Below are 57,263 nucleotides of genomic sequence, written 5' to 3'. Positions count from 1 at the left end.
TATTGTAACTAAAAATTTATTCCGGTTCTCCCCCTTGAATTTTGAGAAGAAGAAATCCCCAAGCTAAACCCACTAAAATGAGAACACTCATTAAAATTGCTCCATTAAACATCATACTTTCAGCAGTCATTTCTTTTCTCCCAAGTTGATAGATAATTCCTTAATTATTTTAGCCTAGCAGTAAGCTTACCTGGTTTGGCATAATTATTTCACAAACTCTAAGCTTTAATTAAGTCATTATTGCGTATTGTAAAACACGAAGGGAACAAAAAGAAATGAAATCATCTAATTTAATTATAACAATGGGCGATCCTGCCGGAATAGGCCCAGAAATACTTCTAAAAGCCCTTAAAGATCCTATAATTACCCAAACTTGTCATCTGACAGTGATTGGAACGCGATCGCTATTTGAACAAACTTACCAACATTTACGACATACTGGGGAAGTGGCTGATCCCGATAGGTTTGAGATGATAGACATTCCCCTAGATAGGATAACACAAGGTCAAATTATCACAGGTAGGGGCAATGCAGCGAGTGGGGCAGCCAGTTTTGCCTATTTAGAGGAAGCTATTAACCGTACGCTTAGGGGCGCGTTTCAGGGCATTGTGACTGCCCCTATTGCTAAATCTTGTTGGAAGGCAGCAGGATACAATTATCCGGGCCAAACAGAGGTATTAGGGCAAATTGCAGGGATCGACAAGTTTGGAATGTTATTTGTCGGGCGATCGCCTTATACGGGTTGGACTTTACGGACTTTATTAGCGACGACTCACATTCCTTTAAATGAAGTTTCTGCTGCTTTAAATCCGCAGTTAATGTCCTTAAAATTAGACTTATTAATTAACTGTTTACAACAATATTTTAACATAAAAAATCCTCAAATTGTGATCGCGGGTTTAAATCCTCATAGTGGGGAACAAGGACAGTTAGGAAGGGAGGAAAAGGACTGGTTAAATGATTGGTTAGAAACGGAACAAAAACAGAGATATGATGTTAAATTAGTTGGGTTAATTCCTCCTGATACCATGTGGATAAAACCTGCTCAATCTTGGTATGGTAATCTTAATAATAGTAGTAACAAAGTAGATAATTCAGCCGATGCTTATTTGGCATTATATCACGATCAAGGATTAATTCCCGTTAAATTAATGGCGTTTGATCAAGCAATTAATACTACGATTGGTTTACCCTTCATTCGCACTTCTCCTGATCATGGAACAGCCTTTGATATTGCGGGAAAAGGCATCGCTAGGGCTACCAGTATGAAAGCAGCAATTGAGTTAGCTTCTGAATTAATTTATCATAAATTAAAGTAGATGAGTCATGCCAATTATATATATTATTTTTATTTTAATACGCAATTATGATGTCATTTTTTTTGCTTCTTTTTGTACAATTTCTAAAGATAAATCTAAAGATTCAGCAATAATTTCTAAGGGAAATCCTAATTTTAACATCCTGGAAATAGATGCTAATTTAGCTTGTTCAATTCCCCGTTCAATTCCCCGTTCAATTCCCCGTTCAATTCCCTGTTCAATTCCTTCCTCTAAAGCTTCTTTATAAAATTCGGTTTCTTTCAAATCACTTAAACTAAACATTGTTTCTATCTCCTTTCTTTTCATTTTTGGTAGTTTATAGATTAAGATGGTTTCGATTAGTTTTAATAATTCCTCCCTTTTGCTTTCATTTTCCCATTCTTGTCTGACTCGTTCAATTAATTGTTTTCCCTGTTCAATTGCTTGCTTTTCTGATTCTACTACTAATTTTATTGTAGCTAATCCGATGGAGGTTTGTCTCTTATTTCCTAATTCGTTCAGATAAAAACGGGAAACTCGATCACCCTTGAGTAATTCTTGATAACGGGAGATGTCTCCTGTCTCAACTCCTCTATTCGGATAAATAATGACTCCATACCAATTATTCCTTAAGTTGGTTTTACTCAAATAGAGAAATATTTCGCTAAAAAAACGACCATAGAAGTTGACATCAGGTTGAAATTGTACTTCTAAAAAGTAAATAGGTTGGGTTACATCTTGAGGAAGAAATACTCCATCAATACGAAAAGCAAGTTGTTTGACTTCTACTGAAGAAAATTGATAAAGATTAGCCGTTTCTGGGGGATAATTAATCAGTTCAAAGAAAACCTGAGGTAAGGTTTGAAATAGTTGGTAAAAAATACTGTCAGTTTTCGTAGTTTTTCTCCTTTTTTCTGCTCTATTTATTCAATTTATCTACTTCTTGCTGTACAATTTCTAAAGATAAATCTAAAGATTCAGCAATAATTTCTAAGGGAAATCTTAATTTTAACATTCTGGAAATAGATGCTAATTTAGCTTGTTCAATTCCCCGTTCAATTCCCCGTTCAATTCCCCGTTCAATTCCCCGTTCAATTCCCTGTTCAATTCCTTCCTCTAAAGCTTCTTTATAAAATTCGGTTTCTTTCAAATCACTTAAACTAAACATTGTTTCTATCTCCTTTCTTTTCATTTTTGGTAGTTTATAGATTAAGATGGTTTCGATTAGTTTTAATAATTCCTCCCTTTTGCTTTCATTTTCCCATTCTTGTCTGACTCGTTCAATTAATTGTTTTCCCTGTTCAATTGCTTGCTTTTCTGATTCTACTACTAATTTTATTGTAGCTAATCCGATGGAGGTTTGTCTCTTATTTCCTAATTCGTTCAGATAAAAACGGGAAACTCGATCACTCTTGAGTAATTCTTGATAACGGGAGATGTCTCCTGTCTCAACTCCTCTATTCGGATAAATAATGACTCCATACCAATTATTCCTTAAGTTGGTTTTACTCAAATAGAGAAATATTTCGCTAAAAAAACGACCATAGAAGTTGACATCAGGTTGAAATTGTACTTCTAAAAAATAAATAGGTTGGGTTATATCTTGGGGAAGAAATACTCCATCAATACGAAAAGCAAGTTGTTTGACTTCTACTGAAGAAAATTGATAAAGATTAGCCGTTTCTGGGGGATAATTAATCAGTTCAAAGAAAACCTGAGGTAAGGTTTGAAATAGTTGGTAAAAAATACTGTCAGTTTTCGTAGTTTTTCTCCCTATACGTATAATAAAAAATATCCTCTTTTCTAAATATTACCTATAAATCTCGTTCTAAAACCAAAGATTCATTAATATTTAATTGTTTAATTTGCTCAGTTAAGTCTAACCAAGGTTGTAATTGTCCCCGTTGAAAAGTACGACTCATTACTACATAAATTGAGGTTTGATCACAACCAATTCCGGCTGATCTTATATCATCCCAATTTCCTGAAGTAGCAGAAATTTTATCAATTACTTTCCATTTTCCATCTTCCCATAATAGTTCACGGTAAAACTGAAACGGTGCATTTTTTTTGCCCGTAATTAAAATCTTCTGTAATAATTTCCGAATTAAATTAGGAAAGAAACGCCCAAAACTATACATAACTACCCGTAAAATTATTAAATTTAGAGTAGTCATTTGTTTTTGTTTTGCCCATCCTAATGCTCCTTGAATACTGATTTTATCATCTTCTATTTCTATTTTATAACGTTTACTAACTAAATGGGCAACCGCATTTTTAATCTTATTTTTTTCTTGTATTTGCAAAGAAAATTGAGTATCAGAACAGATTAATTTTCCTTCACGAAAAAGCTTGAAAACTCCTCCTTTATTTAAGGCCAAATATAATTCTGTATCTTCTCTACGATCAATAATAATTCCCCCTTCCTCTAAGCGAAAACGTCCCGTTAAACGGGGTTTAATTTCTGGTCTTTCTGGTACAAAATCTCGCCAAGCTAATAAATAATTCCAAGTATGATGACCAATAATATGATCATCAGCATAACAGGGAGCAAGTCCCTTTTCTAATCCCTTGAGAAATTGATCATTAATAGTTAACGCTTCTGGTAGCCATTTTCCCACTAATTCAAAACCATGAGGGAAGAAATTATAAGTATTACGACTGGTATATTCTCCTCCATAAGAACCGTCAGGATGAACAAATTGAGAAGCTAAAATAACTGCTTTAGCAATAGCATCTTTTAACCTTGTATTCTCAGGATTAAATTCATAAATTCGGGCTAAACATGATATAGTTAAAGTATGATAACCTGGATCACATCCTTCATATTCTTGAAACCAACCTTCAGTATTTTGCCAAGATAAAACTTGTTCTAAACGTCGTTTTTTTTGTTCATTCCATCGGTCAGTTTTAATCAATTTAGATAACAATTCTAAACACAAAACAATCAAAGCTTGATGATTAGTTAAACGACCACTTTCTTGATGATGAGCTAACCAATCAGCCCTTTTAATACAAAAATCAATAATTACCTGATTATCTAAGTTTAATAATTGATAACTTTCGAGAAAAGCGAGTAAAGAAAAAGCGGCAGCACCTCCTGCTCTTTCAAAGGGAAAATAGTCATCACAAGAACTATCAGAATGTGCGCTTTCAGCAGCATAGAGAATTCCTGCTTCTACCCAATTTTTAATAATTGGTTGTTCATAAAAAGGGTTATTAGGAATATTTGTCTGATAAGCTAATGCTAGGGGATAGACAAATTCTTGAGACATTCCACTAGGAAAGTCAATGATTTTATATTGCCAAAAATTCCGATCAAAACAACCATAAGTAGGACTATGAGGATTACGATCAAGAAGAGTTAAAAGTTTAGGAATTTGAGCGATCGCTTCAGTAGCAAATAAGTCTTTATTCATAGATTTAATAGTTAAAAGTATTCATGTTTTATCAAAAATATTCAAAGGACTTATACAAACAAAATAAATAATTCCAGTCCCCAAAAGCGTAATGACTAAACTAAAGAGAATAACCAAGCGATCATGGGGTTCATAGGTATCTGCTTCAATATCTCGACCTACGGCGAAATATTGTAAAGTAGAAAGAAATACCGTCATTGACATCCACCCGCGCCGTAGAACGGCGGGGATTCCCTTAGAACAAGCTTTCGTTGCTTGTATTGAGGGGTGGTTGACGCTTCACAGGATACTGCTACTAAAGATGTAGTCTTACGTCTTCCTCCACGTCCATTTTTAGTGTCCGATTGCCCACCGGCCACTTTTAAAATATTTTTTGAAGCGTTAACATCACGGTCGTGAACTGTGCCACAATTTAAGCACGTCCATTCTCGGATATTTAACTCTTTTTTACCGCCTTTAAAACCACAACAAGAACACACTTGGCTAGTAGGTTCCCATCGGTCAATTACCCTAACGTCTCGTCCATACATTTCTCCTTTAGCTATTAGCATAGTCCTAAAACTACGCCATCCCAGATCTGAAATAGTACGGAAAAGCTTACGATTTTTAATCATTCCACTAACGTTTAAATCTTCTAAAGCTATCAGTTGGTTTTCCTGAATTAGTTTAGTAGATAATTTATGCAGAAAATCAGTTCTAATGTCAGTTATTTTTGCGTGTAATTTAGCTACCTTTTTTCTAGCTACTTCACGTCTTTTACTCCCCTTCTGGGAGCGTGATAGGTTTCTTTGAAGCTTTCTTAAACGCTTAAGGTTAGATTTTAAAGGTTTGGGTGCTTTAATTTTTTCACTATTACTTAATGTAGCAAAATCAATGATACCTAAATCTACTCCTATTGAGTTATTATTAAGTGTTAATGGAATAGGATTAACTTCACAGACAAAACTCAAGAAATATCTATCAGCACTGTCTTTAACTACGGTTACAGACAATGGTTCAGACGGTAATTTTCTAGACCAGATTATTTTTAACTTACCTATTTTAGCTAGGTAGACATTGTGCTGGTTAACCTTAAAGCCATTATTAGTAAATTTAGCAGATTGTTTAGATTTACGACTTTTAAACTTCGGAGGTTTAACCTTTTTGCCTTTTCTTTTTCCTGTACAGGAATTAAAAAAGTTCTTAAAAGCTACATCTAAATCCCTAAGACTTTGTTGCAAAGGAACAGCAGAAACCTCACCTAACCAAATCTTTTCTTCAGTCTTTTTAAGGCTCGTTAACCGACTAGAAAGTTGCTTGCTATCTGGTTTTTTCTTCCCCTCCCGATACTCTTGTTGGCAATGAGCTAAAGCATCATTCCAAACCACCCGACAACACCCAAACAATTGAGACAAAAGCCTCTTTTGTTGGTCTGTCGGATAGATTCGATAGTGATATCTTAGCTTCATGAGATATACTAAATAGGTCTGTGTATATATTAACCAAGGTCAGTAAGAATGTCAAGCAATCTCCGTAAAGAACGTCATAGCGTTTCAGACTTAAAGATTCACTTGATCTGTGTCACCAAGTACAGACGCAAGGTGTTTACGGAGATTGCTTTAATTGAAAAATCTTTTAAAGAAGTGGCATCAAAAATGAATTTTAAGGTATTAGAATTTAATGGTGAATCAGACCATGTTCATGTCTTAATTGAATACCCGCCAAAGCTATCTATAGTCAAGTTTCAGGATTATTATGGATTACGATGTTATTTGTATTTTAATACAACTAGAGTAGATGGGAAAACATTGTCAGTAAAATTCTTATTTCTCAATATCAGAACGACGTAACCTTAATTGAATATCTTCCAACAATTTACGATTAAATGACATTAAATCAGCAATTAAACCAAACATCCATAGTTGAAACCCAATTAAGATCAAAATTGCTGCTAAAATTAAACTAGGAACGCGAGCTTTTTCGGGAGTATTCCCAAACATTCCCCAATATAATAATAGCCAACGTAAACATAATAAAACCCCTAAACTAAAAGGAAAAGTTCCTAAAATCGTAAAAAAACGCAGGGGTTTATAGGCCATAAAAATGCGAACAATGGTTAAAATTGATCGCCGAATATAAGCAGGAATACTTTTAACCAAACGAGAAGGGCGTAAAAATTCATTAGTCCGAATAGGAACAGAAGTAATTAACATTCCCTTTTGTCCTGCTTGAATAATAGTTTCTAGTGTATAAGTATACTCACTAAAAACATTCATTTGTAAAGCTGCATTACGACTAATAGCACGAAACCCACTAGGGGCATCAGGAATATTAGTATTACTAGCAATTCTGACTACCCAACTGCCTAATTTTTGCAGTAATTTTTTAGCGGGTGAAAAATGTTTAATATCTTGAATGGGACGAGAACCGATGACAATTTCTGCCTCTCCCCTAACAATTGGTTCAATCAATTTAGGAATATCTGCAGCACAATATTGATTATCAGCATCAGTATTAACAATGATATCTGCCCCTTGTTTTAGGGCTGTTTCTAGCCCAGCCATAAACGCTTTAGCTAAACCCTGATTATGCTCAAAATTAACAATATGATCGACACCACAAGCTTTAGCAACTTCTACAGTTTGATCGATACTACCATCGTTAATAATAAGCCATTCTATGATATCAATTCCTGGTAATTGACGAGGTAATTCAGATAATGTTAATCCTAATGTTGCCTCTTCGTTATAACAAGGAATTTGAATAATAAGTTTCATAGATTTAACAATTATCCGTTTTCTTCATTGTCCATTATCAATTGTCCATTGTCCATTGTCCACTGTTGACTTTTAACTGCTCCCTGCTCCCTGCTCCCTGCTCCCTGCTCCCTGCTCACTGTCAATTGTTTGTCGCCAACCCCAACGTAAAATCCAAACCCCTGAACCGACGAGGAAAAGAGCTATCATAAAGCCAACCCAGATGGGAATTCCAGCAGCAGGCAAAACCCACCACCAAACAGCCACAATTCTCAGTAAATCAGAACTGACCAAATTACCAACAGTGGGTGGGGCCCCAACATTTTTAAGGACATCTTCGACATTGGTACTCAAAGCATCTCCTACTTGCCGAAAAGCGGCTCCCCAACCATTAAATAAAGGGGCGACAGAGGGATCACCCCACAATTGTAAGGCTTGGAGTAGATAAGGGCTTCCTTTGCCTTCGAGTTCTGCATAGTACCTTTGATAGTAAGAGACTAAAGTCGGAGCATTCCAGAAAAATCCGAATAAAGTTAATCCGATCAATAAATTCCACCGTTTTTGAGGAATTAAAGCAGTCATTGCCAATAAACATGGTAAGACAGGAACCAGAAAACGAGGGCCCCAATTCCAACCCCGAAATGCCCAAAAAGAGTGCAACACCCAATAACCTAAAAAGACTCCCGCGACTAACCAAGCTTCTAAGGGTTTTGAGCGTAAAGCCCGACGAAAGCCCCAAATTGCTAAAATTGTGGGGGGACAGTACCAAAATAAGCCCCCTCCTGCTCCTGGACTTAAGAGCATACCGACCAAACGTTCGGGCATTCCCGTTAATTGTAAGCGATCGCTATCTTGTCCCGAACTAAAAATGCTTTCAAAGCGCAAATAATTATAACCTAAATATAGCAAAACCCCCATTGCTGTTCCTAAACTGGGGGCAATAATGATTCGCCAAGGATATTTTTTAAGGAAGAAATATAGAGAGAAAATGGGACCTAAAATAATGGCGGACGGTTTAGCGAGGATAGCTAGTCCCGCTAAAATACTTGCTCCTGCGTGTTCTGTGTAATTTTTACTAATGCCCCAATACAGCATCAAAGCAATAATAAATGCTAGAACAGGTTCAGCAAAGAATTCTCTAGCATAGACGAGGGCAATAGTTCCAAAAGCCAAGGCTAAACCCGCTAGATAAGCCCCTTTTTTGCTGCTTCCTAAACGTAAGGCTAATAATGTAACTAAAGAAGTAGTTAAAGCGGTTAGAATGAGCGGTAAAACTAAGGCGCAAATTGTTGCGGCATAACGGGAAGGCAAGTTTAATAAGTTCGCCAAAAATAGGCCAATGGCCACAAATGGGGTAGCTAAGAGGGAAATTAAGGGGTAACGCATTGCATAGGTTTCTCCTCCTCGTCCCACTATTCCAATGGTTCCCCCTGAAGGAATGGCAAAACTGCCTTTAGTGACCAAAGAATGGGAAACCCAAAACATTTCTGTCCCATCAATACCCCAAATTCCAGGTTTGAGGAAAGCTAAGTAAATAAGTCCTACCCCTAACCCTAGCGCTAGACTTATTTTAAAAGCTTGTTTATCTGAGGTTTCTGTATTCATTAGTTTTAAGGTTTGTGAATTGTCCAGAATGGGAAAGTTTGGCTAGGATTAATAGTGACACCATTGATCCCCCTTTGGGCAAAAGCATACTCTTTAGTTTGCCATAAAGGTATATACGGGACATCTTCGGCTAGAATTTCTTGAATTTCCCTCAAGATAGTATTACGCTTAGTGAGATCAGCTTCTGTTCGTTGTTGATCGATGAGTTTATTCATGCGATCGCTGTAATAAAAAGACCCTTGACTTTGAGATCCTCCTTCTATACACCCTTTATCTGGTGAACCTTTAGCACAGTCTAAAAAGGGATAAAGATAATTATCTGCGTCTAAAAAATCAGGATACCAATTAGATAGAGTTGAATTATATAATCCTTGCCCTACATTTTTAAAGAAGGCAGCACCCGCAATACTATTAGGTTCAAAGGCAATAGCACCGTTTAAGTCTCGTTTGGCTAAGGCTTTGAGAATAGCTGCCACTAGACTAGAATTAGTAGAACCAGAAGAATGCCAAATTTCTACAGTTGCCGGGTTTTCAGCCGAATAACCAGCTTTTTGCAGGATTTTTTGGGCTTGTGCTTTATCCTGGTTGTAACGGTTTTTAAAAACGGATTGATAAGCCTCAAAGGCAGTGGGAACAAGACTATAAAGGGGTTCACCTTGCCCTCTGAGAATGCGTTCCACAAGCAATTCACGATCTACTAAACTGGCGATCGCTTGTCGAACGGGTTTAGCATTAAGGGGGTCACTGGTGACATTTAAGGCCATAAAAGCGATAGCTGTGCCTGAAGCTTGAATTACTTGCCATTTTCCGGCTTTTTCTGCTTCTTTGAGCCGTTTAATTTGTTCGGGTAACAAAGATTTATAAGCTACGTCTACAGCTTGAGTCTGAAAGCTATTAAAGAGGTTAGCGGGGTTACTTGGATAAATTTGTAGATCAATCCCTGTATTTTTGGGTTTTTCTCCCCAATAGTTTTCAAATACATCCAATTGCACAGAATCACTGCTAAGTTTAGCTAATTTATAAGGACCAGTTCCAATGAAATTATCGGGTTTAAATTTTCCGGCCCCAATTTCATAAGCTTTAGGGGACACAGCGCAAGCCCCAGGAAAGGCTAATAGGGCAGGAAAGGCAGAAAATGGCTTTTTGAGGGTAATAGTAATTTCATAGTCTCCTGTGGCTTTTACCGTATCGATAGTATCGCTTAAGAGAAAGGACGGTTTACCCCCATTTTGCATAAACCGTTGTAAGGAAAATACCATCGCATCAGCATTAAAGGGTGTGCCATCATGAAAGGTAACGCCTTGACGCAAGGGGATGATATAAGTTAAGCCATTCTCACTAATTTGAGGCATTTTCGTCGCTAATTGGGGTTTAAGATTAGTAGTGCCTAATTCATAGGTGTAGAGAGTATCACTGAGATTATAAATGACCACAAGACCTGATAATTCATAACTATCCGCCGGGTCGATAGTACGAGGTTGCTCGGTAGTACCAATGGTAATGCGATCGCTATTAGTTTGGGAGACTTGGATGGGGGGAGAACTCGATTTTGGGTTACAGGCAACAGTTAGGGCAATAAAAAGGCTAAAAATAGTAAATAATCGAATTAATTGGTGTAATTTTTTTAAAGATAAAAATAACCGACTCATCATTATCGTGGTTTTTGAGATCAAGAATCAGGATTACTAACTTTCCCTGTACAAGCTTTTCTAGGTTAATAATAAACCCCTGGACACACTAAGTCTAGGGGGTAAATACAGAAACTAAAAACTAGGAGGGTAATTCATCAGATTTAAAAATAGACTTTAGGGCATGATTTAGGGTATCTGCCATAATAATTTTATTTTCATAAACCACAATAACTCTGACTAATGTAGGAAGACTATTTTGTTCAGCTTCTAGATATAATGGTTCAACATATAAAAGGGATTGTTCAGAGAAAAAAGGAATCACTAATAGATTGCCTTGAATGACTTTAGAACCTTGACGATTCCAGAGAGAAATCTGTTGAGAAATAACTGGATCTTGATTAATTAAAGCTTCAACTTGTTCCGGCCCATAAATAACTCGTTCTTTGGGTAATTGAATTAAGCGCATTTTGCCATAATTATTGCCATCTGAACGAGCAAAAAAACCAGCAATTAAATTATTACGGCTAGTGGGGGTGAAAAAATGTACTAAAATGAATTCTTGAGAGTCACCTGTCACACCCATTAACAGATAATAAGGTTCAATAGGCTGTTGTTTTTCTCCATAGATTTCTTGAGGAATACGCCATTGATCTTCTCGATTATAAAAGACTTGGGGGTCAATCATATGATAAGTTAGTAATCGTTCTGATTGAGTGCTAAATAAGTCTTTGGGATAGCGAATATGTGCCTTAATGCTCATAGGCATATCGCCGAAAGACTTAAATAATTTGGGGAAAACTTTAGTCCAAGTTTGAATTAGAGGATCATTCGGATCAACTACATAAAAATTAACCTCGCCATTGTAAGCATTAATAACAATTTTGACCGAATTACGAATATAGTTAAAATTACGATTTCCGGGATCAGAATAGGGATAACTATCAGTAGTAGTATAAGCATCAATCATCCAGTAAAGAGGACTTTCTGAGGCTGAATTATCAGAATTATTGACCTTGGCTGTAACTAAATAGGGATCTTTATCAAACTGAAGAAATGGGGCAATTTCTCGAATACGATGGTTAATATTACGGCGAAATAATAAACGAGTCTGAGAAGTAAAGTTATCGGTAAATAGCATTTGCCAGTCTTTAAGATAGATAGCAAATATTAGCCGTTTGAAAGGGGAACCAATTTGAATGCCACCCCTACCACTATAAATATTATAAACATTATCTTCCCCACTCGGAAAATCGAACTCTTTGACCTTCGTATTGGTCATGATGTAAGTATTAGTTAATTCCCCAAAATAAAGACGAGGATTCTCAATTGGAATGTTAGCACGAATTCCTTCACTGGAGGTTTGTAACTCTCCAGCAGCATTAGCTGTCCCGATATTTTTTACGAAATAGTAAGGAAGTCCCCCTTCATCTGCGCGGTTCACGGGCGAAAGGGTAAATCCATAACCATGAGTATATACTAAATGTTGATTAACCCAAGTTTTAGCCTGTTGAGGTACTTGAGTATAGTCAAGTTCTCTAGCGGCAATTAATACTTGTTTTTTAGCATTTCTAATTAACGGATTTTCGTCTCCTACTGGGAGAGTATAGCGATCAATATCGGCATCAAGAAATTTATAATAAAGGCGAATTTGTTGAAGTTGACGGTTAGTTTGTAGCAAGGGACGAGCATCCCATAAACGTATATTATTAATGGTTAAATGATTTTTTTCTAGGGCTTTTGCTGTTAATCTTCCCTGTGCATCTAGGGTGTCAAATTCGATTTTGTTTAAATTAAAAGCAGCCCGTGTTAAGGCAATAGTACGCTCAATATAAGGACGTTCACGAGCAAGTTCATTAGGTTCAACGATTAAGGTTTGGACAATTTCACTCCCTACTAAGGCGACAATTAGAATTAGTAAATAAATGGCAAATGGCAAGGGAGAAAAGGGAAAATGAGGTAAAGGTTTGCTATGAAGTGATCTAATAATGGTGGGTTTACCCCAAGCGGTTATGCCTTTAAATAGTAACCAAATAGCGATCCCGCTAGCTACTAATGATAATAAAGTAAGGGCAGGTAATTGTACATGAATATCCGTATAACTAGCCCCATAAGCTATACCACGAGGAGAGTATAATAATTGATAACGAGATAGCCAGTGGCGTTGTGCCATCACCGTCATGCTTAACCCACCTAAGACATATAAATGACATAATTGTTGACGAGAAAAGCCAGGAAATTTTCCTTGAGATAGACTTTTAGCTGATAGTAAATAAGTGAGTGAAACAGAAATCAATCCATAGAGAAATAGTCCCCCTAACCAAAAATCAAGTAATTTCCAGGAGGGTAGTTTAAAGATATAAAAACTAATATCATGATGAAATTCAGGATCTATTTTGCCAAAAGAAGTAGCGTTAAAATTTTGAAGAATTCTTGTCCAATTTCCTGAGATTACTAATCCAAAAACTACGCTAAAAAGTATTGCTATTATTTTTAAACCCAATTGAGAATTAATCAAAATTAACGAGAGTAAAACTCCAATCAATCCGATTTTCCCAAGATTTTGGCTAATCTGATTAATAAGTTCAGGAAGAGAATTTAAGAAAAAGGGTCTAGGAAGGGGTGGTCTAACATCAGGAAGGGTTAAATCAGGTGTCCAAACATCATAGGCAACTTGACCACAATAAAGTAACATTAAGCCAGTCAGTATCCCTAATCCTAATATTAAGGATAATAAGAGAAATAAACCAAAACTATGAGATTCAGGTAAGGTTTTCGATTTTGCTTTTAAACGTTCTCTTCTTTTAGTTCGTTTTGACGGGGTTTCTGGCACATAATCCCACTGATAACGATTAGCTTGACGCAAATTATTCAGCAAAAACCAAATAGAAAAGCTAGTAGTAATTCCGAATAATCCTAATTGCCAAAATAGTCGTTTCAAAAAGGTGTTTAGATAACCCACTTCTTGAAACCATAATCCTTGAACTACTAAATTAGAAAGTAATTCAAAAGATAGTAAAATTCCTAAAAGAATGACAATGATTTTAAAAATAGTGTAGAGTAAATGTTTGGACATATCTTTTATTCTTTCATTTCTTCTAAGGGTTCATCAAAATCATCTGACATCACAATTTTACCTTTTAAAATACCTAAACATCCTCTTTTGGTCGATTTTTGTTCTTGATTTTGTTGCAAATAACGGCTAATTAGGTATTCTGAGTAATGAAGAATTTCTATTTGCAACGCTTCAGGAAGTTTATCTAAGTTTGCTATAATCTCATTTTTTACTACCATAATTGATCTGTCTCTTTCTTTATTTTAATGTTAACTAATCTCAATATTATTAAATCAAGGTAGGATAAAATCTACCCTAATATTCTTATTTTAACTTCTCTTTAGCAACCCCTAAAGCTTTATCTAAGTTAATCGTATCTCATCCGTTCAATTAATTAGCATTTTAGCTTTTTTAAGGTTTTGCACTACGAAGTAACCAACCAATTACCCCACCCATCGTACCACTAAAGATTGAACTGATAACAGCCGTTACAAAGATCAATCCTATCTGTTTCCAGTTTTTTAATTCACCTATTTTTTCTGCTAAATCTGGCATTTTTTGCATAAAAGGTTGTTGACTTTGAAGAATTCCTTCAATCTTAGCATTACTAAGTTTCAAATCAGTAATCTCTTTGTGAATAGTATGAAATTGCTCATTTTGTATTTGTTGAATAGTATTTAACTGTTCGGTTTGCGATTGAATTAAGGTTTTTAATTCTTGAATATCTGATTCAGTAACAGTTGTCATCATTTATTCTCCTTTTACTTTGATGTTAAATCATCCCAGTATCTAACTTACTTGAACTGTATCCTTTTGGTGAATCAGAGAAAGTCTCTTTTCTTTAATCATTTTAACTCCTCTTGCGGGGGCTAAAGTTACCCCTCGTCGTTGTAATTTTTCTGGTCTTGTATCTCCTAATTTCAGTTGATAATTAGTCATAATAGTAGCTAACACTAATTTCATCTCAAATTGTGCTAAAGCTTCTCCTAAACAACGTCTTACTCCACCACCAAAGGGAATAAATTCATAAGGAGAATATTGTCTCTCTAAAAATCTTTCTGGACGAAATTCATGATGGTTAGGATAAAGATCTTCTCGTTGATGAGTCAGATACATACAACCCATTACAATGTCCCCTGGTTTAATAGGATATCCTATAATTTCTACAGGTTCTTGAGCCACTCTCGGAAAGGTTAACATTGCTACGGGGCAAATTCTTAATGTTTCGTTACATACCGCCGTTAGATAAGGAAGACGTGCGATATCCATTGCATCAGGAGACTCCCCAAGACTGGCTAATTCTTCACATAGTTTATTTTTGACTTCTGGGGTACAATGAAGCCAATACAACGCCCAAGACATAGCCGTTGCTGTGGTTTCATGACCTGCTAACAATAACCCCATCAGTTCATCTCGTAATTCTTCGTCAGTTAAGGGGTTGCCTTCTTCATCTCTTGATGACATCAATAAGGCTAAAATATCGGTGCGGTTGGGATCTCGATTAGCATGGCGATCGCCAATTTCTGCATAGATTAATTTGTCTATTTGTTGTCTTCGATGCAAAAATTTACCCCAAGGACTCCATTTTCCCCAGTCTTGTTGCAAAAAGGAGAAAAAGAGAAAGGAAGAAGTCAAAGGAGACTCAAATAATTCAGTTAACTCCCCAAATAGCTGTTTAATTTGTTGATAGCGTTCCCCTTGAGTAATGCCGAATACTGTCTCTATAATGATTTGTAGAGAGATACTTTGCATGACATTTCGAGCAAGAAACTGCTGATCTATCGGCAGTTGAGTCATGACTTCATGGGTAATACCGATGATTCTGTCTCCGTATGCTTTGAGACGTTCCCCATGAAAGGATGGCATCACTAATTGACGGCGTTTTCGGTGCAGATCGCCCTCTATTAACATAGTAGAAGAATTTCCGACAACGTGCCGTAAAATGCTATTAAATCCGCTAGGTGCGTTAAATAGTTTGCGATCGTTGGTTAAAACTTCTTGTATTGCTTGAGGATTGCTTGTCATGATCACGCGATCGCCAAATCCGATCCCACTAGCAATAAACATATCAGGATATTTAGCTTGGTTATTTTCTAAATAACTAACGGGATCAAAAATCCATTGAAAACGTTGCCAAGATGGGGAAGTTGTGGGAGTTGGAATTGTTTTCATTTTAACTCGATCTGTCTTAAACTTTTCTGTATTATAACAATTTTTTTGATTGTTTAGTTTGTATAATTATTGAGGATTAACAAGGAAAACCTATTCCTAATCCTACCTATCGTCCGATAATTTATCAAGTTTAAGATCAATATGTCATAATGGAGGCAAATATTATTTACCCAACTAATAAACAAGCTCAATGCTATTTACGAGTCTGTCAGTGGTTATCTAATAGCTACTTAGACATTCATTTATTTCGCTTTGATCCTCAAGTCGGATCTGTCTATATTTTAGCAGGTGATGAACTAGAAATTATTGTCCCTTCTGATGGAGAATGGTACTTCTTATGAAACCAGATTTTGAAAAAATGAGCAAAGCTGAACTGAAAAGCTATGTTTTAGAACATCGAGATGATCTAGAGGCAATTCGTCTGCTTTTTAGCACACCTCCTGGGGTAGAAATCAAGCGATATCCTGCTATGTTTACAGATGATGGTCAACCAATTGAAGAAAATATTAGAATTGGGGAAGAAGCTATTCAGCAAAGAATTGAACAAGAAAAGGGCAAAAAATAAACATATTTAGATTACCAATAATTATTTTGTAAGTGCGTTAGTGAAATATAATTCGCAATCAATTATAATAATATTTATGAATTACGCAAAAAATGAAGGAGAAATAATGAACGCTAAAAATTATCCTTTTGCTCAAGAATTAATTACCGATACTCAAGGTAATATCTTGAAAGTAGTCATCAATTTTCAGGACTATAAGCACATCATTGAAGCTATTGAAGATGAAGGACTTTATCGTGCCATGATGGAAGTCAAAAATGAAACTCCTTTAAGTTTAGAAGAAGCATTAACCGAATTAGAACAAGAATGAAAATAGAGTATCTTCCTACCTTTATTAAAGATATTAAATGTCTGAAAAGTACCCCAGAGATAGGGGTTTAACACTGTTCATTGGTGTCAACTTAGTTCCAAGTGCCAACAGGCTAAAGCCTGTGGCTATACAAACAAAGCCCGACGAGCGCGGACTTTTATTAAGATTAGCCTGCGTAGGCAGGCTTTGTACAGTTAACCCCACCCTTGGCAGGGTGTGGGTGAGATAATGGGACAGCTTACACCTATTGACTTTCACCTTAAGTTGACACCAATGAACAGTGTTAAACCCCTACAAAGTAGCTAGATGTTATCAACCTTTTAAGGTTTCAATTAACTGTTGTTTAGCAGTTTCTAAAGCTTCTGGTAACTTACTAGGATCTCGTCCTCCAGCTTGAGCTAAATTAGGACGACCACCGCCACCACCTCCACATATTTTAGCAATTTCTCCGACAAATTTACCAGCCTGTAACTTCTTATCTTTGTAAACTTTAGGACTAAAAGCAGCCACTAAACTAACCTTTCCTTCTTCGGGAATAGCACCCAAAATAACCGCACCTTCTCCTAATTTTTGTTGTAACCTTTCTGCAGCAGTTTGTAAAGATTTTGCGTCCATTTCTCCCATATTTGACACCAATATTTTGAACTCACCAATTGATTCTGCTTTGGTTAATAATTGCTCAGATTTAGCAATTGCTAGTTCTTGTTGAACCGCTTCTAATTCTTTTTGAGTTCCTTTAAGTTCAGACTGTAAAGTAGTAATACGATCGCTGATTTCTTCCGGTTTAATTTTAAAGCGATCGCAGAGATCTTTAACCACAGTTTCCCGTACTTTCAGATATTCTAAAACTGCTGGCCCTGCTACCGCTTCAATACGTCTTACTCCTGAAGAAATACCGCTTTCTGACATAATTTTAAACAGTCCAATTTCAGCAGTATTCTTAACATGAGTTCCCCCACACAACTCCATAGAAACCCCAGGAACATCAATCACCCGAACTTCTGCCCCATATTTCTCCCCAAACATAGCCACAGCACCTTTTTCTTTAGCTATATCTAAGGACATAATTGAGATTTCTGTATCGTGTGCTTCAGCGATCCAAGTATTAATTAAATCCTCAATTTGTTGTAACTCATTTTGTGTAACAGCACGGGGACAATTAAAATCAAATCTGAGACGATCAAAAGCAACTAATGATCCTGCTTGAGAAATAGAGTCATCAACTACTTTCTTCAAAGCAGCTTGTAATAAATGAGTCGCTGTATGATTAGCTTGAACCCGACGACGACAAGCGCGATCAATAGTAGCAGTCACCGTATCATTAACCGAAACAGTCCCCCTTTGTATGCGTCCAAAATGTACAAAAATACCCGATTCTTTTTTGACATCATCAACTCGAATAACTAAATTATCGCCTGTCAAATAACCGCGATCGCCTATCTGTCCTCCTGACTCTCCATAGAATGGGGTTTTCTCTAAAACTATTTGAATCTCAGTTCCTGCTTCAGCTTGATCAACAGTTTTACCCGCGAATAACACAGCTTCAACCTTAGCAGTTAATTGCAAGTGATGATATCCTAAAAATTCTGTCGGATGAATATTTTCTGCTAACTTATCGAGACTACCTTGTACCGTTAAATCAATAGTTTCATGAGCAGCTTTTGACCGTTCTTGCTGCTTCTTCATTTCTGCTTCAAACCCATCGACATCAACCGTTAAATTACTTTCTTCAGCAATTTCTTGAGTTAACTCTAAAGGGAACCCATAAGTATCATATAAAGTAAAAGCATCGACACCAGAAATTTGACCTTGTTTATTAGTCTTTTCGATAATTTCAGCGAGTAACTTTTCTCCTCGTTCTAATGTTTTCAAAAATGCGACTTCTTCCCGTTGTAATTCTCCCTTAATAAAGGTTTCCCGTTCCCTAACTTGAGGATAAACGTCCTGCGAAAGTTGGATCGCACTTTCAGCAACTTTGTTAATAAATTCTCCTTCAATTCCTATTAACCGACCATGACGAACGACTCGACGAATGAGACGACGTAAAACATATCCTCTATCAGTATTTGAGGCCGTAATTCCATCAGCAATCATGTGAACAACAGATCGCACATGATCACCAATCACTTTTAAAGATACCTTGATCTTTTCTTCTGCTTTTTGGTAGTTAATTTCGGCTAAATTTGTGGCTGTTTCAACAATAGGAAAAATCAGATCTGTCTCATAATTATTGGGTACTTTTTGCAGAATTTGAGCCATTCTTTCTAACCCCATACCCGTGTCAATATTCTTATTTTGCAACGGGGTTAAATTGCCATCTGCATCACGATTATATTCCATAAAAACCAAGTTATAAAACTCGATGAAACGGGAATCATCTTCTAAGTCAATATTTTTATCTCCTAATTCGGGATGGAAATCATAATATAATTCTGAACAAGGGCCACAGGGACCAGTAGGGCCAGCTTTCCAAAAATTATCTGTTTCTCCCATTCTTTTAATACGTTGAGGAGAAATACCAATAATATTCTCCCAAATTTTAAACGCATCATCATCATTTTCAAAGACACTAACTACAATGTTTTCAGCAGGTAATTTAAACACCTTTGTAGACAGTTCCCAGGCCCATTTTATTGCTTGTTCTTTGAAGTAGTCTCCAAAGCTAAAATTACCTAACATCTCAAAAAAAGTATGATGTCTGGCCGTCCGTCCCACATTTTCAATATCATTAGTACGGATACATTTTTGGGAAGTAGTCGCACGAGGGAAGTCAGGTTGCTTCTGACCGAGAAAAATGGGTTTAAAAGGAAGCATTCCCGCGATAGTCAGTAAAACGGTAGGGTCTTCGGGAACTAACGATGCACTAGGTAAGATTTGGTGTTGTTTCTTAGCGTAAAATTGTAGAAATTTATCCCGTATTTGACTACCAGTGAGAGAGGGTGCAGTTTTGGTCATTGTGGTTTCCTTGATGATGAGTCCATCTATCTATCTTTCTTTATTGTGGCATTTTTGATGCTAAGACAACGATAAAGATTATAATATATCAGTTACCATCTCATTAGTTATTAATTAATTAGTATTTTATAATTAATTTTATCCAATCACTTAAGTTATAAATGAGAAAAAATCATGAAATTAAATTATTATTATGAAACTGATTCATTATATATTAGATCTCTTGCAAAAGTAACTTAATAATTAATAAACAAGCTTCAAGTAAATTAAATTTGCAAGAATATGCTATATTGAGTACAGGGTTTACTGTAGCTGACCTTTAATATATTTCCTTATGTCTGCTAAAGATGTTGTCCATGAAATTGTTCGAGATGCTTTAGAAAAAGATAGCTGGATAATTACCCACGATCCTTTTTTTTTAAGAGTGAGTGAAAAAATAGGGATATTTATTGATTTAGCAGCAAGTAAACTACTTATAGCTGAGAAGGAAACCATTAAAATAGCAGTAGAAGTAAAAAGCTTTATTGGATTATCTGCTGTAACAGATTTTCATTTAGCAGTTGGTCAATTTCTCAATTATCGATTAGCATTAGAGGAATTTGAACCCGATAGAATTTTATATTTAGCAATTCCTGATGATATTTACCAGAACTTTTTTAAAGATAGCTTTATCCAAAAAATTATTAAGAATTACTCTATTAAATTAATTATTGTCAACCCCAAAAAAGGAGAAATTATTTTATGGAAACCCTCACCTATAAACAATTAATTCAGGATATTATTCAGAATTATGCTGACAAACATCCTCAAAATCAACCAATAGAAACCCAGATAGTTTTTGATCCTCAAAACCATCATTATTTATTATTATATGTCGGATGGGAAGGAGAAAAACAAATTTATGGTTGTCCTATTCATGTTGATATTAAAGATAATAAATTTTGGATTCAGCGAGATTTTACAGAAGAAGGAATTGCTAGTCAATTACTAGAAGCAGGAGTATCGAAGGAAAATATTGTCTTAGGATTTCGTTCTCCTTTTAATCGCCAATTTACAGATTTTGCAGCGAGTTAAAGAGTATAATAAAAATCATCCTCTATAATTCAAGCATTATAGAGATAATGATCGTGTTCTAATGACCAATCATCAGGTGTATCGACTGTTCCTATTAATGGTTCAATAACATCCCATCCATCATCATTGGTAGTTTCAGTTTCAGGTGTTATAGTTATAGTATATCGTTTTAACAGTATCTATTAATAAGTACACAAAAACCAGGAAAGGGATTTAAAATGCCTGATTTACAGCAATTACTTTAAAAAGTCTTCCAAATAATCCTGAAAGGGTCAAATAATAATTTGTCTCTAAATTTCAAGCATCAAAGCATGATAACCTGCTTGTATAAAATGGCGATCGCTTGTTAGTGCATCCCTTAGTTCCTGTTGCTGCATCACAACAAAAGAAATACAATCAGTTAACCCCCAAGTTTTATCTGAACGACTTTGATAAAATAGTAACCCACGTTGCAATAATTTAGTATCAACGCTGATGACTCTCATATTTCTAATTTGATAACATTGCTGAATAAATTGAAATGCTTCTGTGCGATTTATTCCACTTAAACCATTACCAACTTCAATTAAAACAGCTTCAGTGATCCAGACTTCTTTTGCTGATATTAAACGAGGAAATAATTGTTTTGCTTTGGTATAATATTGATCCCGTTTATTCAGTATCGTGTTCTAATGACCAATCATCAGGTGCATCTACTGTCCCTATTAATGATTCTATAACATCCCATCCATTATTATTAGTAGTAGTTGTAGTTTCGGATGTTATAGTAATAGTATAGCGTTGGTTAGGTTCCAAGTTTAAGGGGGTTTCTGGTTTTAAAACTTGACCATCAAAAATAGCAGTAATTGTTTGATTCATATTAATCCATTGAAAATTTAACCTTAGTTTCATTTTAAACTATATTCAAGGAAAATAATTAAATTCACATAAATTATTCAGGTAAAAACTCAAAATCTAACAAGCGCGTGTTTTTCACTTCTTCCCATTGCCTCAATTTCTTCAATTAAATTATCATAATCAATCTGATCAAATTGACGATTTTGTAATAAGTTAGCCGTTGTTTCTAACCATAGATTAAAGTGTTGATCATACAATTTAACTAAAATATCTTTTTGCTTAAAAGTTTCAATATTCATAATTAATTACTCTCTTTTGAATCCGAATAAGATTGCTCAACAGTTATCTCAGGAGGAGAGTTACGATTAAGAATATCTAAACGAGGTGGCATTTGCATATTTATTTGATTAACGGCCCATTTTGCTGTCTCTTTAACATCAATATCAACATCATCAATAGCATGACAAAGTAATTGACTAATTTGAGACATTAACTCATAAACCCTAGTTAAATCTCTAATAGCATTCTTACGAACTTGAGGATTTTTATCTTGTAAAGAAATAGCTAAAGCTTGATTCATTGGTTTAAGAGTACGAGCACTAATTTGAGACAAAGCTTCTAAAATTAAAGTACGTTCTTGAGAATCTGTATCAATCATTAAATCTACTAACGGTTTCATCGCTCTAGAATCAGACTTTTGCGCTAATTCCCAAATCGCTTTACGCCTTTTTTTAGGGTCAGTTTCTTTTAAATCTTGAATTAATATTTCCAGAGGATCTCTACTAGGAATTCTAGTAGTAGATTGAATTTGTAAAGCAGTTTCATTTGTTAAAACTTGCGATACAACCGTAGTATTAACTCCATTATTTTCTGAATAATCATGAGTTTCTTCAGCATCCAATTCCAAATCAATTTCCTGAACCTCATCATCCTCTTTTAATTTTTTAGAAGATTCAAACAATTCTGTTTTAGACTTATTAGGAGAATAAAAACTTAAACGGCGAAATAAGAACCAATTCATTATTCCAAGAGCAATAGTAATAATAATTAATCCTACTAATAAAACTAATAAAAAATTGTTATTACTGGTTAAAGGATTCGCATTTTTAGCTAAATAGAATTCAACATTCTGAATTGCTTGTTGAGCATAAATATCTTCAGGACGATCTTTAAGAGCTTGATTAAACTTTTCTAGAGCTTTTTGATATTCTTTCTCTTTAGCAGCGCGATATCCTGCTTTCATATAGTTTCTGTAAGCAGAATTATCCTGTTGAGATAATGAATTTTTAGCAGAATTATTGGCTCTTACTTGGGCAACTTGTGTAATTTCCCTGCCTATAATAGTTGAATTAGAGACGGAAAATGATCTGGTATTATTAGGAGTCCAGCCCAAACAAGCTAGATAGATAATTATTAATACAGTAAACCGATAGTTATTCATATAGCAAATTTTAAGTGTCTAGTATTGGGGAACATTCTGAGTTAAATGTCCAGATTTTTTTTCATCCTGTTACTTTAATTGAGTAAAGATCATTAATCAATCTAAAAATAAAGTTGGTTTGAATCTTCACTCAGTGTTATTTCTGCAATGATAACGAATAATTGTAATTAATTGACGGGATTTGTCCACCAATAATGATCCACAATTAGAGTATGTACTTCCCATTTTGGGCAAGTTTTCGGATAATCTCCTCGATAATGTCCCCCTCTACTTTCTGTCCGAAATAAAGCACTTTTCAGAATTAAATAAGCAATATCCAATAAATTTAGAGTTTCTGCACAAACTCGCAAACTCATCTGTGCCGTTAATGATTCAAAGATAACCTGTTGACCAGGCAATAAGTCAAACACATAATGACTACAGTTAAGACCAGCTAATTGCGAGCGCCATAAGACTACTTGTTCTAGAGCGGATTCTAACACAGGTTGAGTCCGACAAATCCCCGCACTTTGCCACATCAAAATAGGTAAATCCTCACGAATTTGGTTAATTAATAGCATTTCTTCTTCCCAATCTCCCTTTTCTTGAACTGGAGAAATTAGACTAAGATTAACCAGAGGTGTAGACAGTCCCTCAAGTTTGGATAATTGCGCCGCAAACACCAGACATTCTAACAAAGAATTACTCGCTAAACGATTAGCTCCATGTACTCCTGTACTGGCAGTCTCACCAATGGCATAAAGACCTTGAATGGAGGTAGAGTTATTAAGGTCTACCTCAACCCCTCCCATCCAATAATGAGCCGCAGGAGCCACAGGAATGGGTTCTTCCAAGACATTTATGCCCCATTTGCGACAAACTTGAATAATATTAGGAAAACGACGGTTAATGCGTTCTGGTTCAATAGGTTGTAAATCCAGATAAACATGAGCATTAACCGAATCTGGGGTAGTTTTTTGCAAATGGTTAAAAATAGCCCGACTAACCACATCTCTTGGGGCCAATTCTCCTGCTGTATGATATTCAAAAGCAAAACGTATTCCTTGAGCATCAACTAGATGGGCCCCTTCTCCTCGTACCGCCTCACTAATGAGAAAATGGGGGGCCCCAGGTTTAGTTAAAGCGGTTGGATGAAACTGAAAAAATTCTAAATCTCGAACAATAGCCCCTCCTCGCCAAGCTAAAGCCACTCCATCCCCTGTACTGACAGACGGATTTGTAGTTTGAGCATAGACTTGGCCTCCGCCTCCTGTGGCTAAAATAACCGCAGCAGATCGAATCCAGCTAATTTGCCCTTGATACAGCATACTAATTCCCTGACACTGCTTTTTAGTATCATCCAGCCACAATTGCAGGGCCACTGCTTGGGGGATAATCTTAATATTAGGCCGTTCTAGGACTTTTTCTGTTAAGGTACTGACAATAGCCCGTCCTGTAGTATCAGCCGCATGAAGTACACGAGGATGAGAATGGGCTGCTTCGAGAGTCATGGCCAGTTGGTCATTTTTACGATCAAACCCTACTCCCATCTCAACTAGAGATTCTATAGCAGTGGCCGCGTGATCGACTAAAAATTGCACCGCACGATTATCACATAAGCCAGCCCCTGCTTTGAGAGTATCATCACAGTGAAACTTAGGGGAATCATCAGGAGCGATCGCAGCAGCAATACCACCTTGGGCCCAATCGCTGGCCCCTGTTTTGAGGGTATCTTTAGTAATTAGTCCAACTCGATAGTGAGCAGGTAAACACAAGGCTGCATATAATCCGGCCGCTCCCGATCCTACCACCAGAATATCAAAAGCGGTAGTCAAAGAATCAGTATCAAGAGAATTAGCTTTATTGAGGGAAGATATCAAAGTAACTTTTATTTTCCTAGAAATTTTTTTAATTTTACCCTTTAGAGTAGGCAAGACCCCAAATACCATAAAACCCACATCCTTGAGGAAGTGGGTTAGCAAAATAATGACTATTTCACTGATTTTTTAGTACACACCAGGGTTTAAGCGATCATCTCCTTCAATAAGTTCACTAGAAGGAGGAGTGACAACAAACTTATCTAAATTAGCTTGTAAACGTGCTTTCTGGGTTTCACTCAGACCAGGAATCTCTAACACATCTTCTACTTGGTCATAGGGAGAGTTGTTAATGATTTTACTGGCTAAATTAGGGTAAAAGCCCCGTAATTCTCGGAACATCCGAATATTGCTATTATTTAAGTCAATTGCTTGACCAAACTCGGTGGTTAATTTCGCATCAACGGGGTTTAAGGTTTTAGCGGCATTAGCTGGGCCGACAAAAGCAAAACAGCTAACAACAAGTACCAATACAACAACAAAACGAACTAAAGATTTAATCACAGTGATTCCTCCTAACAAATTGTATTTTGCTGCTACATAAAACTGATACAACGTAGTATATTATGTCACATTGAGGTTTATTTCGGTGCTTCATCATGGACTGTCGCTTCTCACCCATGACCCAGGCTGAAACCCCAAACGCCTACCGCCTTACTAGCTAAAACTGTCTTCGGCATTTAAGAGTAAAGTTCGTGAAGGAGTCACCTTCTCTCACTGTTTTTAGTCTTTGGCTCTTATTTTATCGTAAATTTACCCTTTCTACCACAAATCCATGACTAATTTACTCTTAAAAATACTCAAAGAGTTTTGACAAGATCTATGATAGCCCGAAATGCAATTCTTCTACTGCAATTCCTATCATATCGCAGTTGGTGACGACTGAGTTAGGGTAAGCGACGTAAATCTTAAAGTGTACTTGCGACTTCTTTTCCTCGACATTTGTTTTCTTTTTGATTTCTTTTTCCAGTTTTTGTTGCTCCTCTGGTGTTAGCTGAAAAAGACTTAGTATAAATTGTGTAAAAATCTTAAAATCAACTTCAGTTGAATTCTTTTCTTGAGAATCGTTGACTTGTGTAGCACAATCAGTATTTTCACTGCTTGAGCGACTTTTTATGATCTCTTCATAAGCTAAATTAATTTCTTTTAGTTTAGCTTTTGCCTGTTTCTGTAGACGAGGATTGTATCCATAACTATATGGATACCATACCTGGATTAAATCTCTGTAAGCTTGTTGAATTTGCTCTTTTGTATCATCAGGAGAAACTCCCAAAACTTCATAGCTTTTTTTCAATTTATTCATAAATGTTTAGCTGATGGATTGGTCATATTTTCTATTCTTAAATTTCCCTAATCAATATAAAAATTAACACTTAGGAGAATTTTCATTTAAATCATAGTATTATTCAACGGAAGTTTTACATAAATGTAGGTTGGGTTGAACGATAGTGAAACCCAACGCCAGTCCCTGGGATGTGTTGGGTTTCGTTCCTCAACCCAACCTACGAAAATTCCCCAAATGTAGGGGTCAAGGGCCCTTGACCCCTACGGATCTACAGGTTTAATTTGTTTAGTAATGCCATCAGTTGTGATCGAACTGACTCATGAGTATATTCATCATCAACATGAGGCTGACTCCCTGGCTGTTGAAAATAGGGTTTTTCATCATAAATTTGACCCCATTTAAAATCAACTTGTCTCACCAATTCATATAATAATTGATCGTTGTTAATTACTGATTCTAAAATGTCTTGTAAGGCCAACAAAGGCTTATCCAAATGACTACTAACGGCCGCTTCATCTGTTGTTACCCAGGTTTGTAAAACTCCTTGTAATGCTCCTAATGAATCCTCTAAATTATTAGCAATAAAGTTATTAATTTCTGTAATAGCTTGTAATAATTTCGGGACAGGAGATTCTCCCTTTAAAAAATCGCCTGCTTCTTGACCGATTGCCTCAGCTAAAGAGAACTTTCTCCCCGCTAAAATTTCTTGATAAATCTGCCTATCTCTTTGTTTATCTGCTTCTGATGTCATTGTTTTAAAGATTGTTTGTCAAGTCAAGTCTATTTTAACTCTTTAGAGTTAAGCTATATAAACAAAGGTTGCCTGCGCAACTTATAATGGCTGTCCGCGAAGGCGGACTTCGTTTTTATAGGATAAGGCTTTAGCCTTTTAATAATTGACCCCCTACTTATAAGTCTCCCTTGCTGAAGGGGGATTTAGGGAGATCATATTTTTTGTTAAACCTGATTTATTAAATTATTGAGAATCTAATAAATCAGCAAGAGAATAAGGACAACATTGAGGTAAATCAATTAAATAATCCACTAAAATATCTTTTTTAGCTCGATTGTAAAGTTTATCTAAATCAATTTTTGCGCTCAAAGATGAGGATAGTAAATCTTCTAACTGTTCTTGGAAATTATTAATTTCTTTTTGCCAATGTTTTCTTGGATCAATATCAGGTAAATTATCTAATTTAAGACGATGAATAATAATTTGTTTAATTAAACTATTAGCCATTCGTAAATCAGTTCTGCCCATACTTTCTAATTCTTCAATTAAATTTTCTAAGTCCAGGACAGAAAACTGACGCGATCGCAACTTTTCTATGGTAGTTTCTAACCAACCATAATAATCAGTTTCGTATAGACTCGTATTTGATAGACGAGTTGGTAATATCATTTACTAAATCCCTAAATTGGCTCAATATTAAAGAAACCAGAGAAAGGACAACCTGTTTGGTTGTCCAACTTTTCTCTAAGCTTTCCGAGAATAGTATTCAACCACTAACAGTTCATTAATTTGTAACGCCACCCATTCCCGTTCAACCACTCCATTGACTTTTCCGGTGAAGGTGTTTTTATCAAACTCTAAATGACTAGGAAGGTTCGCTAACCCAGGATAAGCAATATTAGCCTCAACTAAACGACGAGAGCGATCTTGATTACGCACTGCGATCACATCTCCAGGACGACATTGATAGCTGGCAATATCAACCACTCTACCATTAACCATCACATGACCGTGATTCACCAATTGACGGGCCGCAGGAATAGTTCCAGCCATCCCTAAGCGAAAAACGGTGTTATCTAGGCGCATTTCTAGCAATTCGAGTAATTTCTGACCCGTAGAACCTGTAGCACGTCGAGCTTTTTTCACATAACGTACTAATTGATTTTCCGTTACCCCATAATTAAACCGGAGTTTTTGCTTTTCTTCCAGTCGAATGGCGTATTCTGAGCGTTTTTTACGCGCTTGACCATGTTGGCCCGGGGGATAGGCCCGACGAGGGTTTTTACGGCTTAATCCAGGTAATTCTCCGAGTCGTCTGACAACTCTTAAACGGGGTCCTCTATAACGAGACATATAAGTTATTTTCTCCTAATGCACAAATTATCCCAAAACTAACATTATACACTACTTCTAATATAATTACCAATGAATGCCATCTAGATTGTAGGTTGGGTTGAGGAACGAAACTCAACAAACCCGAATCTTAATGTAGCAAATTAGCTCTAAATGTTGCCTGATGATGATTCAAGTTTCATTTTTTTCAGCGCATTTGTTCCCAGGGGTAGGAAAATTGTAAAGACTTCTCCTTGTTGCGATCGCTGACGAACAATTAATTTACCACCCAAACGATGGAATAAATTTTTAGTAACGTCTAAATTAAGGCTTAAACTTCCGGTTTCAGGTTGAAACATTAATAATTGTCCCAACGCTTTGAGGGGATTATGATAACAAGGAGACTCCGTACAAAACTGTAGCTTAAGTTGATGTCCTGCAGTTGTCACCTCTAAACGCATTTTACCCCCACTGGACAAACTACGAGTACACTTTTCTATTAACCCAGTTAATACTTGATCAAGCATAGCCGGATCACTGACTACTTGAGGTAATTTTTTTTGTAATTCTACCTCTAGTTCCACATTTCGCCGTTTTGCTTGTTTTTTCCAACAAGGGATACTTTTTTGTAAAAGATCGTCTAAAGATGTGGGGACTAATTGGACAGATTTCGCCGTTTGAGCCGTAGTTTTAAGCTCTGTTGCCCGGAAAATCAACTCCATACGATTAATTTGTTCTGTACACTCTTGATCGATATTTTCGAGCAATTTGAGCATATTAGCAGATAATGTTTGATTGCGCAGTAACAATCGCGTCATGGTGCGAATAGTCGTCAAAGGAGTGCGAATTTCATGGGTTAAGGCTTGTAATAAGGCTACATCGGGAGCATCTTCACCGACACTCGGCAGATCAAGAGAAATATGAGATGATGAATGACCCTGATTTTTGTCTAAAGATTGAATAGGCCGAGGTTTATGGTCTATAACTGGGGTAATTTCTGGTAAATGGTGTAGTAATAAACGGCTAAATTCCATCACCAGACGATAATCTGGGGTAGATGGGGTAAAATTGTTAACAAGGGCATCCAATTGAGCTAATTGAGGATGGTTAGTCATTAAAAGACGCGCTCGCAAGGTTAACCAGCATTCTTGTATTACCTCTGGTGCAAAGGAAAACTCAAACCCAGGAAGACCCAGACTATTTTCTCCTAAAACAGCTATTAGTCCAAAGTGAGGAGTCAAGACTAAATAAAATTGTTCGCTAACGATAGGATCATCAAGAAATAGAGGCAGTTGGGCCATATTTAGGGTAGAGATATCCTCCGAAGAACCGCAACAGGCCGGGAGTTGAAACCGTTTGAGGAGAGAAGGTTGAATTCCTTGGGTACTAAAAATGGCACTTTGGAAAAGACCTGTAAGGGTTTGATGACATAAAATCGGTGTGGGGGCAGATAAAATCAAGCCCTGACAGATAGTAGAATCCTCTGATAAGGGGTTAACTAGAGATAATAGTAAAGTTTCTAAAGCGGCGATCGCGGCAAACCATTCCCCTTGTGCTTTGAGTCGAGCGCGGTTAATTTTTTCGCTATTATGAGGGTTAACCGAACTGTGATCAGATAGACAAGTTCCCACGGCTATGGTTTCGTAGCGATTAATCACATCACTTAATTTAGTTAATAACCCCTCAGATACTACCATTGACTTCCTTTTTGGACAAATTGCCTACTGCTTGCTTCTATAATGGTAACTGGATTAAGGTCTTAACCGTAGTAGTAGAACCGAACAGATGAGTGTAAATTTCCCCTATCTTTGACACTGCGTAAGTTTCAAAAGTTGCCATTAATATAACTATAACATCATTCCTAAAGGGCAACTCGTAGCTATTTTTAAGATTCTGTGCTAGTTTGTCTTCTTTTTACCAAGTATCCTACTATGCCACTAAAAAAGAGTCCTAAGAGGGTTATCGGTTGAGACTCAGGAACGGTTTGTAAGGGTTGAACTGAACCTGGGACATTATTATTTAAAGCAGTTTGTGAGGGTTGAACTGAACGTGGAGCTTTATTATTTAAAGTAGTGATATTCACATTATCAACTCCTAAAGAAATTACTCCATCAGCAAAAGCTCTAGGAGTAAATAATTGTAATTCATCAAAAATGATATTAGATAGGGAAAGCTTGGAAAACAAATATTTACCCGATCTGTTGAGTTTAGAAAAATTGGCAATTGGCACTGAAGTACTGCCCACTGATTCTCCTTTTAAAAAGGCTTGTAAAACCAATGAATCATCGAATGAACCAAAATCAAAATTGGGATTAGTAGTTAGCACGCTTAAACTGACACTTGTTGCCAGTTTTTCAGGGGTAATAGTCATGGAACCAAACCCACCTAATAGAGGTTGATCAGGAATTTGGCTACTGTTACCGTTGGCTACTATTGAACTACCAAATGTGAGATAATTAGGTCGAGAAAAAACGGAATTAAATTGATTACCTGATTTAACAACAAATTCGGGTGGACTGGAACGAAACCCCGCAATTAAATTAGAGAAAGTAATTCCATTATTGGTAATACTAGAGCCAAAAAATCCTGTATTTAACTTGTCGAAGTTAGCAACTGCTCCTAAAGATGGTGTTGGTATACTTATAGCAGATATGACACCGATTAGCATTATCTTTTGAAACGAACTAGATGATGTAATCGCAGAAAAATTAAACATTAGACTCTGATTCGTTTTATGAATATTACTTCTATGAAGTATAAATCATGAATTATGAATTATGAGTTAATAATTATAAAATATTAATGATTAATGATTAATTATTAATTAACGCCCTAAAGTTTGAGCATGAGCAACCAGTCCTGCGCTAACATAACGTCCATAATTATCTAAACGATCTTGTTGTCCCGCACGAGTGGGATTATTAAATGTATCGACTAACCCGGAACTAATGACCATAACCGTAGTAGCGAGAATGAGATAGTTGCGGATGATGGTGGTGGAGTTGGTGCTAGATAACATTTTAGTTGCCTCCTGTGTTCCTCTTGTTATCCCTAGAATAAAGCAGAATCATTAGGGATGTCAGTCCCAAAATCTATGTAAATTCATGGTTTTAGGGATTTCTATCTTTACACTGAAGTGGAAAAAAGTGGAATTTAATGGTATCTATTGATAAACTCTGATAGGCTTTGGGGAACTGAACGGGGATGAATCCTATCGATAAACCATAGAGGTTCTTTTCGAGGTTTTTTTCCTAGACAGACTATGATAAATAAACTCCGTCGCCGTTTAGCGACCCTTCCTTTAACTGTGCTATTATGGCAAGTTCTGGCCCCTATTACGGTCGCTAACCCTCCTCGTACCCCTGACGAAACGGTAGAATGTGAGCTATTAGTAGTGGGGGGAGGACTCGCAGGCAGTGCGGCAGCTTATGAGGGGTTATTAGCCGGAAAAACCGTCTGTCTGACTGAAATTACCGACTGGTTGGGGGGACAAATTTCTTCTCAGGGAACCTCCGCATTAGATGAACGTCCAACTCAGCGATTGCAGTTAATTTTCCCTCGTGGTTATTTAGAATTAAGAAAACGTCTAGAAGAACATTACGGAGAACTTAACCCCGGAGACTGTTGGGTGAGTGACTCTTGTTTCTTACCGGCCGATGGGGATAAACTCCTGATGGAGATGTTACAAGATGCGGCCAAAAAAGGCAATGGAACCTTAAAATGGTTTCCTGCTACGGTTATTAAAGAGTTAGACATCCAAAAGAACCCGAATGGGGGAACGGGAAAGCAAATTATGAGTGCGATCGCCATTCAGCATCGTCCGGCCGAAAATGCACCCCCGTTAAATACTTATCCCCTTTCTCAAACTATTGAAGAAGCTTATAAATACGAAAATTCAGCCCGTTTTGACAAAAAAATCCTTCGTTTTGTTCCTAAACCTCACGACAGAAAAGAACCGGCCGACTGGTATGTTATTGAAGCGACAGAAACGGGAGAAATCATTGGTTTAGCTGATATTCCTTACCGTTTAGGGGTTGATCCTCGTTCTTATTTAGAACCTTCGTCTTCGAGTATTAACGGTGATGCTTATTGTACCCAAGGATTTACTTATACCTTTGCGATGGAGACAACAAAGGAACCCCAAACCCATGAAATGCCTGATTTTTATCCTCAATATTCTCCTTACTATAGCTACGAATTACCCCGTTTAGCGGACTTTGATCTTGTTTATACTTATCGACGCATTTGGAGTCCCGAAGAAGGGGAAGCAAAAACTTTTGGGGGAATTAATTTTACCCAACCGAGTCCAGGGGATATTTCTATGCAAAATTGGACTTGGGGAAATGATTATCGACCTGGAACTTCTAAGGATAATTTTATCTATACCCGTCAACAATTACAACAGCAAGGACAACTTAAACCTGGGGGATGGATGGGGGGATTGCGTACTGATACCCTCCGTAAAGGGGAAGAAAACGCGATCGGATATTTTTACTGGTTAGTGATGGGAACTACAGATTCTCAGTTAGGGGAAGGGGTGAAAAAACCTAATACGAACCATCGTTTTATGTCGGGTTTAGAGTCTCCTATGGGAACGGTTCACGGGTTATCAAAATATCCTTATATTCGGGAAGCTAGACGAATTATTGGTCGAGAATCTTTTGCTTATGAGGATGGTTTTATGATAACAGAAATTGATATTTCTCGCCGTAATTATCAAGATGATTATTACAAAAAAAATCTTTCTCCTGATACTTATCGTCAACTTCATGCTACTTTATCAGGTTTAGAAGGGTTTGCTATTTTGAGTGGTAAAATATCTCCTGAACAGGTGACGAGACGCAAACGTTCGACTATTTATGCTGACTCTGTGGGTATTGGTCATTATGCTATTGATTTTCATCCTTGTATGACTGAATATCCGGCAGAAAAACCTGGTAATAAGGAGAAAGAGGGGGAAAGATTAGGACAAGGCCAAGCTTATCCTTTTCAAATTCCTTTACGGTCAATTATTCCTCAAAAAATTGATAATTTGTTAATAACAGGAAAGAGTATTGCTGTGAGTCATATTGCTGCTGCTGCTTATCGGGTTCACTCGTTTGAGTGGTCATCTGGGGCCGCTGCGGGTACGGTTGCTGCATTTGCTATCGATGAACAAATTTTGCCTTATCAGTTAGTGGAAGAACCCTTATTTAGATCTCAAAAGTTACAGGAATTACGCAAACTATTGGATACTAATAATAATCCAACAACCTTTCCTAATACGTCTATTTTTAATGAAACTTGGGATGAATGGAAGTAATAAATTATGAATTATGAATTATGAATTATGAATTATGAATTATGAATTATGAATTATGAATTATAAATTATGAATTATGAATTCAATAATCAAATTGAATTAAACAATGTTTGGCAATGGCATTAATCAATTATGATCATTAGATTAACTTAAATATGGCCATGCCCAAACCTCAATATAATAGACAGGATAACATAGGGGACACGCCAATATGAAAATTGTAGTTCAATTATTTAATTTCTAATGCCGTGTCCCTACATTTTTTTTGTCTCTGTTATCATTTTAAACCCTAAAAATTTATAATTCATAATTTATAATTCATAATTCATAATTTATTTTAACCATTTTCTACGCCAAAATAGTAAGGTTTCTAACCAATAATTTAATGTTTTATTATTTTTGAATCTTTGATATTGCCAATGACGAGATAGTTCAAATAAAATGTTAGAAACAGCAGTATAGGGTGGCAATATTTTAGACAATTGTTGAATTTTGATATTATTTTTCATGGCTAAAGCAATGAGATTAATTAATTCATCGCTTTGAATTCCTACTATATGTCCTCCAATAATTATACCATTACGACGGGTAATTATTTTACAAAATCCGGTAGTTTCTCCCATTATATTCGCTTTAGATAATGTGTTAAAATTTTGTTTTATAATTATAATATCATTTTTATATTGTTGTCTTGCTTGAGTTTCTGTTAACCCAACTCTTGCTAAGGAAGGATTAGTAATAATAGCAATAGGAACTGTCTTATAATTAACTTTAAAAAATGGATAAAATAAAGTATTTTTGATGATAATATTAGCTTCATATTGAGCTATATTTGATAAAGAATATTCTCTTATAATATTGCCGAAAGAATAAATTTTAGGATTAGTAGTTTGTAGCTTTTTATTGACAATAACTCTATGAATTTTAATTGCGACTTTTACTCCTTCTAAATTCAATCCTTTAATGTTAGGTTGTTGATTGGTTACTAAAATAATTTCATCTGCTTCAATAGCTTTATTTCCTGCTTGAATCCATTTTTTATGGTCAATTTCTTTGATTTGAATAATGGGACAATTAATCAATAATTTAATTCCTTCTGCTTCTAATTGTGATTGAATTAGTTTAACTGCATCTGTATCTTCTTGGGGTAAAATATTGTGATTTTCAACTATTAAAGTAATTTGTTTTCCTATCCGATTTAAATTTTGGGCTAATTCAATTCCTGCAGGAGTTTGTGAGAAGATAATTAAGTTATTGGAAAGTTTATCTAATTCTAATGTTTCAGGTGTTAAATAATCAACTTCTGCTAATCCTTCAATATCAGGAATACTAAAAATTGATCCTGTTGCTAGTAAATAATAACGCGATCGCAAGGTTCTATTTTTAACAATAAACCCCAAGTTAGGTAGACGACAAAATTCCCCTGATTCTGTAATTATATCAACTCCTGCACTGGCTAAATTAGAGAGAGAATAGGCTTCTTGGATGTCTTGTTTTACTTGATTTGTCCAATATTTAATTTGAGTTAAGTTTAAATTAGAGATTAATTGAGTATTAAGATTCCATTTTGTTAAAATTTGCCATTGTTTATCTAATTGAGTTAGATAACTAAAAGTACAGCGATCAATTTCTGTATAAGTATTTGTTTCTTTTTCTCCTAATACCCAAGCAACTCGCGCTTTAAGTTTTACTGCTTCTAGTGCAGCATAAGACGCTTCTGGAGTATTACCAATAATAACTAAATCATAATCTAAACTCATGGACTGATAGATGATTAAGGATTATATTTTTAGGATAACATATCTTTATGTTCGGTTGAATAATATTAATTGGGGCATGGCAATATTAATCTTTCGGTGCTATCTTTAAGGTTATTTATACCATGAAAATGATTAGGCATGACGATGATTTAATTATTTTAATGCCCCAATCCATAAATCAATTATCATACATCAATTTAATTATTTCAATGCCCCAATCCATAAATCAATTATCATATATCAATTTAATTATTTCAATGATGGTGTGGACACGGCAATATTCAAATTTTGGTAAATCATTAAATTGCTAATGCCGTGTCCCTACAAAAAATATTGTACTTCTGTTATAATATCAAATATCTAAAACTATTATTGCATCTAAAGACTAAATACTATGACATCCATAGCTGAATATTCAACCATTAACTCTTTATCCGAAATTTGGGCGATCGCGGCGAAAAAATTCCCTGATACTATTGCCCTCCATGATCCTCACAATAAACCCGAAGTTAAGCTTACCTTTGCTCAGTTATATCAAAAATTAGAACAATTTGCTGCCGGATTACAAGTATTAGGAGTGACAAAAGATGATAAAATAAGTTTGATTGCTGATAATAGTCCTCGCTGGTTTATCGCAGATCAAGGCTCAATGTTAGCCGGGGCAGCAAATGCGGTCAGATCTGCTCAAGCAGATCATAATGAAATTGCCTATATTCTTAGAGATAGTGATAGTCGTATCCTCATTGTTGAAAACCTGAAAACCTTAGAGAAAATTCGTACTTTTTGTGATGAAATTCCCCTACAATTAATCATCCTATTGAGTGATGAAACCCCTAATCAACAAGATTATATCAAAACATTAAACTATACCGAATTGATGGAATTAGGAGCAAAAAATAACTTACAAATTATCCAAAAAGATAGCCAAGATTTAGCCACATTAATTTATACTTCTGGGACTACAGGACAACCAAAAGGAGCAATGTTATCCCATAAAAACTTATTACATCAGGTCAGAAATTTAGACTCAGTTATTGAACCAAAAACAGGCGATCGCGCCTTAAGTATTTTACCTTCTTGGCATTCCTATGAACGTAGTATTGAATATTTTCTTCTCTCCCAAGGATGCACCCTCATTTACACCAATATCCGCAACTTTAAGACTGATTTAAAACAATTTAAACCACATCATATGGTGGGAGTTCCTCGTTTATGGGACTCTCTGTATGAAGGCATTCAAAAACAATTCAGAGAACAAAGTCCCACACAACAAAAAATAGTTCAATTCTTCTTTAATGTTTCCCAAAATTATATTTTATTCCGACGAATTGCCAATAATTTAAGTCTTGGTCACTTTAATATATCAGGGTTTGAACGTTTTTTAGCCAGTCTTAAAACCGCATTATTAGCCCCATTACACCAATTAGGAGATAAATTAGTTTATCAAAAAATCCGTGATGCAGTAGGAGGCAAATTTGAAACCTTAGTCAGTGGAGGAGGTTCCCTAGCAAAACATCTTGATGATTTTTATGAAATTGTCAATATTCCTGTATTAGTCGGATATGGACTAACGGAAACCTCTCCCGTTACTAACGCCCGTACTCATAGTCACAACATAAGAGGGTCATCCGGTCAACCTGTCCCTGAAACCGAAATAAGCATTGTTGATCCTGATACCCGTCAACCCTTACCCCAAGGAAAACGGGGTCTAGTTCTGATTCGGGGAACACAAGTGATGCAAGGATATTACAAAAAACCGGAAGCAACGGCCAAAGCGATCAATGCCGATGGATGGTTTGATAGTGGGGACTTAGGATGGATCACTCCCATGAATGATCTGGTGATCACCGGACGGGCCAAAGATACCATCGTTTTGAATAATGGAGAAAACATCGAACCCCAACCCATTGAAGACGCTTGTATCCGTAGTCCTTATATTGATCAAATCATGTTAGTCGGACAAGATCAAAAAGCATTAGGGGCCTTAATTGTACCTAATTTAGATGCTTTAGAAAAATGGGGACAAACTCAACAACTAACCCTAAAATTTCCCTCTCAAGATACACCTCAAGACGAAATTAAAACCAGCGATCTTTATCAAAAACCCGTTCAAGACTTATTGCGTCAGGAATTAAATCGAGAAGTCAAAAACCGTCCAGGATATCGGCCCGATGACCAAATAAAAGCTTTTGAATTAATTTTAGAACCCTTTTCCGTAGAAAATGGTCTAATGACTCAGACTCTGAAACTTAAACGTCCTATCGTGACAGAACGCTATCAGGTTATGATTAACGGGATGTTTAATTCTTAGTCATTGATCTCGTCAGGATCGCAAACAATAGAAAAACTTTATCAAGGATAACAGACCCATGGATGAGGCAAAAACCAGCTTACTGCTAAAAAGACCCGTTAACATCAAAGTCATTGTGACTACACGTTGGAAAGAAGAAATGCAGCAGCAACTTCAGGCCCAGATTAACCAAATTGATAGTCAGATGCAACAATTAGAAATGCAAGGACAACGGGCGATCGCCGAGATCCAAAAACAAAGTATTTCTCCCCCAGGCCCCGAAGTTTCCCAACAAATTGACAATATTCTTATTCAAGTCAACCAGAAAAAAAGCGAGATGTTGCAACAAAAAAACCAATTTTTGCAACAAATGCAACAAGTTCAACTTCTGGAATTAGACGAAGAAGTCGTACAAGCGCAAATGGAAAGCTTTTTCCGGGTTGAAGAAGGGGATAACTTAGTTCAGAAATTAAATGTAGAAGTCGTTCTACGCGATGGAGTCGTTGAAGAAATTCGCGGTGATATTTAATTAGGTGAACACATGTACGGGCGGGTTGCTCTAATTTATGTGTTTAAGTCATAAAATATTCTGAAAAACCCGCCCCTACGCCAACACCCTCTCAAAAATGATACCCTAGAGATAACGAGAATAAAGCTCACCTATGCCCTTATTGATTCTAGTAGCTGATGACGATTTAGGGATTCGCGTCGCAATCAAAGATTACTTAGAAATTCATGGATATGCGGCCATTACTGCCCAAAACGGACAGGAGGCTTTATCCTTAATTGAAACCTATCATCCCCATTTGTTAGTTTCTGATATCAAAATGCCCCTAAAAGACGGCTATACTCTAGTACGTCAACTACGGGAACGACCAGAATTTCGTCTTTTACCTGTGATCTTTTTGACAGAAAGAGGAACCAAAGAAGAAAGAATACAAGGTTATCAGGTGGGATGCGATGTCTATCTCCCTAAACCCTTTGAAATGGACGAACTTAGAGCAGTTATTCGTAATCTTTTAGAGCGATCGCAAATTATTCAATCAGAATGGCGTTTTTCTGAGCAAAAATCCCACGATCAAAAAACCCTAGAAAGTCAAGAAGCAGCTAAAATCTCCATTCAGGCCCAAATTGACTCTCTACAATTAACCCCCAGAGAACATCAAGTTCTGGATTTATTGACTACAGGACTTTCTAATGGAGATATTGGTCAACATCTCCATCTAAGTCCCAGAACCGTGGAAAAATACGTCAGTAGTTTACTGCGCAAAACCGAAACTAACAACAGAGCAGAATTAGTTCGGTTTGCTTTAGAACGTCATTTAATTAACTGAGTTTGACGAATTTCGCGCAATAATCCTTCACAAGCATCTAAGAGTAAATCAATTACTCGCTCAAACCCTGCTTGTCCCCCGTAATAAGGATCAGGGACTTCTTTTTCTCGGTGTTGAGTGGCAAAATCACACATTAACCGAACTTTATGACCATAATTACCCTCTACATCTAAAGAGAGAATATCTCGATAATTTTGCCTATCCATTGCTAAAATCAGGTCAAACTTTTCTAAGTCAGATACGTCAAATTGTCTGGCACTTCCGAGCAGTTCAAGTCCTCGGAGGGCCGCAGTTGCTCTGATTCGACTATCTGGAGAAGAACCTATATGATAACTTGATGTACCTGCTGAATCACACTTAATGTGATCCTGTAAATTGTTCCGTTCTACCAAATAATTCATAATATTCTCGGCCGCTGGAGAACGACAAATGTTACCCAAACAGACAAATAACAACTGATAAGTCATAGATCTTTACAAATGTCTTTCAAATGAACGATTATAACGAAATTAGATCCCCAAGTGATAGTCAAATTGTCTAGATTCCTAACCCAATTAAATGTTAAGGTTCAATCATCAAAATTATAGAGTTGTATAGTAGAGGAAAATACACAAATGCTGAAATTGCCCCGCAAACCCCGATCATATGGTTCCTATTACAATAGTTCTTACTACAAAAAATCTAAATTACCTCCTAAAATCTCCCTATTATGGCTCATTCTTTCGGTTCCTGTCTTAATTATTTTATTAGAATTATTAGGACAAGCTTATTTAGGTATAACAGGAAAAGGCAATGAGATCGGCGGAAAATCACCTTTGGTTAAAGCTTATCAGCTTAAATTTCTGACAGAAACCGAAAAACCCATTGAAGGATTAAGAGAACACGGAAATTTAGAGGTTAAACGTAGTTCGGCCATGGGTTACGAATTAGTTAGTTCACAAAAAAATAACTTTCTCAAAATTAATCAACAAGGTTTACGAGATAATGATCCAGTTCCTTTAGGGAAACCTAAAAATGAAATTCGGATTTTTATTTTAGGAGGTTCTACAGCTTTTGGCCAATTAAATCCTAATAATAATGCTACCATTGCCCATCAACTTGAAACTCGTCTTAAACAACGAGTTATACAACAAAAAGGATCTGCTGCTAAATATCGTCCTGATATTTTCCCCTTTTTTATTCCTAGTAGACAACAATTAATGAAGCTTCCTGCTAAAATTCGGGAAGGAAATTATCGGGTTATTAATGCAGCAGTTCCTGGCTATACTTCAGGTAATGAATTAACTCAATTTGCCTTAAAAATTCTACCGTATCAACCGGATTTAATTGTGGTTTTGGATGGTTATGGAGACATATTGTTACCGAGTAATACCCCCCAAACAGATATCCCTCACATTGACGAATTTTTAGCTGATGCTCAAGGACATTTTCGCAACTCCTTAAATCTATCTTTTAATCAATGGGTACAAAATACGGGTTTAGTTAAAACGGTTAATTCCTTTAGTTCTTCCTCTAAAACTATTCTTCCTATCTCTCAAACGAGTTTACCTATTAATAATGATGGTCAGCCGCTTAAAACTTATTTACCCCAGGATAAAGACGAAGTAAAATCTCGTGTAAATCGCTATAAAGACAACCATAAACAGTTAATTCAATTGTCGTCTCGTCTTGGAATTCCTGTAGTTTTGGCTATTCAACCAGAAATTACTTCTCGTCCCGTTGAAAAACTTTCTTCTCAAGAAAAAATGATACGTGATTATTTAGGAAAAGAATATTTTGAAAAATTTCCTCCCGCTTATGGTGATTTAATTAAAGCTAGTCAGCAATTACAAAAAGCATTTCCTAAAAATGTTAAAGTTGTCAATTTATACAATAGCAATACTGCTTTTCCCAGTCCTATGTTCTCCGATGCGGTTCACTTAACCGATAAAGCTAATACGGTACTCGCAGAAAAGCTTTATCATTCCATTATTGCTTGGGAAAAAATACAAATTATTCCCCAAAATTTCTATCTTAAAACCAATTAATATCAATTTATTTGGTCAAGTATAATTAACAGAGGTGTAAGGTTTTTCCCCTCTGTTTTTTTTGTTTCCACCAAACTTAGTATACTAAACTGTAGTTGCCTAACTTTGATCATACGCTCTTAAAAACTCCTCTCTAGAAAGCCCAATCTGGGTACAGATTGCTCTCAACGTACCACTCTTAATCTGAGTTTGATTAGGCATAACTAGCGGGGTTTTGCTTCCATCCCCATTATCTCTAGTCATCACGATATGCTCTCGTTCACGAATCATCTGGAAGCCCAACAACTCAAAGGCCTTGATCACTCTTTTCTTGGGAGCATCAACTGGAAATTTCGCCACTAGACAGCCACCCCCGCTTCGGCAATGAAAACCTCTATAGAAGGTGTATCTTCTATGATTTCTTGCCCAAAGATTTCTATATAACAGGCAAGGGCGGATTTTATATCGGAGAGGGCTTCGTCATAAGTGTCCCCTTGTCCTATAACGGCTCCCACAATGCCAATAGGATAAGCAACATATCCATCAGGATGCTTTTCAATAACAATTTTGAAATTCTTCATCGATTTCTCGCTGTCCATATAGTTAATTGTAATTTGTAATATTCTTTCAATAATGATTCTTCAATCATATATCTACTGCTCACTAATCATCTAAAAACAAAAAAATCCAAGGTCTCGACTATTGTATCCTTGAGGGCGGGACTTAAAACCGAGATCTTAGCTAAATCAAGTTTTTTGCAAATTTTCCGTAATTACCCTTAAAGAGACTGTAGCCACATTAGTCTTAAAGAGCTTCTCTGTGTTTATAGCAAGGCTTAATCCTTTGTATAACAAAGCCAACTCAGGTACATTGATCTATCTTAATGCAAAAAGAGGACTCCCGTTAGACCGCCCAAGCGGTTAACGGCGGGAGTGTCAATGATTTGAATAAATATTACAACAATGTACTTTTTAAGAAATTATTGGGGAACTCTAGGAGTAACTGTCGGGATTGACTCAAGACCGACAAATATCGCACTCATTATTGGGACATCGCTATGGCAGCTACATCGCCTTATCTCGGCACCGATAACTATAATTCTTCCTTCGTATTTGACTTAAGCGACCATCAAATAGATGACGCTGAGGACGACATCGGATCTGAATTAGGAGATGAACTCTTAGAACTCGGACTCCAAACCATTGAACTCACAGAAGCTACTAAAGAATCTTATCGCCCTAGTACGGATCTGGTGCGCTTATATCTTCAAGATATTGGTCGAGTTCCTCTGTTGAAAAAAGAGGAAGAAGTCTCAAAAGCTAAGCAAGTTCAACTTTATGTCAAATTGGTAGAATTACGAGATCAGGCAGCCAAAAGCGGAGATACAATAATTAGTCAATTAGTTGAGGTTCTTAACATTCACGACCAGTTAAACGCTCAATTAAGTCATCGTCCCACTTGGGAACATTGGGCGAAAACAGCACAAAAAAGCGTTTTTGAATTAAAACAGATTTTGTCTGAAGGTAATCACCGTTGGGCCCAACTGGCCGCCATAGAACTAAGTGAATTAGAAGAAACGAAGAAAATTGGCATACAAGCTAAAGATCAGATGATTAAAGCTAATCTGCGTCTCGTAGTCTCTGTGGCCAAAAAATATCAACATCGAGGTTTGGAATTACTCGATTTAATTCAAGAGGGAACCCTTGGGTTAGAAAGAGCCGTCGAAAAGTTTGATCCGGTTAAAGGTTATCGTTTCAGTACCTATGCTTATTGGTGGATTCGTCAAGGCATTACTAGAGCGATCGCTACTCAAAGCCGTATAATTCGACTCCCTGTTCATGTAACTGAAAAACTTAATAAAATTAGGCAGGTACAACGCCAACTTTCTCAAGGAAAAGGACGCATGGCTACTCTTGAAGAAATTGGCCAGGAATTAGACATGACTTCGGCTCAAGTTCGAGAAATTTTGATGCGTGTTCCTCGTTCAGTTTCTCTAGAGATTAAAGTCGGTAAGGAAAAGGATACGGAATTATTAGATTTACTCGAAACCGAGTGCGAATCTCCCGAAGAAAGTTTGATTAGTGAATCTCTACGGAAGGATTTACAGGCACTTTTGGCGGATTTAACCCAACGAGAACAAGAAGTACTGAAACTTCGCTACGGCTTTAAGGACGGCACTTGTTATTCTTTGGCTGAAATCGGACGAGATTTAGATTTATCACGGGAAAGGGTTCGTCAAATTGAAGCTAAGGCCTTACAAAAGTTACGTCAACCCCGACGACGTAATCAAATCAGGGATTATTTTGAGACCTTAACTTAACCGTCGCCTTAAATCAAATCTAAGTAATGACAAATTACCCCAAATAAGGCTGCGATCGCCGTGATTGCTAGGCCAATTAAGGGGTTTTGTCCTTGTGCGACGGCAAAAGAAGTTACAATCCCTGCTCCTAATGCTGCGGTTATCGCTGCTCCAATGAGATCTTTATCTGTATTTTTGTTATACATATTTGTTTGATCAATCCATGAAGGATGGAAAAAGTTAGCGTTTCCTCAAAATAACACCCTGATTTCCTCAAACGCTAACTAAGCCATCAAATTGCAATTAAGCTTTAAATTTAGCTATATTTCTTAACAATAGTCAGAGGTTCCCTAATAAAGATAAATTAGATCAAGAAAAGCTTATCGAGTGTTACGGGACTTATGTCAAATATCTATACCGTTGAAATTCATCATCAAGGGGCCACCCACACCATTCAAGTCCCAGAAAATCAAACGGTTCTTGCTGCTGCCCAAGAAGCTAATCTTGAGTTACCCTTTTCTTGTAGTGCCGGAGTATGTACTACTTGCGCGGCCCAATTGTTAGAGGGAATCGTCGATCAAAGTGAGGGAATGGGGTTATCTCCTGACTTGCAAGGAGAAGGTTATGCGTTATTATGTGTATCCTATCCTCGTTCTAACCTAAAAGTTGAAACTGAAAAAGAAGATATGGTTTATAACCGACAGTTTCCTCAACCTTAACTTTCTTTTACCTAATTCTAGGGGTAAATACACTCAATAAAACCTGTTATTTAAGGTTTAAGGTTTCCCCCTCGAATTACCCAGGTCAGTGTACTACTAATCAACGCGGTGAGAGCAATAATAACGATTTGTCTCCAGTTCTTGAGTTCTCCGACCTTTTCTGCTAGATCTGGTATTTTGTCTATCGATGGTTTCCAGTCTTCTAGACGAGTTTCAATGACAGTTAATCGTTTATCAATACTTGTTAACTGTTCTTTTAAATCACCTTGACCTTTTTCTATGATTTTTTGGTTATTTATAATCAGGTCTTCTAACCTTTTCAAGTCATTCTCTGTTACCGTTGACATAATGTTATTCTCCATAATAAATCTAATTTTTCAGATGTCGCCTAGTTGCCTCTAAGGGAATGATTTTATTATCCGTTATTTAATTGAGTTTCAGGATTTACGGGTTGACCCATAATAATTTTAACTTGACGTTTTTTCAAAACCGTGCTATGCTACTTTGCTAAGTAGAGTAAGTCAGCTTAATCCAAGCCTCCTTTCTGCAAAATTTCTTTTGTGAGAATCAAGACTGGAGCGGGGGAACCAATAGTGGGGCTTATTTCTAAGGATTTTACCTTAGAGAAGGACATCTCTCAGTCCTAGCCCGTCAGCTAACCTCGTCGGCATTGAGAGGAGACTGAAAAAGAGGCATTTTAACTATATGCCCTCGTCAGTGTTCCTGGTTGGTACTGCTCTGTTTTTCTGTACCTACGCTCAACAATTGAGGGTAATAAATATGAATTTAGCGATGCTTGCTGTCGCGGGACAAGCTGCGTGGAAACGCACTAAACCCGTTGTCATGAAAGAAACCGTGTTACTTCCTGCTGCTGGTTTTGCGATATTAATTGCCGTATGGTGGATTATCGCCCTATTTCGGCATGAGATGATGCCTACTCCCTTAGAGGCATTAACCAAGAACTGGGACTATATTTTACACCCTTTTTATGTACGCGGCCCTGGAGACTTAGGGTTAGGCTGGTTATTAATAGCCAGTTTACGGCGTGTCAGCATTGGCTTTTTATTAGGGGCGGCCGTGGCCATTCCTATCGGGTTATTGATTGGAATGTCAAGAACAGCCATGTTGATGATTAATCCTATCATACAGTTACTCAAACCTGTGTCCCCTTTAGCTTGGCTACCTATTGCTTTAGCGATGTTTAACTTAGCCGAACCTTCAGCTATTTTTGTAATTTTTATCACTTCCTTGTGGTCAACTATTATCAATACTGCTTTGGGTGTGGCTAGTGTTCCCAAAGATTATCTAGAAGTGGCCCAAGTCCTAGAAATGCCTAACACTCGGCGAATTTGGAAAATTATTTTACCTGCGAGTTTGCCCTATATTTTCACAGGTTTGCGCATTAGTTTAGGCATTGCTTGGTTAGTCATCGTTGCGGTAGAAATGTTGACAGGAGGCATCGGTATTGGCTTTTTTGTCTGGGATGAATGGAACCGCCTCAATGTTAGTTCGGTTTTCTTGGCAGTGTTTGTTATCGGCTTAACTGGCTTAATCCTAGATTATTTACTGATTAAGATTCAAGTTTGGGTAACACATCGTCCGGCTAGTTCCTCTACCATTTAGGGGCGGGTTTGTGAGGAAATTCCTGGGATTTTCACGAATAGGCCAGATAACCCCCCCTTACAGAATTTCTGGGGCCGTGAATAAACGTAGGGTCGGGTTTGTGACTAAATTTCGGCGATTCTCACAAAGATGCTATATAAACCCGCCTCCAGTAAGGGCGCGATTGTATTAATTTAAGTCCGTTAATAGGTGAAAGAATGAATAATAAAAATTGGACTCGACGGCAGGCCCTTTTAGGTTTAGGGGGTTTTGCCGGGGCAGTGGCTTTTTCTTCTTGTGGTATTAATACCAACCGCGCCCCCAAAAGCCTCACAGAAGCAGCCCTAGCTGTTGATCAAGTCGTTAAACCTGAAAGCCTCGAAAAGCCTAATCTTACGGTTGGATACGTTCCTGTCAATGACTGCGCCCCCTTTGCGGTTGCTTGGGAAAAAGGGTTCTTTCATAAGTATGGTTTAAACGTTACCTTAAGTCGTGAGGCTAGTTGGGGCAACTCTCGTGATGGGGTCATCTTTGGTCGTCTTGATGCCTCACCTGTGGTTTCTGGGGCTATTACTAATGCCAGAATTGGGGCTGAAGGGGCCCGTCACGCCCCCTTATGTGGGGCTATGACCATTCACCGTCACGGCAACGCTATGACCATGAATAAAGACCTCTGGGACGCAGGGATTCGTCCTTGGCATGAATATAAAGGAGATTTAGACGCATTTGGTCGAGATTTTAAGGGCTACTTTGAAAACGCTGCTTATGAAAAACGGGTTTGGGCAGTGGTACTTAGTTCTGCCATTTATGAATACTTTACCCGTTATGTAGTAGCCGCCGCCGGACTTAATCCTGTTGAGGAATTTCGGCTAATTATTACTCCACCGCCCCAAATGGTCAGTAATATGCGAATTGGGGCCATGGAAGCTTATATGGTGGCAGAACCTTGGAATACTCGCGCGATCGCAGGTAATGAAGGGGTAGGTTTTACTTTTGCCCAGGGGCGAGAAATTTGGCAGGGACATCCTGACCGAATATTGGCGGTAACAGAATCTTTTATTGAAGAAAATCCGAAAACCTATCGTTCTTTGGTCAAAGCTTTAATTGAAGCTTGTCAGTATTGCAGTAAAGCTGAAAATAGAGAAGAAGTAGCCACTATTATATCTACACGACCTTTTACCGGGGCGAAACCTCAATATACTCGACCTGGCATTGTGGGAGATTACAATTATGGGGGATTTGATGGACAAAAAAGGATGATTAACAGTCTAGAAACAACTATGTTTTATGATCTTCCTTCTGATGTTTCGGCCATCCCCCATGATCATTCCACCTTTTTATGGCAGTCGCAAAGTCTCTGGTTAATGACCCAAGCGGCAAGATGGCAGCAGATTAAAGAATTCCCTAAATATGCGGAAAAATTTGCTCATAAATCCTGGAGAACTGATTTATATCGAGAAATTGCCGCAGAAATGGGGATTAAATGTCCGACGGAGGATTATAAAGTTGAACCGGCCGAGGCATTTATTGACAATAAGGCTTTTGATCCTAGTGATCCTATCGCCTATCTCAACAGTTTTGCTATTCGCGCTAACGCGCCTCAATCTTTCTTCATGTCTTAATATTAGGAGGTTATTATGACTCGTACTATTACCCGTTCTGAAAACCGAACCAATGGTTCTCAGCAAAATGATTTTCTGGTGATTGAAAATTTAGTTAAGGCATTTCCTAAACCGGATGGCGGTCAAGTTGTCATTCTTAATGGAGTTGACTTAAAGATTGGGGAACAAGAATATATCTCGGTTATTGGGCATTCTGGCTGCGGTAAATCGACTATGTTGAGGATTATTGCAGGTTTAGATAAACCGACTTCAGGGTTAGTCACTCTTGAAGGTAAGGCAATTCGTAAACCTGGGTCTGACCGCATGATGGTGTTTCAAAGTTATGCTTTGTTACCTTGGTTAACGGTACGGGGTAATATTCGTTTGGCGGTGGATGAAGTGTTAAAAAATGCCAGTAATACTGAAAAAGTGAATCTGGTTAATGAGCATTTGGCTATGGTTAATTTAACGGCGGCCGCTGATAGATATCCTGATGAAATTTCTGGGGGGATGAAGCAACGGGTAGGTATTGCCCGTGCTTTAATTACTCGTCCTAAAATGTTATTGATGGATGAACCTTTTGGTGCGTTGGATGCTTTAACTAAGCGTAAGTTACAAACACAAGTGTTAGAAATTTGGGAGAGTCATCGACAAGCAGTAATGATGATTACTCATGATGTGGATGAAGCAATTTATATGTCAGATCGTATCATTTTGATGACAAATGGCCCCGAAGCAACCATCGGAGAGATTTTAGACGTTCCTTTTCCTCATCCGCGCGATCGTCATGCGATTCAAGAATCTAAGGAATATAATGATCTTCGTCTTCATGCGTTGGATTTCTTAGAGCGTTATCAGTAATAATAATTAGTAGGGTGGGCAATGCTCACCCTACTTTTTTCATTTATAAATATCACCACGAGAGCCAATCTCTGTAATAATAAAAAGACGTTCTTCTTTGTTAACTTCAATTAAAATTCTATAATCCCCTATTCTTAATCGATAACCACTACGTCCTTTTAAGGATTTAAAGTCTACTTGAGTTGGATTATTTAGTAACTTATCTAACTCATCAAAAATGCGCTGACGGTTTTTAGGTTGCATCCGCTTCAGATAATTTTGCGCTGGTTTTAAGATTATATAACGCCACTGGAGCAATTTATTTGATCCTTGAATTCTTCAAGTAGTATACCGGAATCTAAACCTTTTTGATAATCTTGATAAGCACTTTCTGAAGATTCAATAAGAGTCGGTGAAATATCATCGGCTGTTTCTGAGTGTTCTAAAGAGTCTAAGAAATTTTCTATTTTATCAGATGCTTGTTGCTGATCATTAAAAGTTTTCATCTGTTTAGCCATGAGTTCTTTCTATTATTATAGCGTTTCTCGTAACGAGTGTCGAATGCACCTCTTTCGTAGTTATTCCTTTGATATGATGATAATTATAAAAATGGCTAATTGACAAAAGAGACGTTTTATGAAGCGTCTCTATAAATAAAAAATTGCTAAAATTAGTTAATTACAGATATATCTTTTATATCCATAACCATCAATATAGGGATAGTTTTGATTATCAAGGGTACAATTATTTAAGTCAATGGGTGCGATAAAATTAACTGTCCAAACTTCTAAAGGATGAGACATATTTTTTACTGTTTTTTTGAGCGTTTCTGTTGCTTCTGGGGTATTTTCTTGCTCTTGATGAACTAATAAAAATGAAATATTTTCTAATTCAGATTTATTATGTAATTCTAATCCTATTCCCATCATTTCTCCAGTTTGTACTAAACTTTTATGCGTCGTAGCAATTAAAACAGGTTGAGATGCTGTTTCTTTAATCACCGAAATAAATTGTTCTGGACGATAATATTTTTGATATCCTAAATTAACAGTAACTGTGATTGCTCCTAACAATCCCATTACCCAAACAGCAGTAAAAGCTAGTTGACCATTGGAGTTTAATTTGTCATAAAGTTTTCGCAGCAAAATTAAAGGATTCAATGTTTTTTGCTGTTGTAAAACTGTATTTTCTGCTTTAATTGCAGACCACAAAATAGCTAAACTTGCTCCTACTACAACCATCATAGCAGGGAAATAAGTAAAACTATAACGAGCAGCGCGGGTTAAATCTTGTCCTATGACATAAGTAATAAACAGAAATAAACTGATTACTCCACCAATAAAAGTTATCAAAATCAACAAAGGTAAACGAAATTGATTTAACTGCATTCCTTGTTTAATTCCTCTTTTAATATAAGGAACAAACCAGATAAAAAATAACAGTAAAATTAATCCGGAAATAATGACAACGGGAATAGAATCAGATTCAACAGGTAACAAAGAAATCATGGGAACCCAGACGGCTAATAATTGGACTGGGGGACTAATTGCATATAAAATATGACTTAAAGGATGAATCCAAGTAATCATATTATTACCGTATCCTTGAGGAATTACTAAATACATCCATAATATACCTGTAGTTATTGTTCCGAGAATTATTAAGCAAATACGGATTAAATTACGTTTTAATAAACCCGACTGATTTTCTTTCAGTTTTAAGTAACCTAAAATTACTAATGTAATAGCTTCAGCAATAAGAGTTAAAGAAAAAAAGTAATGAACTGACAAACCTAAACTATTAATTATTATCCAAACAAAAATTAACCATAAGGGGATAATTGTTTGTTGATAAAGATGTTGAAGAGCAACCACTAAACACATTAAAGAAGCAATGACAAATAACATAGCTAAGGTGTAATGACGCGCTTCTTGGGCTAAAAAAATACCATAGGAAGAAACAGCCATTAAAGCGGCACTTATTTGTCCGACTAGACGAGAACGAAAAGCAATTTTACCCAAAAAATAAACAGCAGGAATGGATAAAACTCCGAATAAAGCAGGCAGCGATCGCATGATCCAAACATCTACATATTCCCCCGAATGAGGAAATAAATTCACCCATAAATGAACTAACACAAAATAAAGGGGTGGATGATTATCTTCTCGTAATAATAAAGTAACAACATCTCCTATATTTGCATTAGGGTTACAGCGCAGAGGTTGTAAAAGAGTATCTAAAGAAATAATTTGATTTAGGGGAACTGAGGTAAAATTATTCCCTAAACTAAATACCATCGTAGCAAATTCATCTGTCCAAGGGGGTTTAGCCGTAAGATTAGTAAACCGTAGAATACTACCAATAAACACCCATAAACACATAAGTACCAATTCATTGACTTGAGATAACTGACTAACCCACTTTTTAGACGACTGAAGTTTTAACACTGACGATCCTCAGAACCACATTGTAAATAAAATAACTTAAATTTAGCTTATGTGACTCAATATACAGTGAAATTCTAGAGCTTAATGGTATTAAGCCCCTAAAAATGATATTAATTTAAAAATAATGCTATTGGGTAATTTTTATAATTGCCGTCAATGAACTAATGGATATCATTAATTTTGTGGGTTATCGGTTTATTTTGTTTACCTCAGTTGAATCAGAAAAAAATTCTACCTATGTCCAACTGGGGCTTAAATAATTATTAATTAATAGAGTGTTAGTCTTAGTCAGTTATTTATGATTTTTTTTTGCCTCCCAATATCAATACTAATCCCGTCACTGCAAGAAGAGAAACAAAGGAGGTTGGTTCAGGAACTTCCACTACTTCAGGGACAAGATCGCGCGAATCAACAATATCCATTGTGGCATCTAATTCAGGCAAACTTGAGGGATTTCCCGTCAAGATTAATTGCATAGCACCCACTTTAGTAAAGTCTACAGGAGCCAAGGATTGTTGCTGGAATAACGCTTTATTGCCCGTAATTTGGTTGAAGTCGTTTTGAAAAAAGACAAAATTTAAGGTTTGATTGGTAATGCGTTGCGGGAAAGTAAAAGAGGCTGTGGCAAGATTTCCACTTATATCCCAGATTTTAAAGGTAGTTGCTAGTGATAAATCTGCACTTTGGAAGAGAATAGTAATCGCATCGTTTAATTTTCCGTCGGTGATGTCGATTCCTCCCAATCCTGTTTTGTTCACTGTAGGGGAGTTATCCCTTCCGTCCCAGGTTATTTCTAATTGTGATGAAATACTTGCTTCATTACTGTAGGAAAGGTTGCCACTAGAGGTACTTACTACCGCAGTCGCAGTTTGTTCGGCCAAGTTCCCAATAACATTATTCAGAAAAAGATCTCGATAACCTCCAATAATGCTAGGTGCAGGTGTTGTCACTGGTCTTTGTATAAAGGGGATTTGAGTTTGACCAAAATCCTCGGCACCAACGATAACCCTACCTCCAGCAGCACCAAAAGTGTCAATTGTAATCGTTCCTGCCTGAACACTACCCGTGCCTAAGAGAGCAAGGGTAGTGATTAAGCTTAGTAAATTTGTTGAGACCTTAAACATAAGTTTTTCTAATCTTAAAGATCAATATTGATTTAAAAATATGATAGCTGTAAGAGATTAACTTCTCGAACTTCAGGACATTGATCATCCCCAATAACAGGTAACAATGTATTGGGTATTAAACTGGCTGGTCTCACTTTCCTCACACTTAGTAAGTAAATCCCAGTCAGCAAAGGCATTATAACTGAGTATGGTGGTTTCATTTTTCCCCTATAATAAATCGTAATTAACTTTCACTACATTATATGTTTCTTCGATAATTTAAGCAAAATATTTTTACAATGTCAAGGAGAATGTAAATAATGTTTGCAGGAAGACATAGTACAGTTTGTAAAATAATGGTAAATAAGTTAAACAATAACGATTCAAATAATTTCACTGTATTAAACGTTTAAACCTATTTTTGATATAATGGAATTAATTACACTGTAAAAATAATTTTAACCTTGAACAATAAAATTATAACTGACCCAACTTTTATTTCTGAAACTCTATCAGAACAACTCAAAAAACTGCGAGATAGTTTACGCCCTGGACAACAACAATTAGCAGATTGGGAAGGGGGTAAAATGGCAGTCTCTGCTGTTCCGGGTGCAGGTAAGTCTCATAGTCTTTCTGTGGCGGCTGCAATGGCGATCGCTTGTTATCAACTCCATCCAAGAAAACAATTAATTATTGTTACTTATACTCGTTCTGCTGCTGCTGGAATTAAAGCAAAAATCAAAGAACGTCTCAAAGAATTAAAATTACCACAAACTGGATTTATGGTGCAGACATTACATGGTTTAGCCCTTAATATTGCCAGTCGTCATCCTGAGTTATCTCAACTGAATTTAGAGACATCAACTGTTATTATTCCTACCCCCAGTCATCGGGTAATTAGAACTTGTGTTGAAAAGTGGATTATTAATAATCCTCTACGTTATAAAACTTTACTAGAAGGTAATCAATTTGATGGAGAAGAAACCGAAAGATTACGCCGTCAATCTGTTTTAAGAACCGAAGTTTTACCCCAACTTGCTTATACTATTATTCGAGAAGCCAAAAGTTCAGGACTGTCTGCACAACAGGTATGGGAATTTAATGAATTAACTATCGATTCTTATGAGATTTTAGCTGTTGCTGCTGGCTTATATGAACAATACCAACAAGTCATGCGATCGCTGGATTTTATTGATTATGATGACATGATTTTAGGGTCATTACAAGTCCTCAAAGATCCCACTATTCGTCAATTTTGGCAACAACAAGTATTTGCTGTTTTTGAAGATGAAGCACAAGATTCTAGTCCTTTACAAGAAAGATTAATTTCTGTTTTAGCTGAGAATAATAATGAGACTAATTTAATGAGAGTTGGTGATCCGAATCAAGCAATTAATTCGACTTTTACAACTGCTGATCCTGTTTATTTTAATTGGTTCTGCGAAAGTTGTAAAACTGAAGATAAATTAGCTTTAATGAATCAAGCTGGACGCAGTAGTGAGATCATTATTAAATCCGCAAACTTTATGTTAAATTGGGTTAATCAACAGTGGATAATTGAGGCTAAAAAACACAGCAAAAATAATTCATTAAACAATAAGAAAAATTTAAAATATGATACCCCATTTCGTCAACAAGATATTAATCTTGTTCCTATAAACGACGTACAACCTAACCCTGAATCTGTAGGACAAGGATTAGAAATTTATCGCCCTGATGATATTTATCAGACAGTAGATTTAATCGGTCAACGGGTATTAGAATTATTAACCCAAAATCCCGATCATAATGCGGCTATATTAGTCAGAGAAAATCGTCAAGGTCGCTTTTTAGCAGAGAAATTAAGTTATTTACCACGAGAACATAAAATTAAACTTTATGAAGTCGGAGAAGTAGAAAGATTTTCACAAATTCCCGAAGAAATTCTTAAATTATTACAATTTATAGATCGTCCTCATTCCCCTGATTACTTAAAAACAGCACTAGAAATTTTAGAAAAAAGAGGATTAATTTCTGCCCAAGATCTCAATATTTTAGCCACATATCCCGAAAATTTTCTCTATCCTAGTCCTCTAATTCCCCAACCCAAAAAGCCCGTATTAGAAGCTCGTCGTTATTGTTGTAATCTCTTACAAGCTAAACTAGAATTACCTACTTATCAACTTATACCCTTTTTAGGAATGACTCTGAAATATACGGGAGCAGAATTAGCCACCCTGCAAAAATTATCGGATAAAATAAGTCAGGAAATTATCAGTAATTCTTCCTTAAAATCAATGATAACTGCTCTCAAAGAATTAGTTAATACAGAACAATTTGAAAGTGTAGAAGAAGACAATGATAATCGTTATACTGCAAAAAATCAATTAACGATTATTACCATGCATAAAGCGAAAGGATTAGACTGGGATTATGTCTTTATTCCTTTTCTCCATGATGACGTATTACCTGGGAAACCTTGGGTTCCTACTTCTGCTAAATTTTTAGGCCCATTTACCTTAGCAGAAGTGGCCCGCGCTCAAATTCGCACCATCGTTCATAGTCAATATATTAACCCAGATCAAAAGATTAATATTCCCCAACCTATAGACGCTTGGGGAGAAGCACAACAACTCAAAAAAGGCGAAGAATTTCGCTTACTTTATGTAGCAATGACTCGCGCAAAAAGACTTTTATGGATGTCCGCAGCAAAACAAGGACCTTTCCGTTGGAGTGTTTTTAAAGGAGATGGAACTGTTAATTTACAAACAAAAACCCCTTGTCCTATTTTACCTATATTAATGGATAGATTTCCTAATTCTGTGATGCACTAATTACCTATGCACAATTAAGGTATGATTTTTATCTCGCGCTCCCGACAAGGCAGCGCGCCCGCGTCCTTGTAGGGTTGGTCTTGGGGATCACGAGGTGACAACAAGGTTAAAATGGAGGCAGGGGTTAGGGGTTGGGGAAAATTTCTCCCCGAAATTTAAGTTGATGACCATCTCTATTATAAAAAGAGTCAGAGGTAATTCTAATTATGCAACTAACTTTGAATCAAATTATTGTTTCTCCTGGTCAACAGTTGCTCTTAAAAGATGTTAGCTGGAGGCAGTTTGAAACTATTTTAGATGAATTAGGAGAAAATCGTACTGCCAGAATATCCTATAGTTATGGAGTGTTAGAAATTATGGTTCCTTTACCAGAACATGAGAAAGATAAAGAAATTATTGGAGAAATAGTTAAACTCCTTTTAGACGCATTGAATATTGATTTTGAAGCGTTGGGTTCAACGACTTTCAAAAATGAGCAAATGAATCAAGCGGTGGAACCTGATACTTGTTTTTATATCAAAAATCAAGAGGCTGTTATTGGTAAAAATAGGTTAGATTTATCCATAGATCCTCCTCCAGATTTGGCGATAGAAATTGATATTACTTCTCGCACTCAATTAGATAATTATCGACTTTTAGGAGTTCCTGAACTTTGGCGATATTGTCAAGATAATTTGACTATTAATTTGTTACAAGATGGTGAATATATTGATGCTTTGAACAGTCCTAATTTTCCAGGTATTCCTATTATAGAATTAATTAATGAGACGGTTAAGCAAAGTCAAATTGTGGGGAGAAGTAAAGCAATAAAAGGGTTGAAACGTTGGGTTAAGGATAATATTAATTAGTATAATATTAGAGATTATAGAAACTTAGAACATGACCAAGCTGATATTGACCAAAAAATTCAATATCCCCTTTTAGTTTTATGGGGAAAACAGGGAATTATTAAAAGGAAATATAAAGTCTTAGACAGTTGGAAAAAAAGAGCGATAAATGTACAAGGAAAATCCATTAACTGTGGACATTTTTTACCAGAAGAAGCACCAGAAGATACTTATCAGTCTATTAGGGATTTTTTGTGATAACGGCTAAATTGAGCGGCGGCTAGTATCCCTTGTATCACCACCAATATCTTTCGGTCGTCCGCTCCAACGTTTTGTTAGACCGTGTTTTCGAGACAAGGTTACAACTTCTCTGCCGCTTTCGGCTTGCTCCTTTTGCAAATCAACAAAGATGGCTTTTAAGTCATGATTGAATGACCTAGAGTACTCTTCACGAATTCTGTGGATCTCTTGGACGATCTCATCATGAAACAGAATCAACCTCCTAGAAGTTCATAGGGTGTACAAAGAATCGGTAACTCATATCCAAAATCAATGCTGATCTTTGCCAATTTTCCCTGAATTTGAGCATTGCAATAACAGTTAGTGAATCAATTATCAAAGATCACCGTTTAAAATTTGGGCGACATTGTGGTTGAATTCAGGAAAAGTCGGAGATCGTACTATATCTTCTGAGGTGAATTGAATCTCATCGTAGAAACCTTCAGTAAGAGTAAGAACAGTGACTTTGGCTTTGAGAGGGTCAATGATCCAATACTCAGGAATGTCTAAAACGCTATATTCAGACCGTTTAGCTCGATAATCTACACCTTGAGTCGATTGAGAGACGATTTCCACAACAAGGAGTGGAGGAGGTTCGTTTAAGGCAATAATAGCTTCGCGGTTTTGCAGTTGTCGCCACTGTGAAATAGATAAGACAACAACATCAGGAATGCGAACCGTATCCCATCGAGAACCACGAGGAGATTGAATACCAATAACCATTTGTTTAGATACCCAAGGTTGACCCAAACGTTTAATTTCATGACGAAAACAACTGTTAATAAAATCGGCAATTTCACCATGTTGTCCCATACCAAGGGTCATTGGAACCAGTTCTCCATTGACGAGTTCATAGTTAGTATCAGTTCCATCGTTATAGTTTAGATATTCATCAAGGGTCAAGTGTTTAATCGTGAGGGTCATTTCAGTTATCAATTATCAATCATCAATTATTAATTATCAATTATTGTTCCTCAGTCATCATCCGTAAACGGACAGTACGTTCCCCTGCTTCATCTAACCGCACCTCAATAACCTCTCCACTAAGAGACTCAAGAGAACTTAACATCGATCGCAAATGAGGACTACTGGCCCCCGTATCCACATATAAGCGATCGGCTAAACTGCCCAACCTTTTCCAAGTAGTATATAGTTTACCCACCGTTTGCTCTAATTGGGTGGCTTGTTTGACTAAATCCGCGGCCGTACTCAAACAATCTAATCTTAACGCTTCCTCTAAGGCCATTTCTAAATCAAGAGGCGTTTTTTTCAGGGTTTGAACTTGGGCCGCAGCATCCAAATATTTGGCCAAGCTTCGCGCTTGAGACGTGACTATCTTGACTGTATCCACATCAGGATTTTCTGCCACTTCTTTTTGAAGACTTTTAATGTGACTATCGGGCAATTTCTCCATTTCTTTGACCAAAGGGGCCAAATGACGAGACGGTAATACACCTTCTTCTGCCTTTTCCTTAACTTCAGGAGGCAATAAATCCGAACTCATGGCTGTCCACTCATCCGATAGTTGCTTAACCTCTCTTCGGGTAATGCGATCGCCTTTTTGAGCAGCTTCACTAACTAATTGTTGAACTTCTGGGGCAGATTTAGCGGTTTCGACAAAGGCCCGTTTGCTAAAATTATTGATCGAATTTGGATTTAATTGTCCCTCAGCTAACAAAGTATCGGCACTATTAGCCAGTTGAATCAACCCATAAGCCTGACTTTTGGTGATTTCTCG

General features: G+C 36.7%; 57 protein-coding genes, 4 pseudogenes and 1 riboswitch. Of the genes and pseudogenes, 20 read left to right on the top strand and 41 right to left on the bottom strand.

All coding sequences use genetic code 11. The annotated features are described in order from the left end of the window. Nucleotides 1-16 precede the first annotated feature (16 nt). Nucleotides 17-130, bottom strand: coding sequence for a cytochrome b6-f complex subunit PetM (gene petM, locus AsFPU1_RS09565; protein WP_124975437.1), 114 nt, complete (start codon nucleotides 128-130; stop codon nucleotides 17-19). Between the two features lie 145 nt (nucleotides 131-275). Here petM and pdxA point away from each other — a divergent pair, with 145 nt between their 5' ends. Beyond that, complete coding sequence (gene pdxA, locus AsFPU1_RS09560; protein ID WP_124975435.1) at nucleotides 276-1,319, top strand: 4-hydroxythreonine-4-phosphate dehydrogenase PdxA; 1,044 nt, start codon at nucleotides 276-278, stop codon at nucleotides 1,317-1,319. Between the two features lie 45 nt (nucleotides 1,320-1,364). Here the strand turns inward: pdxA and AsFPU1_RS09555 are convergent, their stop codons facing one another. The 5 genes from AsFPU1_RS09555 to AsFPU1_RS09540 all read right to left on the bottom strand — a co-directional run bounded on the left by AsFPU1_RS09555 (nucleotide 1,365) and on the right by AsFPU1_RS09540 (nucleotide 6,165). Next, complete coding sequence (locus tag AsFPU1_RS09555) at nucleotides 1,365-2,180, bottom strand: Rpn family recombination-promoting nuclease/putative transposase (RefSeq protein WP_368665972.1); 816 nt, start codon at nucleotides 2,178-2,180, stop codon at nucleotides 1,365-1,367. Between the two features lie 37 nt (nucleotides 2,181-2,217). Next, complete coding sequence (locus tag AsFPU1_RS09550; RefSeq protein WP_368665971.1) at nucleotides 2,218-3,045, bottom strand: Rpn family recombination-promoting nuclease/putative transposase; 828 nt, start codon at nucleotides 3,043-3,045, stop codon at nucleotides 2,218-2,220. Between the two features lie 67 nt (nucleotides 3,046-3,112). After that, on the bottom strand, nucleotides 3,113-4,717 hold the full coding sequence (locus AsFPU1_RS09545) for a hypothetical protein (protein ID WP_124975429.1): 1,605 nt from the start codon (nucleotides 4,715-4,717) through the stop codon (nucleotides 3,113-3,115). 21 nt (nucleotides 4,718-4,738) lie between these two features. Then, the gene (locus AsFPU1_RS22585) at nucleotides 4,739-4,915 is read right to left on the bottom strand and encodes a hypothetical protein (RefSeq protein WP_227873546.1); all 177 of its coding nucleotides are present in this window, start codon (nucleotides 4,913-4,915) and stop codon (nucleotides 4,739-4,741) included. Then, a complete protein-coding gene (locus tag AsFPU1_RS09540; protein ID WP_125061090.1) occupies nucleotides 4,912-6,165 on the bottom strand; it encodes an RNA-guided endonuclease InsQ/TnpB family protein in 1,254 nt (417 codons plus the stop codon). Before AsFPU1_RS09540 ends, AsFPU1_RS22585 begins: the two co-directional genes overlap by 4 nt. A gap of 48 nt (nucleotides 6,166-6,213) precedes the next feature. Here AsFPU1_RS09540 and tnpA point away from each other — a divergent pair. After that, nucleotides 6,214-6,432: pseudogene (gene tnpA / locus AsFPU1_RS09535) on the top strand (IS200/IS605 family transposase); the annotation flags it as partial. A gap of 87 nt (nucleotides 6,433-6,519) precedes the next feature. On the opposite strand, the gene AsFPU1_RS09530 reads toward tnpA, so the two are convergent. The 7 genes from AsFPU1_RS09530 to AsFPU1_RS09500 all read right to left on the bottom strand — a co-directional run bounded on the left by AsFPU1_RS09530 (nucleotide 6,520) and on the right by AsFPU1_RS09500 (nucleotide 15,912). Next, complete coding sequence (locus tag AsFPU1_RS09530; protein ID WP_124975427.1) at nucleotides 6,520-7,473, bottom strand: glycosyltransferase family 2 protein; 954 nt, start codon at nucleotides 7,471-7,473, stop codon at nucleotides 6,520-6,522. Nucleotides 7,474-7,545: 72 nt separating this feature from the next. Next, nucleotides 7,546-9,057 carry a glycosyltransferase family protein gene (locus tag AsFPU1_RS09525; protein WP_124975425.1) on the bottom strand — a complete coding sequence of 504 codons (1,512 nt, stop codon included), beginning with the start codon at nucleotides 9,055-9,057 and terminating at the stop codon, nucleotides 7,546-7,548. A 5-nt stretch (nucleotides 9,058-9,062) separates the two neighbouring features. After that, the gene (locus tag AsFPU1_RS09520) at nucleotides 9,063-10,709 is read right to left on the bottom strand and encodes an ABC transporter substrate-binding protein (protein WP_124975423.1); all 1,647 of its coding nucleotides are present in this window, start codon (nucleotides 10,707-10,709) and stop codon (nucleotides 9,063-9,065) included. 118 nt (nucleotides 10,710-10,827) lie between these two features. Beyond that, entirely contained in the window at nucleotides 10,828-13,761 is a 2,934-nt protein-coding gene (locus AsFPU1_RS09515) for a UPF0182 family protein (protein WP_124975421.1), read from the bottom strand. A 5-nt stretch (nucleotides 13,762-13,766) separates the two neighbouring features. Then, nucleotides 13,767-13,979 carry a type II toxin-antitoxin system VapB family antitoxin gene (gene vapB, locus AsFPU1_RS09510; RefSeq protein WP_124975419.1) on the bottom strand — a complete coding sequence of 71 codons (213 nt, stop codon included), beginning with the start codon at nucleotides 13,977-13,979 and terminating at the stop codon, nucleotides 13,767-13,769. Nucleotides 13,980-14,151: 172 nt separating this feature from the next. Beyond that, the gene (locus AsFPU1_RS09505) at nucleotides 14,152-14,490 is read right to left on the bottom strand and encodes a hypothetical protein (protein ID WP_227875715.1); all 339 of its coding nucleotides are present in this window, start codon (nucleotides 14,488-14,490) and stop codon (nucleotides 14,152-14,154) included. Nucleotides 14,491-14,529: 39 nt separating this feature from the next. Then, nucleotides 14,530-15,912, bottom strand: coding sequence for a cytochrome P450 (locus tag AsFPU1_RS09500; RefSeq protein WP_124975415.1), 1,383 nt, complete (start codon nucleotides 15,910-15,912; stop codon nucleotides 14,530-14,532). Between the two features lie 149 nt (nucleotides 15,913-16,061). On the opposite strand from AsFPU1_RS09500, the gene AsFPU1_RS09495 reads away from it, so the two are divergent. The 3 genes from AsFPU1_RS09495 (at nucleotide 16,062) to AsFPU1_RS09485 (ending at nucleotide 16,787) form a co-directional block, all read left to right on the top strand. After that, nucleotides 16,062-16,253 carry a DUF6888 family protein gene (locus tag AsFPU1_RS09495; protein WP_124975413.1) on the top strand — a complete coding sequence of 64 codons (192 nt, stop codon included), beginning with the start codon at nucleotides 16,062-16,064 and terminating at the stop codon, nucleotides 16,251-16,253. Next, nucleotides 16,250-16,477 (top strand): DUF6887 family protein, encoded by a 228-nt coding sequence (locus AsFPU1_RS09490; protein WP_124975411.1) that lies wholly within the window; start codon nucleotides 16,250-16,252, stop codon nucleotides 16,475-16,477. The genes AsFPU1_RS09495 and AsFPU1_RS09490 overlap by 4 nt, the downstream gene beginning before the upstream one ends. 106 nt (nucleotides 16,478-16,583) lie before the next feature. Then, nucleotides 16,584-16,787, top strand: coding sequence for a RelB antitoxin-like protein (locus AsFPU1_RS09485; RefSeq protein WP_124975453.1), 204 nt, complete (start codon nucleotides 16,584-16,586; stop codon nucleotides 16,785-16,787). Between the two features lie 312 nt (nucleotides 16,788-17,099). Here AsFPU1_RS09485 and alaS read toward each other — a convergent pair whose 3' ends face one another. Further along, entirely contained in the window at nucleotides 17,100-19,742 is a 2,643-nt protein-coding gene (gene alaS / locus AsFPU1_RS09480; protein WP_124975409.1) for an alanine--tRNA ligase, read from the bottom strand. Between the two features lie 334 nt (nucleotides 19,743-20,076). Between alaS and AsFPU1_RS09475 the strand changes: the two genes are divergently transcribed. Together AsFPU1_RS09475 and AsFPU1_RS09470 are read left to right on the top strand one after the other, a co-directional pair. Continuing rightward, complete coding sequence (locus AsFPU1_RS09475) at nucleotides 20,077-20,511, top strand: XisH family protein (protein WP_124975407.1); 435 nt, start codon at nucleotides 20,077-20,079, stop codon at nucleotides 20,509-20,511. Continuing rightward, the gene (locus AsFPU1_RS09470; RefSeq protein ID WP_124975405.1) at nucleotides 20,484-20,816 is read left to right on the top strand and encodes a XisI protein; all 333 of its coding nucleotides are present in this window, start codon (nucleotides 20,484-20,486) and stop codon (nucleotides 20,814-20,816) included. The genes AsFPU1_RS09475 and AsFPU1_RS09470 overlap by 28 nt, the downstream gene beginning before the upstream one ends. Before the next feature lie 290 nt (nucleotides 20,817-21,106). Here AsFPU1_RS09470 and AsFPU1_RS23065 read toward each other — a convergent pair whose 3' ends face one another. The 13 genes and pseudogenes from AsFPU1_RS23065 to AsFPU1_RS09405 form a co-directional block, all read right to left on the bottom strand. Then, on the bottom strand, nucleotides 21,107-21,301 hold the full coding sequence (locus tag AsFPU1_RS23065) for a hypothetical protein (RefSeq protein WP_227873545.1): 195 nt from the start codon (nucleotides 21,299-21,301) through the stop codon (nucleotides 21,107-21,109). Between the two features lie 166 nt (nucleotides 21,302-21,467). After that, nucleotides 21,468-21,674, bottom strand: a complete 207-nt coding sequence (locus AsFPU1_RS09460; protein WP_124975401.1) for a hypothetical protein — start codon at nucleotides 21,672-21,674, stop codon at nucleotides 21,468-21,470. Nucleotides 21,675-21,775: 101 nt separating this feature from the next. Beyond that, nucleotides 21,776-21,952, bottom strand: a pseudogene (locus AsFPU1_RS09455) (DUF29 domain-containing protein); the annotation flags it as partial. Nucleotides 21,953-21,954: 2 nt separating this feature from the next. Beyond that, on the bottom strand, nucleotides 21,955-23,094 hold the full coding sequence (locus AsFPU1_RS09450; protein ID WP_124975397.1) for a HEAT repeat domain-containing protein: 1,140 nt from the start codon (nucleotides 23,092-23,094) through the stop codon (nucleotides 21,955-21,957). 167 nt (nucleotides 23,095-23,261) lie between these two features. Further along, a complete protein-coding gene (nadB, locus tag AsFPU1_RS09445; RefSeq protein ID WP_227873544.1) occupies nucleotides 23,262-24,953 on the bottom strand; it encodes an L-aspartate oxidase in 1,692 nt (563 codons plus the stop codon). 126 nt (nucleotides 24,954-25,079) lie between these two features. Next, nucleotides 25,080-25,451, bottom strand: coding sequence for a photosystem II complex extrinsic protein PsbU (psbU, locus tag AsFPU1_RS09440; protein ID WP_124975451.1), 372 nt, complete (start codon nucleotides 25,449-25,451; stop codon nucleotides 25,080-25,082). Nucleotides 25,452-25,770: 319 nt separating this feature from the next. Further along, nucleotides 25,771-26,253, bottom strand: coding sequence for a J domain-containing protein (locus AsFPU1_RS09435; RefSeq protein WP_124975392.1), 483 nt, complete (start codon nucleotides 26,251-26,253; stop codon nucleotides 25,771-25,773). A gap of 250 nt (nucleotides 26,254-26,503) precedes the next feature. Then, nucleotides 26,504-26,986, bottom strand: a complete 483-nt coding sequence (locus AsFPU1_RS09430; RefSeq protein WP_124975390.1) for a hypothetical protein — start codon at nucleotides 26,984-26,986, stop codon at nucleotides 26,504-26,506. 225 nt (nucleotides 26,987-27,211) lie between these two features. Continuing rightward, nucleotides 27,212-27,637 (bottom strand): DUF29 domain-containing protein, encoded by a 426-nt coding sequence (locus AsFPU1_RS09425; RefSeq protein ID WP_124975387.1) that lies wholly within the window; start codon nucleotides 27,635-27,637, stop codon nucleotides 27,212-27,214. A 75-nt stretch (nucleotides 27,638-27,712) separates the two neighbouring features. After that, a complete protein-coding gene (gene rpsD, locus AsFPU1_RS09420) occupies nucleotides 27,713-28,321 on the bottom strand; it encodes a 30S ribosomal protein S4 (RefSeq protein ID WP_124975385.1) in 609 nt (202 codons plus the stop codon). A 149-nt stretch (nucleotides 28,322-28,470) separates the two neighbouring features. Further along, on the bottom strand, nucleotides 28,471-29,997 hold the full coding sequence (locus tag AsFPU1_RS09415; protein WP_124975383.1) for a sensor histidine kinase: 1,527 nt from the start codon (nucleotides 29,995-29,997) through the stop codon (nucleotides 28,471-28,473). A gap of 188 nt (nucleotides 29,998-30,185) precedes the next feature. Continuing rightward, on the bottom strand, nucleotides 30,186-30,968 hold the full coding sequence (locus AsFPU1_RS09410) for a hypothetical protein (RefSeq protein WP_124975381.1): 783 nt from the start codon (nucleotides 30,966-30,968) through the stop codon (nucleotides 30,186-30,188). 156 nt (nucleotides 30,969-31,124) lie between these two features. Continuing rightward, on the bottom strand, nucleotides 31,125-31,319 hold the full coding sequence (locus AsFPU1_RS09405) for a hypothetical protein (protein WP_124975379.1): 195 nt from the start codon (nucleotides 31,317-31,319) through the stop codon (nucleotides 31,125-31,127). A gap of 243 nt (nucleotides 31,320-31,562) precedes the next feature. Between AsFPU1_RS09405 and AsFPU1_RS09400 the strand changes: the two genes are divergently transcribed. After that, complete coding sequence (locus AsFPU1_RS09400; RefSeq protein WP_124975377.1) at nucleotides 31,563-33,602, top strand: FAD-dependent oxidoreductase; 2,040 nt, start codon at nucleotides 31,563-31,565, stop codon at nucleotides 33,600-33,602. Between the two features lie 332 nt (nucleotides 33,603-33,934). Here AsFPU1_RS09400 and AsFPU1_RS09395 read toward each other — a convergent pair whose 3' ends face one another. Next, nucleotides 33,935-35,362 carry an FAD-dependent oxidoreductase gene (locus tag AsFPU1_RS09395; protein WP_124975375.1) on the bottom strand — a complete coding sequence of 476 codons (1,428 nt, stop codon included), beginning with the start codon at nucleotides 35,360-35,362 and terminating at the stop codon, nucleotides 33,935-33,937. 394 nt (nucleotides 35,363-35,756) lie between these two features. Here AsFPU1_RS09395 and AsFPU1_RS09390 point away from each other — a divergent pair, with 394 nt between their 5' ends. From AsFPU1_RS09390 to AsFPU1_RS09380, 3 genes are all read left to right on the top strand, one after another. After that, complete coding sequence (locus AsFPU1_RS09390; RefSeq protein WP_124975373.1) at nucleotides 35,757-37,673, top strand: AMP-dependent synthetase/ligase; 1,917 nt, start codon at nucleotides 35,757-35,759, stop codon at nucleotides 37,671-37,673. 58 nt (nucleotides 37,674-37,731) lie between these two features. After that, nucleotides 37,732-38,181, top strand: a complete 450-nt coding sequence (locus AsFPU1_RS09385; protein ID WP_124975371.1) for a YlqD family protein — start codon at nucleotides 37,732-37,734, stop codon at nucleotides 38,179-38,181. A gap of 133 nt (nucleotides 38,182-38,314) precedes the next feature. Further along, nucleotides 38,315-38,986: a response regulator transcription factor gene (locus tag AsFPU1_RS09380; protein WP_124975369.1), complete on the top strand. Its 672-nt coding sequence runs from the start codon at nucleotides 38,315-38,317 to the stop codon at nucleotides 38,984-38,986. Here the strand turns inward: AsFPU1_RS09380 and AsFPU1_RS09375 are convergent. Then, complete coding sequence (locus tag AsFPU1_RS09375; RefSeq protein WP_124975367.1) at nucleotides 38,971-39,453, bottom strand: low molecular weight protein-tyrosine-phosphatase; 483 nt, start codon at nucleotides 39,451-39,453, stop codon at nucleotides 38,971-38,973. The genes AsFPU1_RS09380 and AsFPU1_RS09375 overlap by 16 nt on opposite strands. A gap of 147 nt (nucleotides 39,454-39,600) precedes the next feature. Here AsFPU1_RS09375 and AsFPU1_RS09370 point away from each other — a divergent pair, with 147 nt between their 5' ends. Continuing rightward, entirely contained in the window at nucleotides 39,601-41,013 is a 1,413-nt protein-coding gene (locus AsFPU1_RS09370) for an SGNH/GDSL hydrolase family protein (RefSeq protein ID WP_124975365.1), read from the top strand. A 99-nt stretch (nucleotides 41,014-41,112) separates the two neighbouring features. Here AsFPU1_RS09370 and AsFPU1_RS09365 read toward each other — a convergent pair whose 3' ends face one another. After that, entirely contained in the window at nucleotides 41,113-41,316 is a 204-nt protein-coding gene (locus AsFPU1_RS09365; protein WP_227875717.1) for a type II toxin-antitoxin system HicA family toxin, read from the bottom strand. A 35-nt stretch (nucleotides 41,317-41,351) separates the two neighbouring features. Continuing rightward, nucleotides 41,352-41,573, bottom strand: coding sequence for a type II toxin-antitoxin system HicB family antitoxin (locus AsFPU1_RS09360; protein WP_174715378.1), 222 nt, complete (start codon nucleotides 41,571-41,573; stop codon nucleotides 41,352-41,354). 476 nt (nucleotides 41,574-42,049) lie between these two features. On the opposite strand from AsFPU1_RS09360, the gene sigC reads away from it, so the two are divergent. Continuing rightward, entirely contained in the window at nucleotides 42,050-43,312 is a 1,263-nt protein-coding gene (gene sigC / locus AsFPU1_RS09355) for an RNA polymerase sigma factor SigC (RefSeq protein ID WP_124973811.1), read from the top strand. An 8-nt stretch (nucleotides 43,313-43,320) separates the two neighbouring features. Here sigC and AsFPU1_RS22580 read toward each other — a convergent pair whose 3' ends face one another. Further along, nucleotides 43,321-43,497: an OmpA family protein gene (locus AsFPU1_RS22580; RefSeq protein ID WP_172957479.1), complete on the bottom strand. Its 177-nt coding sequence runs from the start codon at nucleotides 43,495-43,497 to the stop codon at nucleotides 43,321-43,323. A gap of 195 nt (nucleotides 43,498-43,692) precedes the next feature. Between AsFPU1_RS22580 and AsFPU1_RS09350 the strand changes: the two genes are divergently transcribed. Further along, on the top strand, nucleotides 43,693-44,010 hold the full coding sequence (locus AsFPU1_RS09350) for a 2Fe-2S iron-sulfur cluster-binding protein (RefSeq protein ID WP_124973813.1): 318 nt from the start codon (nucleotides 43,693-43,695) through the stop codon (nucleotides 44,008-44,010). Nucleotides 44,011-44,060: 50 nt separating this feature from the next. Here the strand turns inward: AsFPU1_RS09350 and AsFPU1_RS09345 are convergent, their stop codons facing one another. Beyond that, the gene (locus tag AsFPU1_RS09345; RefSeq protein ID WP_124973815.1) at nucleotides 44,061-44,357 is read right to left on the bottom strand and encodes a hypothetical protein; all 297 of its coding nucleotides are present in this window, start codon (nucleotides 44,355-44,357) and stop codon (nucleotides 44,061-44,063) included. A gap of 202 nt (nucleotides 44,358-44,559) precedes the next feature. Beyond that, a riboswitch (cyclic di-AMP (ydaO/yuaA leader) is annotated at nucleotides 44,560-44,695 on the top strand. A gap of 95 nt (nucleotides 44,696-44,790) precedes the next feature. On the opposite strand from AsFPU1_RS09345, the gene ntrB reads away from it, so the two are divergent. The 3 genes from ntrB (at nucleotide 44,791) to AsFPU1_RS09330 (ending at nucleotide 48,074) form a co-directional block, all read left to right on the top strand. Next, nucleotides 44,791-45,633 (top strand): nitrate ABC transporter permease, encoded by an 843-nt coding sequence (gene ntrB / locus AsFPU1_RS09340; protein ID WP_124973817.1) that lies wholly within the window; start codon nucleotides 44,791-44,793, stop codon nucleotides 45,631-45,633. A 197-nt stretch (nucleotides 45,634-45,830) separates the two neighbouring features. Continuing rightward, on the top strand, nucleotides 45,831-47,234 hold the full coding sequence (locus AsFPU1_RS09335; RefSeq protein WP_124973819.1) for a CmpA/NrtA family ABC transporter substrate-binding protein: 1,404 nt from the start codon (nucleotides 45,831-45,833) through the stop codon (nucleotides 47,232-47,234). Between the two features lie 15 nt (nucleotides 47,235-47,249). Continuing rightward, nucleotides 47,250-48,074, top strand: coding sequence for an ABC transporter ATP-binding protein (locus tag AsFPU1_RS09330; RefSeq protein ID WP_124973821.1), 825 nt, complete (start codon nucleotides 47,250-47,252; stop codon nucleotides 48,072-48,074). Between the two features lie 39 nt (nucleotides 48,075-48,113). On the opposite strand, the gene AsFPU1_RS09325 is transcribed toward AsFPU1_RS09330, so the two are convergent. The 4 genes from AsFPU1_RS09325 to AsFPU1_RS09310 form a co-directional block, all read right to left on the bottom strand. After that, on the bottom strand, nucleotides 48,114-48,317 hold the full coding sequence (locus tag AsFPU1_RS09325) for a type II toxin-antitoxin system RelE family toxin (RefSeq protein WP_368665965.1): 204 nt from the start codon (nucleotides 48,315-48,317) through the stop codon (nucleotides 48,114-48,116). Between the two features lie 32 nt (nucleotides 48,318-48,349). Then, nucleotides 48,350-48,571, bottom strand: coding sequence for a hypothetical protein (locus AsFPU1_RS09320; protein WP_227873470.1), 222 nt, complete (start codon nucleotides 48,569-48,571; stop codon nucleotides 48,350-48,352). 156 nt (nucleotides 48,572-48,727) lie between these two features. Next, nucleotides 48,728-50,500: a glycosyltransferase family 39 protein gene (locus AsFPU1_RS09315; protein ID WP_124973825.1), complete on the bottom strand. Its 1,773-nt coding sequence runs from the start codon at nucleotides 50,498-50,500 to the stop codon at nucleotides 48,728-48,730. Between the two features lie 296 nt (nucleotides 50,501-50,796). Further along, complete coding sequence (locus tag AsFPU1_RS09310) at nucleotides 50,797-51,624, bottom strand: hypothetical protein (protein WP_124973827.1); 828 nt, start codon at nucleotides 51,622-51,624, stop codon at nucleotides 50,797-50,799. Between the two features lie 479 nt (nucleotides 51,625-52,103). Here AsFPU1_RS09310 and AsFPU1_RS09305 point away from each other — a divergent pair, with 479 nt between their 5' ends. The 3 genes and pseudogenes from AsFPU1_RS09305 to AsFPU1_RS23060 all read left to right on the top strand — a co-directional run. Next, nucleotides 52,104-54,419 carry an ATP-dependent helicase gene (locus AsFPU1_RS09305; RefSeq protein ID WP_227873479.1) on the top strand — a complete coding sequence of 772 codons (2,316 nt, stop codon included), beginning with the start codon at nucleotides 52,104-52,106 and terminating at the stop codon, nucleotides 54,417-54,419. Between the two features lie 206 nt (nucleotides 54,420-54,625). After that, nucleotides 54,626-55,267, top strand: a complete 642-nt coding sequence (locus tag AsFPU1_RS09300; protein WP_124973829.1) for a Uma2 family endonuclease — start codon at nucleotides 54,626-54,628, stop codon at nucleotides 55,265-55,267. 12 nt (nucleotides 55,268-55,279) lie between these two features. Then, a pseudogene (locus tag AsFPU1_RS23060) lies at nucleotides 55,280-55,504 on the top strand (alpha/beta fold hydrolase); the annotation flags it as partial. 6 nt (nucleotides 55,505-55,510) lie between these two features. Here the strand turns inward: AsFPU1_RS23060 and AsFPU1_RS23055 are convergent. The 4 genes and pseudogenes from AsFPU1_RS23055 to AsFPU1_RS09275 form a co-directional block, all read right to left on the bottom strand. Beyond that, entirely contained in the window at nucleotides 55,511-55,738 is a 228-nt protein-coding gene (locus AsFPU1_RS23055; RefSeq protein ID WP_124973998.1) for a hypothetical protein, read from the bottom strand. 2 nt (nucleotides 55,739-55,740) lie between these two features. Next, nucleotides 55,741-55,848 (bottom strand): annotated as a pseudogene (locus tag AsFPU1_RS23050) (type II toxin-antitoxin system VapC family toxin); the annotation flags it as partial. A 13-nt stretch (nucleotides 55,849-55,861) separates the two neighbouring features. Beyond that, nucleotides 55,862-56,449, bottom strand: coding sequence for a Uma2 family endonuclease (locus AsFPU1_RS09280; RefSeq protein WP_124973831.1), 588 nt, complete (start codon nucleotides 56,447-56,449; stop codon nucleotides 55,862-55,864). 40 nt (nucleotides 56,450-56,489) lie between these two features. Next, the coding region (locus AsFPU1_RS09275; protein ID WP_125061087.1) for a hypothetical protein at nucleotides 56,490-57,263 on the bottom strand (774 nt) is incomplete at its 5' end.

Source organism: Aphanothece sacrum FPU1 (assembly GCF_003864295.1).
Classification (GTDB): Bacteria; Cyanobacteriota; Cyanobacteriia; order Cyanobacteriales; family Microcystaceae; genus Aphanothece_B; species Aphanothece_B sacrum.
The sequence above is the reverse complement of the archived record's forward strand: the minus strand, read 5'-3'. Positions and strand labels throughout refer to the sequence as shown.

Excerpts from the sequence above, each read along its gene's own strand:
- petM (WP_124975437.1), bottom strand. The coding sequence starts at position 130 with ATGACTGCTGAAAGTATGATGTTTAATGGAGCAATTTTAATGAGTGTT.
- pdxA (WP_124975435.1), top strand. The coding sequence starts at position 276 with ATGAAATCATCTAATTTAATTATAACAATGGGCGATCCTGCCGGAATA.
- AsFPU1_RS09545 (WP_124975429.1), bottom strand. The coding sequence starts at position 4,717 with ATGAATAAAGACTTATTTGCTACTGAAGCGATCGCTCAAATTCCTAAA.
- AsFPU1_RS22585 (WP_227873546.1), bottom strand. The coding sequence starts at position 4,915 with ATGACGGTATTTCTTTCTACTTTACAATATTTCGCCGTAGGTCGAGAT.
- AsFPU1_RS09540 (WP_125061090.1), bottom strand. The coding sequence starts at position 6,165 with ATGAAGCTAAGATATCACTATCGAATCTATCCGACAGACCAACAAAAG.
- AsFPU1_RS09530 (WP_124975427.1), bottom strand. The coding sequence starts at position 7,473 with ATGAAACTTATTATTCAAATTCCTTGTTATAACGAAGAGGCAACATTA.
- AsFPU1_RS09525 (WP_124975425.1), bottom strand. The coding sequence starts at position 9,057 with ATGAATACAGAAACCTCAGATAAACAAGCTTTTAAAATAAGTCTAGCG.
- AsFPU1_RS09520 (WP_124975423.1), bottom strand. The coding sequence starts at position 10,709 with ATGATGAGTCGGTTATTTTTATCTTTAAAAAAATTACACCAATTAATT.
- AsFPU1_RS09515 (WP_124975421.1), bottom strand. The coding sequence starts at position 13,761 with ATGTCCAAACATTTACTCTACACTATTTTTAAAATCATTGTCATTCTT.
- vapB (WP_124975419.1), bottom strand. The coding sequence starts at position 13,979 with ATGGTAGTAAAAAATGAGATTATAGCAAACTTAGATAAACTTCCTGAA.
- AsFPU1_RS09505 (WP_227875715.1), bottom strand. The coding sequence starts at position 14,490 with ATGATGACAACTGTTACTGAATCAGATATTCAAGAATTAAAAACCTTA.
- AsFPU1_RS09500 (WP_124975415.1), bottom strand. The coding sequence starts at position 15,912 with ATGAAAACAATTCCAACTCCCACAACTTCCCCATCTTGGCAACGTTTT.
- AsFPU1_RS09495 (WP_124975413.1), top strand. The coding sequence starts at position 16,062 with ATGGAGGCAAATATTATTTACCCAACTAATAAACAAGCTCAATGCTAT.
- AsFPU1_RS09490 (WP_124975411.1), top strand. The coding sequence starts at position 16,250 with ATGAAACCAGATTTTGAAAAAATGAGCAAAGCTGAACTGAAAAGCTAT.
- AsFPU1_RS09485 (WP_124975453.1), top strand. The coding sequence starts at position 16,584 with ATGAACGCTAAAAATTATCCTTTTGCTCAAGAATTAATTACCGATACT.
- alaS (WP_124975409.1), bottom strand. The coding sequence starts at position 19,742 with ATGACCAAAACTGCACCCTCTCTCACTGGTAGTCAAATACGGGATAAA.
- AsFPU1_RS09475 (WP_124975407.1), top strand. The coding sequence starts at position 20,077 with ATGTCTGCTAAAGATGTTGTCCATGAAATTGTTCGAGATGCTTTAGAA.
- AsFPU1_RS09470 (WP_124975405.1), top strand. The coding sequence starts at position 20,484 with ATGGAAACCCTCACCTATAAACAATTAATTCAGGATATTATTCAGAAT.
- AsFPU1_RS23065 (WP_227873545.1), bottom strand. The coding sequence starts at position 21,301 with ATGAGAGTCATCAGCGTTGATACTAAATTATTGCAACGTGGGTTACTA.
- AsFPU1_RS09460 (WP_124975401.1), bottom strand. The coding sequence starts at position 21,674 with ATGAATCAAACAATTACTGCTATTTTTGATGGTCAAGTTTTAAAACCA.
- AsFPU1_RS09450 (WP_124975397.1), bottom strand. The coding sequence starts at position 23,094 with ATGAATAACTATCGGTTTACTGTATTAATAATTATCTATCTAGCTTGT.
- AsFPU1_RS09435 (WP_124975392.1), bottom strand. The coding sequence starts at position 26,253 with ATGAATAAATTGAAAAAAAGCTATGAAGTTTTGGGAGTTTCTCCTGAT.
- AsFPU1_RS09430 (WP_124975390.1), bottom strand. The coding sequence starts at position 26,986 with ATGACATCAGAAGCAGATAAACAAAGAGATAGGCAGATTTATCAAGAA.
- AsFPU1_RS09425 (WP_124975387.1), bottom strand. The coding sequence starts at position 27,637 with ATGATATTACCAACTCGTCTATCAAATACGAGTCTATACGAAACTGAT.
- rpsD (WP_124975385.1), bottom strand. The coding sequence starts at position 28,321 with ATGTCTCGTTATAGAGGACCCCGTTTAAGAGTTGTCAGACGACTCGGA.
- AsFPU1_RS09415 (WP_124975383.1), bottom strand. The coding sequence starts at position 29,997 with ATGGTAGTATCTGAGGGGTTATTAACTAAATTAAGTGATGTGATTAAT.
- AsFPU1_RS09410 (WP_124975381.1), bottom strand. The coding sequence starts at position 30,968 with ATGCTAATCGGTGTCATATCTGCTATAAGTATACCAACACCATCTTTA.
- AsFPU1_RS09405 (WP_124975379.1), bottom strand. The coding sequence starts at position 31,319 with ATGTTATCTAGCACCAACTCCACCACCATCATCCGCAACTATCTCATT.
- AsFPU1_RS09400 (WP_124975377.1), top strand. The coding sequence starts at position 31,563 with ATGATAAATAAACTCCGTCGCCGTTTAGCGACCCTTCCTTTAACTGTG.
- AsFPU1_RS09395 (WP_124975375.1), bottom strand. The coding sequence starts at position 35,362 with ATGAGTTTAGATTATGATTTAGTTATTATTGGTAATACTCCAGAAGCG.
- AsFPU1_RS09390 (WP_124975373.1), top strand. The coding sequence starts at position 35,757 with ATGACATCCATAGCTGAATATTCAACCATTAACTCTTTATCCGAAATT.
- AsFPU1_RS09385 (WP_124975371.1), top strand. The coding sequence starts at position 37,732 with ATGGATGAGGCAAAAACCAGCTTACTGCTAAAAAGACCCGTTAACATC.
- AsFPU1_RS09380 (WP_124975369.1), top strand. The coding sequence starts at position 38,315 with ATGCCCTTATTGATTCTAGTAGCTGATGACGATTTAGGGATTCGCGTC.
- AsFPU1_RS09375 (WP_124975367.1), bottom strand. The coding sequence starts at position 39,453 with ATGACTTATCAGTTGTTATTTGTCTGTTTGGGTAACATTTGTCGTTCT.
- AsFPU1_RS09370 (WP_124975365.1), top strand. The coding sequence starts at position 39,601 with ATGCTGAAATTGCCCCGCAAACCCCGATCATATGGTTCCTATTACAAT.
- AsFPU1_RS09360 (WP_174715378.1), bottom strand. The coding sequence starts at position 41,573 with ATGAAGAATTTCAAAATTGTTATTGAAAAGCATCCTGATGGATATGTT.
- sigC (WP_124973811.1), top strand. The coding sequence starts at position 42,050 with ATGGCAGCTACATCGCCTTATCTCGGCACCGATAACTATAATTCTTCC.
- AsFPU1_RS22580 (WP_172957479.1), bottom strand. The coding sequence starts at position 43,497 with ATGTATAACAAAAATACAGATAAAGATCTCATTGGAGCAGCGATAACC.
- AsFPU1_RS09350 (WP_124973813.1), top strand. The coding sequence starts at position 43,693 with ATGTCAAATATCTATACCGTTGAAATTCATCATCAAGGGGCCACCCAC.
- AsFPU1_RS09345 (WP_124973815.1), bottom strand. The coding sequence starts at position 44,357 with ATGTCAACGGTAACAGAGAATGACTTGAAAAGGTTAGAAGACCTGATT.
- ntrB (WP_124973817.1), top strand. The coding sequence starts at position 44,791 with ATGAATTTAGCGATGCTTGCTGTCGCGGGACAAGCTGCGTGGAAACGC.
- AsFPU1_RS09335 (WP_124973819.1), top strand. The coding sequence starts at position 45,831 with ATGAATAATAAAAATTGGACTCGACGGCAGGCCCTTTTAGGTTTAGGG.
- AsFPU1_RS09330 (WP_124973821.1), top strand. The coding sequence starts at position 47,250 with ATGACTCGTACTATTACCCGTTCTGAAAACCGAACCAATGGTTCTCAG.
- AsFPU1_RS09325 (WP_368665965.1), bottom strand. The coding sequence starts at position 48,317 with ATGCAACCTAAAAACCGTCAGCGCATTTTTGATGAGTTAGATAAGTTA.
- AsFPU1_RS09320 (WP_227873470.1), bottom strand. The coding sequence starts at position 48,571 with ATGGCTAAACAGATGAAAACTTTTAATGATCAGCAACAAGCATCTGAT.
- AsFPU1_RS09310 (WP_124973827.1), bottom strand. The coding sequence starts at position 51,624 with ATGTTTAAGGTCTCAACAAATTTACTAAGCTTAATCACTACCCTTGCT.
- AsFPU1_RS09300 (WP_124973829.1), top strand. The coding sequence starts at position 54,626 with ATGCAACTAACTTTGAATCAAATTATTGTTTCTCCTGGTCAACAGTTG.
- AsFPU1_RS09280 (WP_124973831.1), bottom strand. The coding sequence starts at position 56,449 with ATGACCCTCACGATTAAACACTTGACCCTTGATGAATATCTAAACTAT.